The 56,527-nt window shown below is 62.6% G+C and carries 51 protein-coding genes (1 of these 51 cut by a window edge); 16 read left to right on the top strand and 35 right to left on the bottom strand.

Annotated features, from left to right (window positions below; genetic code table 11):
* The 6 genes from AYK65_RS22715 to AYK65_RS22690 all read right to left on the bottom strand — a co-directional run.
* Positions 1 to 862: the 5' portion of a pyridoxal phosphate-dependent decarboxylase family protein gene (locus AYK65_RS22715; RefSeq protein WP_081161007.1), read on the bottom strand. The gene continues 554 nt to the left of window position 1, outside the view; only the first 862 of its 1,416 coding nucleotides appear in the window; the start codon lies at positions 860 to 862; the stop codon falls past the left edge of the window.
* 92 nt (positions 863 to 954) lie between these two features.
* Complete coding sequence (gene hpaD, locus AYK65_RS22710) at positions 955 to 1,935, bottom strand: 3,4-dihydroxyphenylacetate 2,3-dioxygenase (protein WP_081161003.1); 981 nt, start codon at positions 1,933 to 1,935, stop codon at positions 955 to 957.
* A gap of 61 nt (positions 1,936 to 1,996) precedes the next feature.
* Positions 1,997 to 3,514 (bottom strand): 5-carboxymethyl-2-hydroxymuconate semialdehyde dehydrogenase, encoded by a 1,518-nt coding sequence (gene hpaE / locus AYK65_RS22705; protein ID WP_081161000.1) that lies wholly within the window; start codon positions 3,512 to 3,514, stop codon positions 1,997 to 1,999.
* Between the two features lie 43 nt (positions 3,515 to 3,557).
* Entirely contained in the window at positions 3,558 to 3,944 is a 387-nt protein-coding gene (locus tag AYK65_RS22700) for a 5-carboxymethyl-2-hydroxymuconate Delta-isomerase (protein ID WP_046116998.1), read from the bottom strand.
* 89 nt (positions 3,945 to 4,033) lie between these two features.
* A complete protein-coding gene (locus tag AYK65_RS22695) occupies positions 4,034 to 4,546 on the bottom strand; it encodes a flavin reductase (protein WP_046116997.1) in 513 nt (170 codons plus the stop codon).
* A gap of 10 nt (positions 4,547 to 4,556) precedes the next feature.
* Positions 4,557 to 6,119, bottom strand: coding sequence for a 4-hydroxyphenylacetate 3-hydroxylase N-terminal domain-containing protein (locus tag AYK65_RS22690; protein WP_081160996.1), 1,563 nt, complete (start codon positions 6,117 to 6,119; stop codon positions 4,557 to 4,559).
* Positions 6,120 to 6,214: 95 nt separating this feature from the next.
* On the opposite strand from AYK65_RS22690, the gene AYK65_RS22685 reads away from it, so the two are divergent.
* Positions 6,215 to 7,111 (top strand): helix-turn-helix domain-containing protein, encoded by an 897-nt coding sequence (locus AYK65_RS22685; protein ID WP_081160994.1) that lies wholly within the window; start codon positions 6,215 to 6,217, stop codon positions 7,109 to 7,111.
* On the opposite strand, the gene AYK65_RS22680 is transcribed toward AYK65_RS22685, so the two are convergent.
* The 7 genes from AYK65_RS22680 to AYK65_RS22650 all read right to left on the bottom strand — a co-directional run bounded on the left by AYK65_RS22680 (position 7,112) and on the right by AYK65_RS22650 (position 14,035).
* Positions 7,112 to 7,435, bottom strand: a complete 324-nt coding sequence (locus AYK65_RS22680) for a MoaF-related domain-containing protein (RefSeq protein WP_081160990.1) — start codon at positions 7,433 to 7,435, stop codon at positions 7,112 to 7,114.
* A gap of 232 nt (positions 7,436 to 7,667) precedes the next feature.
* On the bottom strand, positions 7,668 to 8,681 hold the full coding sequence (locus AYK65_RS22675) for a phosphotransferase (protein WP_081160987.1): 1,014 nt from the start codon (positions 8,679 to 8,681) through the stop codon (positions 7,668 to 7,670).
* Between the two features lie 8 nt (positions 8,682 to 8,689).
* Positions 8,690 to 9,973 (bottom strand): aspartate aminotransferase family protein, encoded by a 1,284-nt coding sequence (locus tag AYK65_RS22670; RefSeq protein ID WP_081161340.1) that lies wholly within the window; start codon positions 9,971 to 9,973, stop codon positions 8,690 to 8,692.
* A gap of 1 nt (position 9,974) precedes the next feature.
* Entirely contained in the window at positions 9,975 to 11,333 is a 1,359-nt protein-coding gene (locus AYK65_RS22665) for an aspartate aminotransferase family protein (protein ID WP_081160984.1), read from the bottom strand.
* A gap of 16 nt (positions 11,334 to 11,349) precedes the next feature.
* On the bottom strand, positions 11,350 to 12,000 hold the full coding sequence (locus AYK65_RS22660; RefSeq protein WP_081160980.1) for an HAD family hydrolase: 651 nt from the start codon (positions 11,998 to 12,000) through the stop codon (positions 11,350 to 11,352).
* Complete coding sequence (locus AYK65_RS22655; protein ID WP_081160977.1) at positions 11,997 to 13,250, bottom strand: Tm-1-like ATP-binding domain-containing protein; 1,254 nt, start codon at positions 13,248 to 13,250, stop codon at positions 11,997 to 11,999. The genes AYK65_RS22660 and AYK65_RS22655 overlap by 4 nt, the downstream gene beginning before the upstream one ends.
* Positions 13,250 to 14,035: an IclR family transcriptional regulator gene (locus AYK65_RS22650; RefSeq protein WP_046117997.1), complete on the bottom strand. Its 786-nt coding sequence runs from the start codon at positions 14,033 to 14,035 to the stop codon at positions 13,250 to 13,252. The genes AYK65_RS22655 and AYK65_RS22650 overlap by 1 nt, the downstream gene beginning before the upstream one ends.
* A gap of 287 nt (positions 14,036 to 14,322) precedes the next feature.
* Here AYK65_RS22650 and AYK65_RS22645 point away from each other — a divergent pair, with 287 nt between their 5' ends.
* On the top strand, positions 14,323 to 15,777 hold the full coding sequence (locus tag AYK65_RS22645; RefSeq protein ID WP_081160973.1) for an APC family permease: 1,455 nt from the start codon (positions 14,323 to 14,325) through the stop codon (positions 15,775 to 15,777).
* Positions 15,778 to 15,839: 62 nt separating this feature from the next.
* A complete protein-coding gene (locus AYK65_RS22640) occupies positions 15,840 to 17,318 on the top strand; it encodes an aldehyde dehydrogenase (RefSeq protein ID WP_081160970.1) in 1,479 nt (492 codons plus the stop codon).
* Positions 17,319 to 17,893: 575 nt separating this feature from the next.
* Here AYK65_RS22640 and AYK65_RS22635 read toward each other — a convergent pair.
* The 6 genes from AYK65_RS22635 to AYK65_RS22610 all read right to left on the bottom strand — a co-directional run bounded on the left by AYK65_RS22635 (position 17,894) and on the right by AYK65_RS22610 (position 25,264).
* Entirely contained in the window at positions 17,894 to 18,349 is a 456-nt protein-coding gene (locus AYK65_RS22635) for a hypothetical protein (RefSeq protein WP_046117994.1), read from the bottom strand.
* Between the two features lie 555 nt (positions 18,350 to 18,904).
* Entirely contained in the window at positions 18,905 to 19,237 is a 333-nt protein-coding gene (locus AYK65_RS32050) for a hypothetical protein (RefSeq protein ID WP_139793320.1), read from the bottom strand.
* Positions 19,238 to 19,272: 35 nt separating this feature from the next.
* On the bottom strand, positions 19,273 to 21,429 hold the full coding sequence (locus tag AYK65_RS22625; protein ID WP_081160967.1) for a xanthine dehydrogenase family protein molybdopterin-binding subunit: 2,157 nt from the start codon (positions 21,427 to 21,429) through the stop codon (positions 19,273 to 19,275).
* A gap of 10 nt (positions 21,430 to 21,439) precedes the next feature.
* On the bottom strand, positions 21,440 to 23,596 hold the full coding sequence (locus AYK65_RS22620) for a xanthine dehydrogenase family protein molybdopterin-binding subunit (protein ID WP_081160963.1): 2,157 nt from the start codon (positions 23,594 to 23,596) through the stop codon (positions 21,440 to 21,442).
* Positions 23,593 to 24,597 carry an FAD binding domain-containing protein gene (locus tag AYK65_RS22615; protein WP_026614086.1) on the bottom strand — a complete coding sequence of 335 codons (1,005 nt, stop codon included), beginning with the start codon at positions 24,595 to 24,597 and terminating at the stop codon, positions 23,593 to 23,595. Before AYK65_RS22615 ends, AYK65_RS22620 begins: the two co-directional genes overlap by 4 nt.
* A 1-nt stretch (position 24,598) precedes the next feature.
* Positions 24,599 to 25,264 (bottom strand): (2Fe-2S)-binding protein, encoded by a 666-nt coding sequence (locus AYK65_RS22610; RefSeq protein ID WP_026614087.1) that lies wholly within the window; start codon positions 25,262 to 25,264, stop codon positions 24,599 to 24,601.
* 286 nt (positions 25,265 to 25,550) lie between these two features.
* On the opposite strand from AYK65_RS22610, the gene AYK65_RS22605 reads away from it, so the two are divergent.
* Positions 25,551 to 26,486 (top strand): AraC family transcriptional regulator, encoded by a 936-nt coding sequence (locus AYK65_RS22605; protein ID WP_051440440.1) that lies wholly within the window; start codon positions 25,551 to 25,553, stop codon positions 26,484 to 26,486.
* A gap of 220 nt (positions 26,487 to 26,706) precedes the next feature.
* On the opposite strand, the gene AYK65_RS22600 is transcribed toward AYK65_RS22605, so the two are convergent.
* Positions 26,707 to 27,603, bottom strand: a complete 897-nt coding sequence (locus AYK65_RS22600; RefSeq protein WP_026614088.1) for a LysR family transcriptional regulator — start codon at positions 27,601 to 27,603, stop codon at positions 26,707 to 26,709.
* 115 nt (positions 27,604 to 27,718) lie between these two features.
* On the opposite strand from AYK65_RS22600, the gene AYK65_RS22595 reads away from it, so the two are divergent.
* Both AYK65_RS22595 and AYK65_RS22590 read left to right on the top strand, forming a co-directional pair.
* Positions 27,719 to 28,459, top strand: coding sequence for an SDR family oxidoreductase (locus tag AYK65_RS22595; RefSeq protein ID WP_081160959.1), 741 nt, complete (start codon positions 27,719 to 27,721; stop codon positions 28,457 to 28,459).
* A 66-nt stretch (positions 28,460 to 28,525) separates the two neighbouring features.
* Positions 28,526 to 29,431 carry an SDR family oxidoreductase gene (locus AYK65_RS22590; RefSeq protein ID WP_046117797.1) on the top strand — a complete coding sequence of 302 codons (906 nt, stop codon included), beginning with the start codon at positions 28,526 to 28,528 and terminating at the stop codon, positions 29,429 to 29,431.
* 245 nt (positions 29,432 to 29,676) lie between these two features.
* Here the strand turns inward: AYK65_RS22590 and rnk are convergent, their stop codons facing one another.
* From rnk to AYK65_RS22570, 4 genes are all read right to left on the bottom strand, one after another.
* Positions 29,677 to 30,150 (bottom strand): nucleoside diphosphate kinase regulator, encoded by a 474-nt coding sequence (gene rnk, locus AYK65_RS22585; RefSeq protein WP_081160957.1) that lies wholly within the window; start codon positions 30,148 to 30,150, stop codon positions 29,677 to 29,679.
* A gap of 25 nt (positions 30,151 to 30,175) precedes the next feature.
* Positions 30,176 to 30,676, bottom strand: a complete 501-nt coding sequence (locus tag AYK65_RS22580) for a PTS sugar transporter subunit IIA (protein ID WP_139793319.1) — start codon at positions 30,674 to 30,676, stop codon at positions 30,176 to 30,178.
* 339 nt (positions 30,677 to 31,015) lie between these two features.
* Complete coding sequence (locus AYK65_RS22575) at positions 31,016 to 31,972, bottom strand: asparaginase (protein WP_081160954.1); 957 nt, start codon at positions 31,970 to 31,972, stop codon at positions 31,016 to 31,018.
* 4 nt (positions 31,973 to 31,976) lie between these two features.
* On the bottom strand, positions 31,977 to 33,443 hold the full coding sequence (locus AYK65_RS22570; RefSeq protein ID WP_026614093.1) for an amino acid permease: 1,467 nt from the start codon (positions 33,441 to 33,443) through the stop codon (positions 31,977 to 31,979).
* A 222-nt stretch (positions 33,444 to 33,665) separates the two neighbouring features.
* Between AYK65_RS22570 and AYK65_RS22565 the strand changes: the two genes are divergently transcribed.
* A complete protein-coding gene (locus AYK65_RS22565) occupies positions 33,666 to 35,075 on the top strand; it encodes an aspartate ammonia-lyase (protein WP_034885096.1) in 1,410 nt (469 codons plus the stop codon).
* Between the two features lie 65 nt (positions 35,076 to 35,140).
* Here the strand turns inward: AYK65_RS22565 and AYK65_RS22560 are convergent, their stop codons facing one another.
* From AYK65_RS22560 to AYK65_RS22545, 3 genes are all read right to left on the bottom strand, one after another.
* Complete coding sequence (locus AYK65_RS22560; protein WP_081160952.1) at positions 35,141 to 35,848, bottom strand: FadR/GntR family transcriptional regulator; 708 nt, start codon at positions 35,846 to 35,848, stop codon at positions 35,141 to 35,143.
* Between the two features lie 454 nt (positions 35,849 to 36,302).
* Entirely contained in the window at positions 36,303 to 37,073 is a 771-nt protein-coding gene (locus AYK65_RS22550; protein ID WP_081160946.1) for an SDR family NAD(P)-dependent oxidoreductase, read from the bottom strand.
* 57 nt (positions 37,074 to 37,130) lie between these two features.
* On the bottom strand, positions 37,131 to 37,586 hold the full coding sequence (locus AYK65_RS22545; protein ID WP_275531689.1) for an MFS transporter: 456 nt from the start codon (positions 37,584 to 37,586) through the stop codon (positions 37,131 to 37,133).
* An 8-nt stretch (positions 37,587 to 37,594) separates the two neighbouring features.
* Between AYK65_RS22545 and AYK65_RS22540 the strand changes: the two genes are divergently transcribed.
* On the top strand, positions 37,595 to 38,395 hold the full coding sequence (locus AYK65_RS22540) for a substrate binding domain-containing protein (protein WP_244560090.1): 801 nt from the start codon (positions 37,595 to 37,597) through the stop codon (positions 38,393 to 38,395).
* 435 nt (positions 38,396 to 38,830) lie between these two features.
* Entirely contained in the window at positions 38,831 to 40,453 is a 1,623-nt protein-coding gene (abc-f, locus tag AYK65_RS22530; RefSeq protein WP_081160941.1) for a ribosomal protection-like ABC-F family protein, read from the top strand.
* Between the two features lie 336 nt (positions 40,454 to 40,789).
* On the opposite strand, the gene AYK65_RS22525 is transcribed toward abc-f, so the two are convergent.
* Together AYK65_RS22525 and AYK65_RS22520 are read right to left on the bottom strand one after the other, a co-directional pair.
* Positions 40,790 to 41,374: a hypothetical protein gene (locus tag AYK65_RS22525; protein ID WP_139793318.1), complete on the bottom strand. Its 585-nt coding sequence runs from the start codon at positions 41,372 to 41,374 to the stop codon at positions 40,790 to 40,792.
* Between the two features lie 481 nt (positions 41,375 to 41,855).
* Complete coding sequence (locus tag AYK65_RS22520) at positions 41,856 to 42,800, bottom strand: threonine/serine dehydratase (RefSeq protein WP_081160936.1); 945 nt, start codon at positions 42,798 to 42,800, stop codon at positions 41,856 to 41,858.
* 53 nt (positions 42,801 to 42,853) lie between these two features.
* Between AYK65_RS22520 and AYK65_RS22515 the strand changes: the two genes are divergently transcribed.
* Positions 42,854 to 43,156, top strand: coding sequence for an ArsR/SmtB family transcription factor (locus AYK65_RS22515; protein ID WP_081160933.1), 303 nt, complete (start codon positions 42,854 to 42,856; stop codon positions 43,154 to 43,156).
* Between the two features lie 231 nt (positions 43,157 to 43,387).
* A complete protein-coding gene (locus tag AYK65_RS22510; protein WP_081160931.1) occupies positions 43,388 to 43,780 on the top strand; it encodes a GFA family protein in 393 nt (130 codons plus the stop codon).
* Between the two features lie 290 nt (positions 43,781 to 44,070).
* On the opposite strand, the gene AYK65_RS22505 is transcribed toward AYK65_RS22510, so the two are convergent.
* A complete protein-coding gene (locus AYK65_RS22505) occupies positions 44,071 to 44,433 on the bottom strand; it encodes a nuclear transport factor 2 family protein (RefSeq protein WP_081160928.1) in 363 nt (120 codons plus the stop codon).
* Between the two features lie 132 nt (positions 44,434 to 44,565).
* Positions 44,566 to 44,955 (bottom strand): nuclear transport factor 2 family protein, encoded by a 390-nt coding sequence (locus AYK65_RS22500; RefSeq protein WP_081160926.1) that lies wholly within the window; start codon positions 44,953 to 44,955, stop codon positions 44,566 to 44,568.
* 53 nt (positions 44,956 to 45,008) lie between these two features.
* Here AYK65_RS22500 and AYK65_RS22495 point away from each other — a divergent pair, with 53 nt between their 5' ends.
* The 3 genes from AYK65_RS22495 to AYK65_RS22480 all read left to right on the top strand — a co-directional run bounded on the left by AYK65_RS22495 (position 45,009) and on the right by AYK65_RS22480 (position 47,746).
* Positions 45,009 to 45,587: a TetR/AcrR family transcriptional regulator gene (locus tag AYK65_RS22495; RefSeq protein ID WP_081160923.1), complete on the top strand. Its 579-nt coding sequence runs from the start codon at positions 45,009 to 45,011 to the stop codon at positions 45,585 to 45,587.
* A complete protein-coding gene (locus AYK65_RS22490; RefSeq protein WP_081160920.1) occupies positions 45,584 to 46,255 on the top strand; it encodes a hypothetical protein in 672 nt (223 codons plus the stop codon). Before AYK65_RS22495 ends, AYK65_RS22490 begins: the two co-directional genes overlap by 4 nt.
* Before the next feature lie 873 nt (positions 46,256 to 47,128).
* Positions 47,129 to 47,746 (top strand): cupin domain-containing protein, encoded by a 618-nt coding sequence (locus tag AYK65_RS22480; protein WP_081160915.1) that lies wholly within the window; start codon positions 47,129 to 47,131, stop codon positions 47,744 to 47,746.
* Between the two features lie 356 nt (positions 47,747 to 48,102).
* Here AYK65_RS22480 and AYK65_RS22475 read toward each other — a convergent pair whose 3' ends face one another.
* Positions 48,103 to 51,315: an adenylate/guanylate cyclase domain-containing protein gene (locus tag AYK65_RS22475; protein WP_081160913.1), complete on the bottom strand. Its 3,213-nt coding sequence runs from the start codon at positions 51,313 to 51,315 to the stop codon at positions 48,103 to 48,105.
* A gap of 600 nt (positions 51,316 to 51,915) precedes the next feature.
* On the opposite strand from AYK65_RS22475, the gene AYK65_RS22470 reads away from it, so the two are divergent.
* Complete coding sequence (locus tag AYK65_RS22470) at positions 51,916 to 52,788, top strand: S1C family serine protease (protein WP_081160910.1); 873 nt, start codon at positions 51,916 to 51,918, stop codon at positions 52,786 to 52,788.
* Positions 52,789 to 52,804: 16 nt separating this feature from the next.
* A complete protein-coding gene (locus AYK65_RS22465) occupies positions 52,805 to 53,377 on the top strand; it encodes a helix-turn-helix transcriptional regulator (protein ID WP_081160908.1) in 573 nt (190 codons plus the stop codon).
* A 196-nt stretch (positions 53,378 to 53,573) separates the two neighbouring features.
* On the opposite strand, the gene AYK65_RS22460 is transcribed toward AYK65_RS22465, so the two are convergent.
* The 3 genes from AYK65_RS22460 to AYK65_RS22450 form a co-directional block, all read right to left on the bottom strand.
* Positions 53,574 to 53,960 (bottom strand): hypothetical protein, encoded by a 387-nt coding sequence (locus AYK65_RS22460; RefSeq protein ID WP_139793317.1) that lies wholly within the window; start codon positions 53,958 to 53,960, stop codon positions 53,574 to 53,576.
* A gap of 303 nt (positions 53,961 to 54,263) precedes the next feature.
* Complete coding sequence (gene glnA, locus AYK65_RS22455; protein ID WP_081160905.1) at positions 54,264 to 55,688, bottom strand: type I glutamate--ammonia ligase; 1,425 nt, start codon at positions 55,686 to 55,688, stop codon at positions 54,264 to 54,266.
* A gap of 9 nt (positions 55,689 to 55,697) precedes the next feature.
* The gene (locus AYK65_RS22450) at positions 55,698 to 56,183 is read right to left on the bottom strand and encodes an aminoacyl-tRNA deacylase (RefSeq protein ID WP_081161335.1); all 486 of its coding nucleotides are present in this window, start codon (positions 56,181 to 56,183) and stop codon (positions 55,698 to 55,700) included.
* Positions 56,184 to 56,527 lie beyond the last annotated feature (344 nt).

The raw sequence follows: 56,527 nt of genomic DNA, 5'->3' as shown, positions 1-56,527 counted from the left end.
AGTCGGCCGCCTCGACGCCGGCCCAGAGAGAACGGAACTCCTCGCAGATCATCGCAGCGCCCGCCCAGGCCGCATCGACATGCACATAAAGCCCGTGGGCATGGGCAACCTTGACGACCGCGCCGATATCGTCGCAGGCGCCGGTGCTAGTCCCGCCGGTGCAGGTGATGACGCCGGCAGGCACGTAGCCGGCCGCCTTGTCGCGGAGGATCGCCGCTTCCAGGGCGGCGCAATCCATCGACCGTTTTTCGCCCCCGACCGGAATGCGCACGAGATTGTCCTCGCCGATGCCGGAGACCCAGATGGCCCGGTCGATCGAGGTATGCACCTGATCGGAGGAATAGATGCGCAGGCGCGGATTGGCGCCGAGACCCGCCTTGTTTCCATTCCATGCGAGCGCTCGCTCGCGCATGACGAGGACGGCGGAAAGCGTCGCGGAGGAGGCGGAGTCCTGGATGACGCCGGCGAAACCCTCCGGCAGCCCGATCGCCTGGCGCAGCCAGTCGAGCACCCTGGTCTCGAGTTCGGTCGCCGCCGGTGAGGTCTGCCAGAGCATGCATTGGGCGGCCATCGCCGTCACCAGATATTCGGCGACGACGGAGACGGGGGCGGCATTCGCTGGGAAATAGGCGAAGAAGCGCGGATGCTGCCAGTGCGTCATCCCCGGCAGGATGATCCGCTCGAAATCGGCAAAGATCGCCTCCATGCTCTCGCCCTTCTCGGGCGGGGCAGCCGGTATTTGCGCCGCGATCCCGCCCGGGGCCGTCTGCGCACGCACCGGGCGGTCGCGCAGCGAAGCCCGGTAGGCGGCGCCCCATTCCGCGGCCTTCTTTGACCATTCGGCGAAGGTGGTGTCATCCATGTCTCTGTCTCCTCCGGGATGTTTAGTCGCCCGGGCTGGTTTTCCCCGGGCGAGTGTTTCCGCCCGGAAGCCTGTCGTGTCGAGTGAGCCCGTCAGGGCGCGATGATCGGCTGCGCCTTGAGGTCGGCGTCTCGCGGCTCGGCGCCGGCGAAGAGGCTGCCATGCTCGAACCAGGATTTCGGCGCCGGTGCGCCCCAGAGCGTCTGGCGCTGCGGGTCCTTCAGGTCCCATTTGATCGGCTCGAGGTCCGGATCGACCGTCTGGTAGTCCGAGCAGTAGATCTCTATGCGGTGGCCGTCGGGGTCGAGAATATACAGGAAGAAGGCATTGGAAATGCCATGGCGGCCGGGGCCGCGCTCGATGTTTGCAACCCATCCCGTGGTCGCCATCAGGTCGAGCAGGTCGATGATGTTGAGCGGAGTCGGCACCCAAAAGGCAGTATGATGTAGGCGCGGCCCGCGGCCGTTGGTGAAGGCGATGTCGTGGACACCGCCCTTACGGTGCGTCCACGCGGCCCACAGACGACCGGTTTCCTCGTCCTCGGTATATTCGGTCACTCGAAAACCGAGCTCGTTATAGAAGGCGACGCTCTCGTCGACATTCGGCGAGAAGCAGTTGAAATGATCGATGCGGAGCGGCTTTACGCCCCTGTAGAGCGCGTATTGCTGGTGGATCGGCGGCAGCCGATCCATCTTCGAATAGAATTCAAGCGGAATGCCAAGGGGATCGCGGGTGCGAAAGCTGCGTGCCTGATAGGGACGTTCGACCCATTCGACCGGCAGGTCCTTGCCTTTGAAGAAATGTGCCGCCCTGTCGAGGTCATCCTCGCTGAACACCTTGAAGCCGAGGTCGCGGGCCTCCGCATTGCCGGATTTGTTCAAGACGATGCAATGATGCCCGCGCTCCTCCATGGCGCGCAGATAGATCGTGTTCGAAGACTCGTCGGTCACCTGCAGGCCGAGCGTGTCGACATAGAAGGCGCGCGATTTGGCAAGGTCGGTCACCCCAAACTCGACATGGGAGAGCCGCACGATGTTGAAGGGCGGGTAGAGATTGGGCTTGGGTATCGGCATCGGGTCCTCCTCCGGCCCGCTCGCCAACGGCGGCGGGTATGTCTGTGATGATTGTTGCTCGTCAACCGCCCAGCTTCTGGATGGCGTGCGGCCTGGTCGCGAAGGCGATGTTCTTCGTCTCCATGTAGAAGTCGAAAGACCAGTCTCCCCCGTCGCGGCCGATGCCGGAATTCTTGACGCCGCCGAAAGGCGTCGGCAGGTGGCGGATGTTCTCCGAGTTCACCCAGATCATCCCGGCTTCCAGGTGATCGGTGAAGCGGAAGGCGCGGGAGACGTCCGAAGTCCAGAGGTAGCCGGTCAGGCCGTACTGGACGTCGTTGGCGAGCGCCAGCGCCTCGTCCTCGCCCTTGAAGGGGATGGCCGTCAGCACCGGCCCGAAAATCTCCTCCTGGGCAATGCGCATGCGATTGTTGGCGCCGGTAAACAATGTCGGCGAGACATAACAGCCGCCGCCGGGACCATCGAATTTGGCCCCACCGGCGGCGATCTTGGCGCCTTCCGACTGACCGATTGCGATATATTCGAGCACCTTCTTCTCGTGCACTGGATGGATGAGCGGACCTATCACCGTTTCCGGATCGAGCGGATGGCCAACCTTGATGCGGGTTGCCTTCTCCGCGACGAGCGCCGTGAATCTGTCGTAGATGCTCTCCTCCACCAGCAGCCGCGAGGACGAGGTGCAGCGCTCGCCGTTGAGCGAATAGATCATGAAGACGGCGGCGTCCGCCGCGCGCTCGATATCGGCATCGGCAAAGACGATCACCGGGTTCTTGCCGCCGAGCTCGAAATGCACGCGCTTCAGCGTATCGGCACCCTGGCGCATGATCATCGAGCCGGTGCGGCTTTCGCCGACAAAGCCGATCGCCTTGATCAGTGGATGTTCGGTAAGAGCCTTGCCGGCATCCTCGCCGAAACCGGTGACGAGGTTCCAGACCCCCCTAGGCAGCCCGGCCTCCTCGGCAATCTCGACGAGCAGGCGTGCGGTTAATGGCGAGAATTCCGCCGGCTTGTGGACGATGGTGCAGCCGGCGGCGAGCGCCGGGGCGATCTTCCAGGTCGACAGCATGAACGGCGTGTTCCAGGGCGTGATCACGCCAACCGGACCGATCGGCACGCGGGTGGTCAGATTGACCTGGCCGTCGGCGCGCAGTGACTTGCCGTCGCGCGCTTCCGGTGCGCGGTCGGCAAAGAAACGGAAATTCTCGGCGCCGCGCAGGGCCGCCTTGGCCATGAACTTCAGCGACTGCCCGGTATCCATGCATTCGACGAAGGCGATTTCTTCGGCGCGCGCGACGATGGCATCGGCGACCTTATGCAGGAGCTTCTTGCGCATCTCGCCCGGCATGGCGGCCCAATCCGCGAAAGCGGCCTTTGCGGCCTTTGCGGCCCGGTCTATGTCCTCGGCCTTGCCGTGTGCTACTTCCGCAAGCGGCTTCAGATCGACCGGCGAGATCGTCTCGAAGGTCGCGCCGTCCGCAGCCGCGACATCCTCGCCAGCGATGCGGTGCAGGACGCCGCGTTTCCTGAACCGTGCGAGATAGTCCTCCGCTTTGGCGATGTTTTCCTGCAATTTCGACATGGTCTGATCCTTGGTTTTTATCGCATCCCCGCCTCGGGGTCGGCTATTGACCGCGAAGGCGCGGGTGGATGGCGTTCTTCTTCCAACTGAGGTCCGGGTCGATCTCGCGGATTTCCAGCGAGAGCGCGAAATGGGGCGCAGCGAGCAGGGGCGCGAGCACCTCGGCTGCGGTACATAAGATCGCTTCACCTGCCCGTTTCTTTTCCTCGGCGGAGCGCCCCTTGCCGATCCGGAAGTTGAGGTCGACGAAAGCGTTTTCCGGCAATTGGTCGGCAATGGCGAAATGATCGGCGCGCAGCGCCCGGACGCGAACGGCCCCGACCTCGAAGAGATCCGTTTCGAGCACCGTCTTCAAGAGCCGGTCGCAGAGCGCGCCGATATCGGCGCGGCCCTCCAGGTTGGCCGAATATTCCACCGTGAGGTGCGGCATAAGTCCTCCTCTTTTTATTTAACATGTTAAATATGTGACCACATGTCAAGAGGTTTTCATTGCCCCGGAAGCAATGATTTCGCTGGCCGTCAGCCGCCGAAGCTCCCGGTCTGGGTGGGCACGTGCACGTAGTTCCGGTCGAAATAGAGCAGCGCGTGTCCGTCCTTGCGCGAACGGATGTCGACAACCTCGCCGATGAAGATGTTGTGCGTGCCGACGAGCCGCGCCTCGACCAGTCGGCAGTCAAAGGAGACGATTGCGTCGGCGAGCGCCTGGTTGCCGGAGCTGAGATTGATCCATTCGGCGGCCGCGTAGCGCGCCTCCATGTCCGATTGGTGGCCGGCGAAATAGCCGGCGAGGTCCTTGTGCTCCTGGGTCAGCACGTTGACGCAGAAACGGCGGTTCTCGACGAACAGGCCAGACTGCGCCGAGCGGCTGTTCATGCAGACGAGAAGTGTCGGCGGCTCGTCGGTGACGGAGCACATGGCAGTGGCGGTGAACCCGCCGCGCCCGGCGGGTCCGTTGGTGGTGATCACGTTGACGGGGGCGCAGACCCTCGCCATCGCGTTGCGGAATTCGGTCTTGGAGACGGCGGTTTCCATGGTGCCCACTTCATTCGGCAGCGTCGCGAACAGATGATTCCTCGTCGAGTGGCGGCAGCCAGGTGTCGCCGGTCCAGCCGTTCTCGTCATAGTCGGCCATGCACCGGTCGACGAGCGCCTCCATCTCCTTCAGCCGTCCGCCGCGCTCGGCGCCCTTCAGCACCTGCAGGCGAACCTCTTCCGGAGCGCCGGCATAGTTCAACTCATAGAGGGCATGGCGGCCGCCGAATTCGGTGCCGGTCGCATCCCAGAGCAGCTTCATGATCTTGATGCGCTCGACGTGCCCCATGTCGTTGGAGCCGCGGACATATTGCGCGAGATAGCGGTTGATGTCCGGGTTGGTGAAATCCCTAGCCGAGGAGGGCAGATAGATGAGGCCGGACGCGACCGTGCGGCGGACGATGTCGATGACCTTGGGATAGGCCTCCGACATGAAGGTGCGGTAGCAGAGCGCGGCTTCGAGGTTCGGTAGCACGGCGCCGTTCGCCCAGGGGATCGGATTGTGGGCCATGGCGTTCGAGAACGACCAGAACTGGTGGCGAATGGCGATCACTTCGCCTAGCATCGCTTGGTTGCCGCGGAAGGCGTCGCCCCCGGTTGCGCGCAGCGCCTTGGCGAGCAGGCCGGCGAGGAAGTCCATCTTCACCGCAAGTCGTGTGCAGCCCTGGAAGCAATAGCCGTGCATGAAGCCCGAGGCCGGGTGGAAGGAGAGGATCTTCGCCGCATCGCGCAACACCAGCACGTCCTCCCAGGGCACGAAGACGTTGTCGAGCACCAGGATCGCGTCGTTCTCGTCGAAGCGGGAGGAGAGGGGATAGTCGAACGGATGGCCCTCGGAATTGGCGGTCTGTTCGTAGGAGACGCGGCAGAACATCTTGATGCCCGGCGCGTTCATCGGGACGATGAACATCACTGAAAGCGAGGGATCCTCCGTCACCGTCGCCGAGCTCTGCGCGAGGAAATTGTAGTGGGTCAGAGCCGAGGAGGTCGCGACCACCTTGGCACCGGAGACATAGATGCCGGCGTCGGTCTCCTTGGTAATATGGACGAAGACATCCTTCACCGCATCCGCCGGCTTGTGACGGTCAATCGGCGGGTTGACGATCGCGTGGTTCATGAACAGAACAGACTCCTGCGCGCGTTTGTGCCAGGAAATCGCGTTCTCCTTGAACGGGCCGTACCAGTCGGCATTCGCACCGAGCGTGTTCATGAGGGCCGCCTTGTAGTCGGCGGTACGACCCATCCAGCCATAGGACATGCGCGCCCAGTCTGCGATCGCGCCTTGCTGCGCGACGAGCTCGGCCGGCGACTTCGCGACGCGAAAATATTTGTGCGTGTAGCCGCCCGAGCCGGTATCGGTCGGCGAGGTCAGGCGATCTTTCGTCTTTGCGTCGTGCAGCGCGTCATACATCCGCGCGATCGACCGGGCGGAATTGCGCATCGACGGATGCGCCGTGACGTCGGCGATCCGCTCGCCATTGATATAGACCTCACGCCCGTCGCGCAGGCTCGCCAGATATTCGGCGCCGGTGAAAGGCCTGGTCTTGTCGCTGCGATGATCTTCGGCATGCATGTCGTGTTCCTCCCTGGAAAGAATGACAAAAGCTAAGTCGGAACGGCGTTCGCGGCCATGGACAAAGCGGTCAATACGCTGGTACTTTTTCCGGCATGATCATGCGACGCGACGTTCCGGCCTTCTTTGTTTATGGCGAACCTAGTCGCGCGCTCGACGTCGGCTTTATCCACGTCGAGACCGTAATGGAGCGCAGAAGCGTGCATTTCGGTCATGTTGCGCCGCATAAGCACCCGCTGATGGGGCAGATCACCTATTGGTACCAAGGTGGCGGCACCTACCGTATTGAAGACGAGACTTGGAATTTTTTGGCTCCCGCCATCAGTTTCGTGCCAAGCAATGTCGTGCATGGCTTCGATGTCAGCGAGCAATCGGATGCAATCGTCACCTCGATATCGGACGATCTCCTGCGGGCCATGGCCTCGCAGGTGGAGCTTGGTCTCGATGCGCCTATTCTGCTCACGGGGGAGAGCGTCGATCTCACCTGGAAGAGGATAGGCTCTCTGCTCGAAATGATCGCAGATGAGTACCGCGTCGGTGGAAGTGCCAGCGAGAAGGTCCTGATCGGATTGATATCCGCGGTCCTGTCGCTGATGGCGCGTCTTGGCGGGGCCGGCGGCCTTGACGCCACGTCCCCGAGCGTTTCGCTCGGAATGGCGCTCCGCCGCGCCATTGACCAGCACTATAAGGAGGACTGGCCTGTCGGGCGCTACGTCGATGTGCTTGCGACGACGCCGCACCTGCTCGACAAGGCGGCCCGCGAAGTCTTCGGGCAAACCGTCAAGGAATTGCTGCTCGATCGGCGGCTTCTCGAGGCGAAACGGTTGTTGAAGTTCACCATCCGCTCGGTCGAGGATATCGGCCGCGAGATCGGTTTCGACGACCCGGCGTATTTCTCCCGCTTCTTCCGCAAACGGACCGGCGAGACGCCGGTCGCCTGGCGCCGCCGCCATCTGCAGCCAGAGGCGGCGACGCCAGGCACTATGCAGTAGCTAATCCAATCGTACCCAGCGGCCTTCCAGCGTCAGGAAGGTACGGTCTGGAAGGGTGATGGCGGCATGAACCGCGTCGTTTTCGAAATCCTCGACATGGGTGACGGTGGTGCCGTCAGCCTCTCTCCACGTGACCATGAAAACGCCGGGGCGGATCGGAATGGCGCGATATGTCTCCGTCGTGGCGGCGGCATCGAAATCCGACGCGGAGTCTTCGGCCCAGCGCAGGGTCTTGCCGTCGCTGGCGAAGGCGACGCGATAAATTCGCTCGCCATAATCGGCTCTGTAGACGCGTCCAATTGCGGGGAATGGGATGTCGATCATACTATATCTCCTTTGCTTAATGTTTTGGGGTCGCTGCCGCGCTTCCGTGTGCGCCCAGAGCGGGGCACGCGTGATCCGATCTTGGCCCCTCTGGGCGGACAGCATCTACTTCCGCGTCGCTTCGGATTACGGGAACGAAAGGTCAAGGCCCGCGGAACGCCCGCGAGGGGTAAGAACGGTGATCGGTGCCGGCTTGTTCGGCGGATGTCGCTCGACCGGCATCACCTCAACCCTAGGGCGGCTGAAGAAGCGGTCCGGCAAGCTCCAGCGCCTCCTTCACATATCGCGCCAATCGTTGCTCGGCATAGAGCGTGTCCGGACGGTTGCCGACCCAGCCAATGTAGGTGAGGCTTCTGAGCAGCAGGAAGAGCGGCAGGGTTTCGAGCGCTGCATCCGGCAGTGGCCGCCGGCCGCGGTACCCGGCGATGAGGGACCTCTGGATCAGGCCGAAATGCGCTTCGCGGCGGTTTCTGAGGAGCGCCGTTGCGATGTCGAACATGCGCCAGCCGTAACCGGCATCGTCGAAATCGATGAGTTCGACGTGATCAGCTCCGACGAGTACGTTCTCGCGCACCAGATCCGCATGGATGAGGCCGTAGTCGAGGCCGAGGCGGTCGGCCGCGCTCAAGTGCTCTGCGAGGAGCGGCCGCAGAGCCGCGAGCTGCCTTGCGGCCTCCGGCACCAGTCCCGGGCAATCCCAGAACCGACCCCAGAAGGGATTTTCCCCCAGCAAGCCGTCGAAATCCCATGCCGGACGGACGAAGGATGCCGGCGGCGTCCACCGGTCGGAGATGTTGTGCAGTTCGGCCATTGCCTGGCCGAGTTGTCCGAAGATCTCCGTGAGCCGTGCGGGCGGCTGGTGGAGCGGCGTGCCGGAGCGGCCGAGCTCTTCGCCGTACATCCAACTGACGATGTCGGCATGCTGGCTCGCAAAAGCCGGCGTGGCCGGCAAGGTTACGAGATTGCGGCCGTCAAGCGTCGGGATCGGTGCCGGCACATGGAGCCCACCGGCCTTTAGCGTCGCCATCCATTGTAGTTCGGACGTGAGAGCGCGGTCGTCGTGATAGCCGGGGCGATGCAGCCGAAGGGCCGCGTGCCCACCGTCGTCCAAGCGGATCCGGAATACTGCGTTTTCGCGGAATTTCAGCAGCTCCGGCGTCTGACCGGCCAGGCCCCAGTGGAAGAGCGCCTGCTGCGCTCGCCCGACAAGCGCCGCCATCGGCAGTTTTGTTCTATCCTGATCCATCGCGACGCTCACAGGCTGGACAAGACCTCGTCGAAGGTCGACAGCATCAGGTCGGCATTCTCCTTCGAAAACGGCATTGGCGGGCGGATCTTGGTGCTGCACTCGTGCACGCCGATCTTGCCCATCAGCACGCCGCGTTCGCGCATCGCGTTGATGATCCTCGTCGCGAGTTCCGGAGCTGGCTTTTTCGTCGCCCGGTCGAGAACGAATTCGGTTCCCATGAAAAGACCGCTGCCGCGCACGTCGCCGATGATAGAATGTTTTTCCGCGAGCGCCTTGAATGCGGCCCGCGTATATTCGCCGACATGCGAGGCGTTTTCGACGAGCTTCTCTTCCTCGATCACGTCGAGCACGGCCATTGCCGCGGCGCAGGAGACCGGATTGCCGCCGAAGGTGTTGAAATAACGGAAAGCCTTGCGGAAGGCATTCAGCGTGTCGGCGTTCGCGATGACGCCGCCAATAGGATGGCCGTTGCCCATCGGCTTGCCGAGCGTGACGATATCGGGGACGATGCCGGCGCGCTGGTGGCCCCACATGTGCGTGCCAATGCGGCCGAAGCCCGGCTGCACTTCGTCGGCGATGACCAGGCCGCCGGCCTTGCGCACGGCGGCGACGGTCTTTTCCAAAAAGCCGGATAGCAGGTCGGGAAAGCCCTCATTGGCGAAGAACGGATCGATGATCAGGGCTGAAAAGCCGTGGGGGGCCTCCTGAAGCGAAGCAATCGCCTGTTCGACTTCCGCGGCGAACGCGGCTGCAAAGACCTCGCCGCCGGCGCCGCCCAGCGGCCGATAGCTGTCCGGTGCCGGCACATGGCGGACGTGGCCGCCATAGCCGCCGACCGGCGGCATGCGGGTGGAGAGCTGTGATACGGCCGCCGTGTTGCCGTGATAGGTGTGGTTCGTGGCGATCACGCCGGTCCTCCCGGTCACGGCCTGGGCCATGCGCAGCGCGACGTCGTTCGCCTCGCTGCCGGTGCAGGTGAGGATCGCCGTGTTGAGCTTGCCGTCGAAGGTTGCCGTCAGGCGCTCGACATAGTCGAGAATGCCTTCGTGCAGGTAGCGGGTGTGGGTGTTAAGAGTCGATGCCTGGCGCGCGATCGCCTCGACCACGCGCGGGTGGCAGTGGCCGACATGCGGCACATTATTGTAGCAGTCGAGATAGCGCCGGCCGTCGGCATCCCAGAGCCAGACGCCTTCGCCGCGCACGATATGGACCGGCTCCTCGTAGAAGAGCGACATGTTCCGGCCGAGCAGGCGTTCGCGGCGGGCGAGCAAAGCAGTCTTGTCGGACATCTCATCGCCCTCCAGCCGCGGCCAGCCCTGCATCGACCGCATCGACGATACGGCCGACATCTTGAGCGGTGATCACGAGCGGCGGAGACAGGATGACGTTCGGCCCCGAGGTGCGGACGAGGACACCGGCATCGTAAGCAACATCCTGAACCTTCTGCAGGACTTCCTTGCCCGCGGGGGTCTTTTTCTCGCGATTGCTCACAAGTTCGAGCGCGCACATCAGCCCCTTGCCGCGAACATCGCCGACAAGCTCGTGGTTGTTCTCAAGGTTATCGAGGCCGCGCAACAGCTCCTCTCCGCGTGCGGCGGCATTGGCGGCAACATTCAGCCGCTTGGTTTCCTTGAGCATCGCGAGAGCCGCGGCGGCGCCGACGGGATGGCCGGAATAGGTGTAGCCATGGCCGATCGTGCCGACGGCGTTCCTGTTGCTTTCGAACACCTCGGCGACCTTCTCGCTGATCATCACCGCGCCGAATGGAAAATAACCGTTGGTGATCGCTTTGGCGGTGGACATGAGATCGGGCTTCACGCCCCAGAGGCGCGACCCGGTCCAGGCGCCGGTGCGTCCGAAGGCGGTGATGACTTCGTCGGCGATCAGCAGGATGCCGTGCCGGTCGCAGATCTCGCGCATCAGCGGCAGGAAGGTTGCGTGCGGAACGATGACGCCGCCCGCGCCAAGCACCGGTTCGACGATCAAGGCCGCGATCGTGTCTGCGCCCTGGAAAGCAATCTCCTCTTCGAACAGGCGCCCAATCGCCGCCGCGATCTCCGCCCCGTCGCTTGTGCCGAAGGGGTTGCGGTAGGTCCAGGGCGCCGGCAGGTGGAAGACTCCCGGCAGCAGCGGCTCGTAGTTGCGGCGAAAATTCTGGTTGCCGTTCACCGATGCGCCGCCGAAATGGGTCCCGTGATAGCCCTTTTTCAGGGCGATAAACTTGGTGCGCTCTGGCTGGCCGTTGATTTTGTGATATTGCCGCGCCAGGCGCAGGCAGGTCTCGACCGAGTCCGAGCCGCCGGACGTGTAGAAAGAGCGGGTGAGGCTGTCCTCCTTGAACCACTCGGCAAGCTCGTAGGAGAGCTCGATCAGAGGCGAGTTGGTGGTCCCCCGGAACGTCGAATAATAAGGCAGCTCGTCCAACTGGTCGCGGATCGCCTTTTTTACCGGCTCGCAGGAATAGCCGAGATTGACGTTCCAAAGGCCCCCGACCGCGTCCAGCACCTTCTTGCCGTGGATATCGACGATCTCGACACCTTCGGCCGCATTGACGATGCGGGGCGGATGGGCCTGCATCTCGGCCGGATGCGCCATCGGGTGCCACAGGTAGCGGGCGTTGTTCTCGATCAGGAAGTTGGTCTCACGCATCGGTATTTCCTCTTGTTCAGAGCCCAAGCATGCCAAGCGCGCGGGCATAACCCTCGGCGGGGCGAGTAACGTCGAAATGCACGTAAGGCAGGCGCACGGCATCGGCGCCTTCGATGTTCTTCTTCTGGTCTTCGACGAAGACGCAGGCTTCGCGAGGGAGGCCGAGCTCGGAAAGAACGAGCTCGTAGGCGCGCGGATCGGGCTTCAGTATTTTCGTATAGGTGGCGTCGACGATGACGTCGAAGAGCTCGATCAACGGAAAGCGCTTGCGGAATTCGACGCCGTAGAAGAGGTCGAGTTCGTTCGACAGGATGGCAAGCTTCGATCCGGCGGCCTTCACTTTCACGATCGCGTCGCGGGCTTCCGGACGGAGCGCCAGCTCCGGTTCGGCGCCGCGGGCGCGGCGCACGAAGGTCTGCATCTCGGTCCATTCCTCGCCGAGCATCCGGCCAACCTCGCGTGTGCGGGCGAGCCAATAGTCGCGCTCAGTGATCTCGCGATTCTGCATCGCCACCCAGAGCGGGTCGGTTGCGGGGTCGAAGGGACCGCGCCATGTGAGTGAACCGGGGGGGAGCCCCAATGCACGCTCGGAGATGTCGTGGGTCTCGAAGAGGGTGCGGGTCACAACACCACCGAAGTCGAGAATAAGCGCGCGTTCGCCTGTCATGGCCTTCCTTCCGGGACGACGCCTTCGGCCACCCAATTGTCGAAAATTTCGAGGGCTTTCTCCGAGAAAGCCAGGGAGTTGATGTGCGCATCGACCTCTTGCAGGGTGACGGTCGATGGCAACGCCCTACGAATTTCGTCCAGGAAGGCATCGAGCCCCGCGGGGTCGTGGAGCGGCTCGTCGGGCTTGTCCCATTCCTGCAGGCCGCCGAGCGGCAACAGGAAGGCGATCTTCGCCTCGGTGGTCGCGAGCTTCCGCCCGATAAGCCGGGCAATTTCGCGTCGCCCCTCCGGCGAACTGGTGACTGATCCGAGCAGGCGGTTATGGGCGTGGTAGGGGCGGTCCGCGAAGATCGCCGGCAGGTCCTGCCAAGCCTGGAAGTCGACCATGTCGACGGCACCGGGGGCGACGATCTGCGGAATGCCGGCGCGTCCGGCGTTCTCTAACCGGTCCGCCCCGGAGGTCACGACGGTACCGTAATGGTGATTGCTGACTTCCTGCATGCAGAGGTCGAAAACTGCGGCAAAGCCGTCCTGCCCGGCGATCGCTTCGAATGCGCGCCCGCCCATGCCTGTCGAGTGAAAGACGGCGACGTCATAGCCGCGCTTCTCGAGCTCCGGTTTGACATACTTCATGTATTTGAGGCAGGAGGAGCCGAGGGACGTCATGCCAATCAGCGGCCGCCCGCTCTTCGGCTTGGTACAATGCTTGGCAGCCCCGACCACCGCGCCGCAGGCCTGCGACAGGACGGACCGGCAGATGCCGTTCAGACCAAAAAGGCCGCCCGCCCACAGGATCATCATCAGGTCGGGTGCGATGCGCTCCGGCGGAATGAGGTGGGAGTAGGCGATCGTCGAGACGACGAATTTCGGTACGCCGAGTGGCAAGGCCGCGGCAACGTCGAGGGCCAGATCCGTTCCCATGGTGCCACCCAGCATAATGACGCCGTCTATCTGGCCCGTATCGTAGAGGTCGCGGGTGAGGGTGGCTGCGCCCTTGGCCATCAAGGCCATGGCGCTGTTCTCGTCTCCACTGGCGATGATCGCCTCGATCGAAGTGCCGGCCGCTTTGGCGATGTCATATTTAGAGTAGTCGGGTGCATAGGGCGGATCGTCCAGAATGCTGACGTCGATCATCACCGGCAGGCCGCCCGCTTCATCGATGACCGATGCCATGAACTGCAGTTCGTCGCTTTTGGTGTCACCGGTCCCGATGACGACTATCCTTGGCAAAGGCGCCGAAGGGCTCATCAGCCTGTCCTCCTGATTTGCGCAGTGGTTCCCGCGGGCCTTTCTGACCCGTAGTATTTTTCTGAAATTGCGTTGGCCGCGGCGACTACTTGCGCACCGAATTCCATGAGTCCCGCCTGGTCGGCCCTGACCATCGGCGCTGCGATCGCGACGCAGCCGATCGGATGGCCGCCAGGTGCGCGGATCGGCGCAGCCGTGCTCACGACGCCGGCCTCGATGCCCTGGTGGTTTATGGAAAAGCCGCGCGCCACCGTTTCATCAAGAAGGCCGCGCAGCACTGCGGGATCGACGATCGTGTATTCGGTGACCCTTTCGAGCGGCTTCGAGAGGGCGGCGTCGATTTCGTCTGGAGGGCAAAAGGCAAGATAGGCGAGACCTGAGGCGGTTGCATGAAAGGGCAGCAGTGTGCCGACCTCTACGTTGACGCGGTGCGCGCGCGGGGAATCCTCGACATGGATTGTGGACAGACGGCTGCCGGAAAACTCAGAAAGATGCACCGTTTCCGTCGACGCTTCCGCGAGCGCCTTGATGAATGGAACGGCGACGCGCAGGAACGGGTACCGCGCCTCGCGGATCCGCGCCAGCCGGACAGGCGCCGATCCAATGCGGTATCTGCGGGTTTCCGGATCCTGCTCGACGAAGCCGTGCTTCTCCAGCTCTACCAGAAAGCGGCGTGCCGTCGCTTTGTCGAGTCCGCACAGACGGGCGATGTCGGTCAGTCCGGCTTCCTTGTCGAGTCGAGATACCGTGTCCAGCAATGACAGCGCTTTGCCTATCGTGCTCATCGTTCCTCCTCTTGAGCCCCTTTCTTCGCTGCTACGTCGGGCTTGCGCCCGCTTCGCATCGTTTCCCAGCGGCGCCAAGATACTTAACATGAGAATTAAGTTGACAGACGCGGGGTTTGTTTGCAAGTCTATATTTGAAGCATGGGTTCAAATATTGAACCATATGCGCTGAAGGGTGCGCGATCAATAACAAGCAAGAAGCGCCGCTTCAGTCCGAATAGGTGGAGGTCGCATGCGGGCGTTCCGCAGCGATGGTCGGATACGTTCAACAAGGGGAACGAACGCTTATGGATACTCACAACTCACCCGGCGCAGGTCAGAACCAGCTGCGCAAGAACAGTCTCGGCGTCGGCGCCGTGACATTCCTTGTGGTCTCCGCGGCCGCGCCGCTGACGGCAGTGGCGGGCGGCGTACCGCTTTCCATGCTGCTCGGCAATGGTGCAGGCATTCCGCTGACCTTTCTGCTGGTTACGGCGCTGCTACTGCTCTTTTCGGTCGGCTACGTCGCCATGGCCCGCCACATCCGCAACGCAGGCGCATTCTACGCCTATACCGCACAAGGCCTCGGCGGCCTCATGGGAGGGGCGGCAGCACTCGTAGCAATCCTCGCCTACAATGCGATGCAGATTGGGGTTTTCGGCCTGTTCGGCGCAGCGACATCTGGCTTCTTCGCAGAACAAGTCGGTCTCGTTCTTCCCTGGTGGGTCTGGACCTATATCGGTATTGCCGCTGTCGCCGTGTTCGGTTATCGCCGCGTCGACCTCTCGGCCAAGGTGCTGACCGTGCTGGTGGTCCTTGAATATTTGGTCGTCCTGGTCATCGATGCGGCGATCCTCTTCACCGGCGGCGACAGCGGCCTTTCCGCCGCCCCGTTCACGCCGACCGCCTTCTGGGGCGGCACGCCGGCGATCGGCATCCTCTTCTGCTTTGCTGCCTTCATCGGCTTCGAGGCAACGACCATCTACAGTGAGGAGGCCCGCGAACCGCAGAAGACGGTTCCGCGTGCCACCTATATCTCGGTGCTCACTATCGGTCTTTTCTACATGCTGACCTCCTGGCTGATGGTGAATGGCGCCGGCGTCGACAAGCTCGTCCCGGAACTGCAAGGCCTTGCCGATCCGACGACCTTCCTCTTCGGCCTCGCCGAGCGCTATGTCGGCCACTGGATCACCGTCGTGATGAGCATCCTCTTCATCACCAGCCTGTTCGCCGGTGTGCTTGCCTTTCACAATGGCGTCGCGCGCTACATCTATGTGGCCGGCCGCGAAGGCCTGCTGCCGAAATCCGTGGGCGTCACGCATCAGGAATTCCAGAGCCCGCATGTCGGCTCGGTGATCCAGACGGTCATCGCCGTACTCGTCGTGGCGATCTTTGCCTTCACCGGGCAAGACCCGGTCCTGGCGCTCTTTTCCTGGCTTACCAATGTCGGCACGTTGGCAATCATCCTGCTCATGGCGTTCACCGCCTTCGCCATCGTCGCCTTCTTCGGCCGCAACCCGGGCCTCGAAAGCAATATCCTGGTGACCAAGATCCTTCCCGTCGCGACCGGCGTGATCCTCCTGGGGCTGGTTTACTATATCGCCGTGAACTTCGGTGCGATCGCCGGCGCCAATGGTTTTCTCGCCGTGCTGCTGCCGGGCCTCGTGCTGGTTGCTGCACTCATCGGCTTCGTCGCTGCGGCGCGCTTGAAGTCTGCCGATGTGGTGGGCTTTGCACGGCTGGGTGCCGGGCAGGAAGCCTGACAGTAATCGGATCATGATGGCGGGCATCTCGCCCGCCATACTTTCTCAAGAGACGCCGGACCATGCAGGACAAGATCGACCAACTCCGAACATTGCCTGTCGCGCCCCAATCACTTTTCATCGGCGGCGCATGGCGAGAACCGATCGGCGGCGCTGTCATTGACGTCATCTCTCCGATCGACGGCAGCCGGCTCACGACCATCGCCGATGCCGGCGCCGAGGATGTGGACCTCGCCGTTCAAGTGGCGCGCGCCGCCTTCGAAAAGGGTACCTGGTCGAAGGCAGCACCCGCGGAGCGCAAGAAGGTACTCCTTAGGATTGCCGAACTTATCGAGAAGAACGCTTTGGAAATCGCAGTCCTCGGCGTCCGCGACAATGGCACCGAGATCTCCATGGCGCTGAAGGCCGAGCCGGGAAGCGCCGCAGCCACTTTCCGCTACTATGCCGAGGCGATCGACAAGGTCTATGGCGAGGTTGCGCCGACCGCAGAGAACGTGCTCGGCCTCGTGCATCGCGAGCCGGTCGGCGTCGTCGCGGCGATCGTGCCCTGGAACTTCCCGATGATGATCGGTGCCTGGAAGATCGCGCCGGCACTTGCGGCGGGCAACTCCGTCGTGCTTAAGCCGGCGGAAGGTGCATCGCTGTCGCTGTTGCGGCTGGCAGCTCTTTGCGCCGAGGCGGGGCTGCCGGAGGGGGTGCTCAACGTCGTAACGGGCAGGGGAGCGACGACCGGAGAAGCAATTGGCTTGCACATGGACATAGACGTGCTGGCTTTCACCGGCTCCGGCGGCGTCGGGCGTCGCCTACTGGAATACTCGGCTCGCTCGAACCTCAAGCGCATTTATCTCGAACTCGGCGGTAAGTCGCCCAATATCGTCTTCGCCGATGCGCCCGATATCGACCAAGCCGCCAAGGTTTCCGCCTATGGCATCTTCCGCAATTCCGGCCAGGTCTGCATCGCCGGCTCGCGGCTGCTCGTGGAAAAAGCGATTTACGGAGAGTTCTCCGAAACGGTAGCGAGGATCGCCGCCAACATCAAAGTCGGTGATCCACTCGAGCTCTCAACTGAAGCCGGCGCGATCGCAAGCGAAGTCCAGCTCAAAAAGGATCTGGCCTTCGTCGAGCAGGCGGTCGCCGAGGGCGCTTCGCTGCGCACGGGCGGCAAGCGGATTCTCGAGGAGACCGGCGGCTATTACATGCAGCCGACCGTGTTCGACGTCAGCCCGGACATGACCCTCGCGAAGGAAGAGGTCTTTGGACCCATCCTGTCTATCATTCCCTTCGAGACCGAAGCGTCGGCGCTGCAGATTGCCAACGCGACCAACTACGGCCTCGCCTCTGCGGTCTGGACGTCGAACCTTTCTCGCGCGCATCGCATGGTCAAGGGCATCCGCGCCGGCGTTGTTCACGTCAATTCCTATGGTGGATCAGACAACACTGTACCCCTCGGTGGTGTGAAGCAGTCCGGAAACGGCCACGACAAGTCGCTTCACGCGCTCGATAAATGTGTCGACTTGAAGACCGCTTGGATTCAACTCTAAGGGCCGATGTTGTTCCGGCCGAATTGGGGTCAGGCGATCCTGACCCGGCTCGGTGTGCCAACACGAGTGTGCGAGTCAACATGGTGTTGAACACTTTTCACTCGCGAATTAACAAGCGACCACCTCCGCGTACAGCCGATTTTCTTGCGCAGAACGGACTTTCGAGATTGTCGCGGGATGGTCTCCTAAGGGGTCGAAGGGAGCCGTTCTTCACGAGCCCGCGCACTGCTTGTTCTGGTCTAAAAAGATCGCATAACGTATCAATTGCAACGCTATGGAGAGGACAGCCATGTGCTGCCGCACGTCGGGCTATCGGGCTGCTTTTGCAGGCTCGGGCGGCTCGGCCTTTTGAGGTGGCTCTGTGAAGAACTCCGAGACATCGACGGACAAGGCCGGAGCTGCGCACATGGCAAAATAGACGAACAGGCACAGCATTAGCTGCTCATTAGGGAACGGGGGGGCACTGAGGTTCAGCAAATCCGCCGCAGTTGAGCTGCGGCGGCGTTCTGAGGCGCTGGACCGTTACGTCGAACAGCCTGGCTTGGCGGGGAGGGTGACCGCCTCGCGTCTAGTCTTCAGGTAGACCGGGCGATATTCCAGTCTAGCCGACGAACATCCTTTTGCAGTTGCGCATAGGATCGATTCGGTATCATGCCACCGTGCAGGTCCGCCACCCGGACCGCCCGGGCGCGAATGTCCGCTTCCTCGCGCCGCATCCTGTTGAAGGCCACCGCATTGAGTTCGCCCTCCGAACGCTTGACGTCCATGCGGTGATTGGCGGCGCGAAGCTCACCGAGAATGTTGCTGAGCCGTGGTGTGCGCACCGCGATGGAAGCTGTGGTTTGGTCTACCGGTGCCGCGAGGGGCATAGAGTCGTCCTCGTTGGATATTCCCGGATAGTAGGCGCCGTTGCCGCCGGATGAGGACATGCCACGATCCTCGTGTCCATGGTGTTCGGCGGCAAAAGCGCTGCCTGCGGCCAACGACAGGGTGAGGGCCGCGATTGCGGATGTCTTGATGAGCGAGAGCATCTTTGCGTCTCCTAAACTTGGGAAGCATTGATCTTCCAGTCGGGGCTGTCTCATATTGTCGCGTCGCGATCTCTTCGATCGCCGGCAGTATTCAGCCTCACCAAAGGCATATCTCCAGCAACGCTTCCAGTCACGTTAATAATAATTAAAGTTTCTACGACTTTCGTTCGTCAAATTTTCGCCGCCTTCATCGAGGATGTCCGGAATATAATGAAAAGATACTGCGTTTTTGGGCGCCGCTCAGCGGTATTTCAGTTGCACCTCGCTTACGGCGGCAATGTTTATGAATATATCGTGATGTTTTGAACAATCACGGCACTCAGGGAGCCAGAAGATATCTCCTGTTCGCACGGTAAAAGACCGCGATCTCGGTCGTGTTTCCTCATGCATGCCTCAAGCTTCGATGGTTCGATTAATGTCGCGGTCAGCAGAGATCGGGTCTTCCTCTTTTGTGTGGGGATCGAGGACATGGACTGCCAGCATCCTGGCCCTCAGGGGTTCAACGCGGGCCTCGCGGCAGTCTCCGCCTCCATCTCGGCGATGTCCTGGAACCGTTCAGCCGTCGCCAGTGATATAGGGAGTGGGGCAGGGGACTTCATGGTCGACCTCCAAAAGGACCTCGACATGGCCGCCCAATTTGAAGCGCACCGACGTAAGCAGGCGCTCCGCGAAAGTGTGCTCCTCGCGTGAGCGGAACCGCGCGTAGAGGGGCGGCCGACAGCATCTCGGCCGGGGGACAGCTTTCTCTATTGCCGCCATCACTGCCCAGCGTCCCACTCCGGAATCGGCGACCGCGCCGGAAAACTCGGATTCTGCCTCGCCCTCGGAGAGCGCCATGGCGCAGTGGTCGAGCAGCCAGGATGAGATGGGCGGACAGTCAAAGCGCATTCGGACATGCAGCCATCGGAATCGAAGACATGTGTTCAGAGCAAGTGCTCGATGCGGATCGGCAGCTCTCGCAGCCGTTTGCCTGTTGCGTGAAAGATCGCATTGGCGATTGCCGCCGACGCGCCCACCATCGCCACTTCTCCAAGCCCCTTCACCCCGACGCTGTTCGCCAGCAGATCGGGCTCATTAATGAAGTCGACTTCAATCTCACCGATGTCGGCGTTTACCGGCACCACATAGTCGGCGAGGTCATTGTTGAGGAAGCCGCCGTAGCGCGGGTCGACTTCAGTCGCCTCGCGCAGCGAGGCGCCGAATGCCCAGATGACGCCGCCCCGAACCTGGCTCGCGGCGGTGCGCGGGCTGACCACGCGCCCGCAATCGGCGACGCTCACCACGCGCGGCATTCGAATGCGGCGGGTGGTCGGCTCGACCCGGACCTCGATAAAATGGGCGATATAGCTCATCGAGGTAAATTCAGGGAAGGTCGGGCCGGCGATCGCATATTGTCCTCTGCGCAACCGTTCGAGTGCTGCGGCCTCCTGACCCGGTCCGAGCTGCGAAACGTCCACGGTCAGATAAGGGCGGCGGATTGCGGCGAGCTGCTGATGGATGTTGCCGGACACCTGTCTGCCGCCGAGCAGTTCAGACAGCGCCGCACGCATCCGCTCGACGGCGAGTGCCGCGGTCGGCACCACGCTGAAGGTTCCCCAGGAGCCGGCGGTGATCTGCTGGGGTGCGGCAGTCGTGTCGCCGAGGACGATGTCGAGCCTGGTCGGATCGATCTCCAGTCCGTCCAGTAGCACCGCCGCAATCGCGGTCTTGATGCCCTGTCCGAATTCATGGTGCGTGGTAACGAAGCGGGTCGTTCCATCAGCGCTGATCCGAAGGCTCGCGACGGTCGCCGTAACCAAGGCTGGGTAGGTGCCGCTCGCCACACCCCATCCGACCAGCGAACCGTCGGACGCTCGCATCGATCCCGGCTCAGGTGTCCGTCGCTCCCAGCCAAAGCGTTGGGCGCCCCGGCTCAGGCATTCATTCAGGTAACGGGACGATAGTGCTCGGCCGTTCTGAGGGTCGACGCGCGTATCGTTGGCGATGCGGAACTCGACCGGGTCTGCACCGATGCGGTAGGCCAATTCGTCCACCGCGCATTCAAAGGCGAAGCATGCCGGATGTTCGTGCGGCGCGCGCATATGTCCTGGCGGCTGCGTGTCGATCCTATAATCCACAGCGCCACCATAGTAATTCTGAATACCGTACAATCGGCTCGGTCCGGCATGGTAGTTGGACGGAAAGGTCCCACCGCGCGACTGCTGCTGATCCGAGACATAGTGCGCGGCGATCATTCGCCCGTCGGCGTCGGCCCCAAGCCGGATGCGGTGGGTGCTGTTCGGACGAAACTTGGCGAGGTGGAAGATCTGTCCACGCGGAGTAACCAGCTTGACCGGTCGCCCTGTCAGCATCGCTGCACGTGCGACGATCGCGGTCTGCTGCTGGACCCATCCCTTCTGTCCGAATGCTCCGCCTACGGTGGGGCTCTTCACGTCCACGATGCCAGGATCGATCCGCAGGATCCGCGCGACGACCTCCTTGAGCCCACTGGCGAACTGGGTCCCTTCGTAGATGGTCAATCGGCCTTCGGCCCATACAGCGGTCGTCGAGATCAGCTCGATCGGATTGTGATGCTGGGTTGGCGATTCATATTCGACGTCGACGGTCGCATTAGCCCGCGCCAGTGCGGCCTCAGCATCGCCAAAGACCGTTGGCCTCGCCTCCTCCCGAACCGCGAGGGCGCTGCGCTTTGTCGCCGCAAAGGTCTGCTCTTCGTAAGTCGGGACCACGTGCTCAGCTCCCTCCATCGCGGCTTCCAGCGTTTCGGCAACGACAAGCGCGACCGGCTGGCCGCGGAAGGCGATCTCTCTATGAAGAGTGGGCGGTGCGTCGGCGTTGGGGAAGCGGACTGGCTCGGGCGGCGGCGGGAAGTCGTCGGGCGTGAGCACGCGAACCACGCCCGGCACACGCATAGCGTCCTCGACCGGAAGCGTGGCGAGGTGTCCCTTCGCCACACGGGATGGGACCAGTATTGCATGCAGCATTCCCGGCAGCGGAACGTCGGCGGCATAGGCCGTCGCGCCCCTGACCTTGTCGAAGGCGTCGATCCTCGCCCTGTCCGCGAACGGCGTGGCGCTCATGAGTTCCTCCCTAAAGCAGATGCTCGACGCGGATCGGCAGCTCGCGTACCCGCTTCCCAGTTGCATGAAAGACGGCATTGGCGACGGCAGCCGAAATGCCGACCATCGAAACCTGACCGAGCCCTTTGACGCCGACCGCGTTCGCCAGGGGATCGGGCTGGTCGACCAGGCCGATCTCGATCTCGCCGATGTCGGCGTTCACGGGCACGACGTAATCTGCCAGGTCTACGTTGAGATATCCGCCGTAGCGCGGGTCGATCTCGGTCGCTTCGCGTAAAGCGTGGCTCAGGCCCCAGATCACGCCGCCATACACCTGGCTCTCGGCGGTGCGCGGGCTCACGACGCGCCCGCAATCGGCAATGCTCACCACGCGCGGGACGCGGATCCGCCTGGTGCCCGGCTCGATACGCACCTCCACGAAGTGCGCGCTATAGCTGAAGGTCGAGAAGCCTGGATAGACGGATTCCGCGACGGCGAAGCCGCCTTGGCGCAAGGCCTCGAGTGCGGACTGATCCTGCCCCGGCCCGAGCGTGGACACCTCGATCTGCAGAAACGGGCGGCGGATCGCGGCGAGCTTTCGGTGGAGGTTGCCGGAAACCTGGCGGCCTCCCAGCAGTTCCGCGAACGCGGATCGCATGCGCTCGGCCGCCTGCATTGCCGCCGGGACCACGCTGTTGGTGCCCCAGGAGCCGGCGGTCATGTGCTGCGGTGCAACCCGGGTGTCGCCGATCGCGACCTCCAACCCGTCTGGATCGATATCGAGACCTTCGAGCAGCACGGCGGCGATGGCGGTGTGCATGCCCTGACCCATTTCGTGACCGGAGATGGCGAAGCGCGTGCGGCCCCGCGCGTCGATCCGCAACGTCGCAATGGCCGGTGTCGTCGCCGACTGGTAGATGCCGCACGCCATGCCCCATCCGATCTGACTCCCATCGGGCGCCGTAATAGAGCCGGGCTCGGGCGAACGGCGCGACCACCCGAAGCGCCGCGCTCCTTCCCTCAGGCATTCGTTCAGGAATCGTGAGGATAGGGGCTGGCCATTCTGCGGATCGACGCGCGTATCGTTCGCCAGGCGGAGCTCGACCGGATCGCGGCCCGATTTGTAGGCGAGCTCGTCAAGGGCGCTCTCGAAGGCGAAGCAGGCAGGCTGGGGATGCGTCCCGCGCATGTAGCCAGGGTCTTGGCGATCAAGCCGGATATCGGCACCGGTCCCGAGATAGTTCTGAACGCCGTACATCCGGATCACGTCCCGGTGGTATTCAGATACGGCGAAATAACCGCCGGGCGATTGCTCCTGCTCGACATGATGCTGCACGGCCACGATCTTGCCGGCCGCGTCCGCGCCGATCTGGATACGGTGCCGCGTACGAGTCCTATAGGTAGCGGTATGGAAGATCTGACCGCGTGGCTGTACCAGCTTCACCGGCCGTCCGCTCAAGATCGCGGCACGCGCGACGAGCGCCGTCTGACGTTGCACGGCCTTCTGCCCGAAGCTGCCGCCGATGGTCGCGCCTCTCACGTGCACCCGGGCGGGATCGATCCGCAGCGCGCCTGCCACCGCGCCTTTGACGAGAGAGCTGGCCTGGGTGGATTCATGGATCAACAGCTGGCCGTCCTCCCAAACCGCAACAGTGGCGATCAATTCGAGAGGGTTGTGATGCTGCGTGGGGGAGTCGTAGATCGCCTCGACCGTGGAGGCGGCGAATGAGAGCGCCGTCGGAACGTCGCCGAACGCGACGTCTTCCGCCGGTTGGCGCTGTGCGCCGGCGCTCTCCATCACGCATGCGAACGGCTCAGACGCGAAGGTGGGACGGATCGTCTCGGCCCCTTCGATAGCAGCTTCCAGGGTTTCAGCGATGACCAGGGCGAGTGGCTGACCGCGGTAAGCGATCGTCGTTTCCAGCGTAGGGGGCGGAGGCGGCGGACCATCTTCGGTGAACGGTGGCGGTGCAGGAAAATCGTCGGGTGTAAGCACTCGTACGACGCCCGGTACGCGCAGCGCCGCTTCGACGGGAAGCGCTGTCATCGTGCCTTTGGCGATTGCGGATGGCACCGTCATCGCATAGAGCAATCGGGGAAGAGTCAGGTCGGCGGCAGAGCGGGCCTCTCCCCGCACCTTGGCGAGAGCATCGACGCGAGCGCGATCGGAAAACGGGCCGACGCTCATGTGCGGCTCCTGTCGGCGGCAATGCGAAGCGCATCGGCGATGGTGCGAGCGCCGAGCTCGACCTTGAAGCCGTTATGCCGTCCCGGCCGCGCATCGCGGAAGGCCGCCCGGCCAGCGGCGAGCGCGAGTTCCGGGGTCAGCCGCTGGCCTGCCAGCACCTCTTCGGCCTCGGGCGCCCGCCAGGGGCGCGTTGCCACGCCGCCTAACGCGATCCGGGCCCGCTCCACGCGATCATCGTTCATTTCCAGCGCCACCGCAGCCGAGGTAAGCGCGAAGGCATAGGATTCGCGGTCCCGGATCTTGTGATAGGTCGAGCGGCGGCCGGCCAGGGTCTTCGGCACGACGATCGCGGTGATCATCTCGCCAGGATCGAGGGTGAACTCAACGTGCGGCGTCGTATCCGGAAGACGGTAGAGATCCGCGACCGGCATCGAACGCGTTCCGTTCGGTCCGAGCACCTCGATGGAGGCATCCATCGCGACCAGTGCGACCGGCCAGTCGCCGGGCGAGACGGCTGTGCAGGTGTCGCTGGTTCCGAGCACGGCCTGGCCACGGTCGAGGCCGCCGATTGCGGCGCAGCCGCTGCCCGGTTCGCGCTTATTGCAGGGGTAGATGCCACCTGCACCGTTGCGAAAGTACATGCAGCGCGTACGTTGGAGGAGATTGCCGCCGACCGTGGCCATGTTGCGCAGCTGTTGCGAGGCCGCTTTCCATAGGGATTCCGCCAACACCGGATAGTCGCGCGCAACAACGGGATCGGTCGCGACCGCGCTCATCGCCGCGTTCGCCTCGAAGCGCAGCCTGTCGCCATCCGTCTCGATCCGGTTGAAGCCTTCGATCGCGGACACATCGATCAGATGGCGTGGTCGTTCGATGTTGAGCTTCATCAGGTCGTAGAGCGTCGTTCCGCCGGCAATAAAGCGCGCGCCTTCACCGGCTTGAGCGAATGCGCCGACTGCCTCCTGAGGCGTTGCCGGACGAATGTAGCTGAAAGGCTGCATCTCATCCCCTCCGCATCTTGGCAGCGGCATCCTCGATCGCGGCGACGATGCCGACATAGGCGCCGCAGCGGCAGATGTTGCCGCTCATATATTCGCGAATGCGCTCCTTCGAGGTGGCATTGCCCTCGCCCACGCACGCAACCGCCGCCATGATCTGCCCGGGAGTGCAGTAGCCGCATTGGAGCGCATCATGATCGATAAACGCCTGCTGCATCGGGTGCAGCGTATCGCCGTCGGAGAGGCCCTCGATCGTGAGCACTTCGCGGCCTTCCACTTTGGCGGCCAGCGTCAGGCAGGAGGCAATGCGGCGTCCATCGACATGCACCGTGCACGCGCCGCACTGCCCATGGTCGCAACCCTTCTTCGCTCCTGTCAGCGCAAGGCGCTCGCGGAGCAGGTCGAGAAGCGAGGTCCGGGCATCGATCTCGAGTTCCACGGGCTGCCCATTAATCGTTGTCCGAACCGAGACCGCGTGAGAGGGCGCAACCGGTAAGAGCGTCGGCTGTACGGCCGCCGCGTCAGCGGCCGTCGAGGCGCCAGGCGACATCGACGTCGCAACCATGACAGCTCCACCCTTCAGCGTGTCACGACGGGAAATGACAAACGGCGGGCGCTGGCTCGTGCTGCCGTCCGCCTCGTTTTCTACTGAGATGTCTCTCCCGGTCATGGGCACTCTCCTCTCCACCAGTTGAGATGCTGAAGCCAGGCGACGCGAGCTGCTTTCGTCAGCGGCATGCTGATCCCGGCGTGCCCGTGCCGCAAAGCGCCGCGATGTGTCGGCATTGCCGACGACACCGACGCGATGCTCAGATGCGGGCTGCAAGCGTCCTTTCAATGAGCACCGTTATACCGGATCGCCCGAGCACGAGCTTGCTATGGACTGCCCGAAACTTGCCTTATCCTGCCGCGTAGGGGATATTCGTCTTATCTGCATTAGATCGGGAGGCAGCGTGTTGGACCCGTTGAAACAAGCCGTTCAGGCTTACGCCAGCCGCAATGCCAATTGCGATGGTGTGGCTATGACGCCAGTTCCCGGTCTCATGATGAAGTGCGTCACGTCACCCGGCCGAAATCTGCATGCAGTCTCTCGTCCGATGATTTGTCTTGTCCTGCAGGGCGCGAAGCGAATGCTTGTCGGCAGGGAGGAGCAGGTCTTCTCCGCCGGCCAATCGCTCATCTTGGGCGCAGACCTGCCGACGGTGTCGTGCGTTCTTCGAGCGAATTCGCGCGAACCTTACCTCGCGATCGCTATCGAGCTGGAAATGTCGATCTTGCGCCAGCTTGCGGCTCAGTTGAGCCACGAGCGCCCTCAGGCTCAGCCTCGGGCGCGTACGCTATTTACCGAGGATTCAGAGGTCGCGGCCCTCGACTGCGCATCGCGGCTGACGCGGCTGATCGACAGACCCGAAGCCATACCGCTCCTCCGGCCGGGGATTGTTCAGGAACTGCATTACTGGCTGCTGTCGGGGCAGCATGGTGCCGCCTTGCAGTCGATTGCAGATCCGACCAGCTACGCGAGCCGTCTCGGTGCGGCACTCGCAATTCTTAGAGCCGAGTACCGATCGCGCATACCGGTTGAGCGCCTTGCCGCGGCAGCAGGGATGAGCCTGACCGCCTTTCATCGACACTTTAAGCATATGACCTCGGTGACGCCCGGACAGTACCAAAAGCGCCTTCGCCTCATTGAGGCGCGGCGGCTGATGCTGGAAGAAGGCTACTCTGCGAGCAGCTCCGCGTTTGACGTCGGGTATGAAAGTGTCTCCCAATTTACCCGCGAATACCGCCGCCTGTTCCAGGAACCGCCAAAACGAGATGCCCTTCGAATGCGGTCGAAATCCAGGGAACCCAATGAGCAGGTTGAAGCGAACCGCCATGCTCGCCTAGCCTAACGTGGACCCGCCGATGTGCGCGCTATAGCCCGAATTGCTGCACGACGTTGCGAGAGGTCTTCCGGTACCGTGCCCTATCGTTCTCAATCGCCCGGCGCTGCTATGATGGAGGTGAACGCCCCTTTCTTACCGCGTTGCTTCCAGAGATAGTCAGCATCCTCGCGTCATCTCCGAAAAAGTACCGTCACGCTGTTCTGGGAGGTTCGTGACGATCACCTGGTCAGCCCCGAGTCTGTCTGTATTGCAGCGTCAACCAGTCGAGAAACACACGCAGCCGCGGCGAGAGCTGGCGCGTGTGTGAATAGAGAACATGGACGGGGATCTTCGGTGGCGGAGCATCGGCGAGTACCTCGACCAATGAGCCGTTTGCGACTTCAGATGCAATCCGGTAGCGCGGCACTTGGATGATGCCGAGACCGGCGCAGGCCGAGGCTACGTTGGTCTCGGCGCCGGTAACGGTGATGACGGTCGGCAGGAGCATCTCGCGGACACGGCCATCGATCAGGAATGCCAAGGGAGCGACAGAGGGCATATCCGGCGCGAGCAGGCCGACCATCCGGTGGCCGTTCTCCAGATCCTCCGGCGTTTCCGGCGTTCCGAATATCGCCAAGTAGCTTGGGCTCGCGAACGTCCCGCGCTCGAGTTCCGCAAGTTTGCGCTGGATCAGGCTTGAATCCGATAGCGCTCCCACCCGCACGATGCAGTCGTAACCCTCGCGCACAATGTCCATCGGCTGATGCGTCTCGCTGATGTGGAGCCGGATGTCGGGAAATTGCTCCAGAAAATCCGCGAGGCCGGGCAGCAGGAAATAGCGCGCCTGGGTGCCATGCAGATCGACGCGCAGCAACCCCGAGGGTTTTGCCCCGCTGAAGCCCGCTTCGGCGTCCTCGAGATCGCCGATCAGGCGAACGCAGTGCTGGTAATAGGCCTCGCCGTCCAGCGTCGGACGCACCACGCGCGTCGTGCGCTCCAGTAGCCGCACGCCAAGCCGCCGTTCCAGGAGCTTAACCGCATCCGTCACTGTGGAGCGCGGCACGCCCAAGTCTTCCGCTGCCAGCGAGAAGCTGCGCCTCTCGGCTACGCGAGTGAAGATGCGCATGGCATCGAACCGATCCATTGTTCGCGATCTCCGGATGATGATGGCGGACAATGAATGATTATCTGGGGGATGCAAAGGTCCATCTTGTTCGCATCGAAACGCGCTGCGGCGCATCATCTGAAGGAGAACGAAAATGGCAAATGACGAAAACAAGGTCGCAATCGTCACCGGCGGCTCGCGCGGCATCGGCGCGGCGATCGCCGGTCGCCTTGCGGGAGACGGCTTCACTGTCGTCGTCAACTATGCCGGCAGCGCCAAGGCTGCGGAAGAATTGGTCGACAGCATCGAGCATGCCGGCGGCCGGGCGCTCGCAGCCCAGGCCGATGTCAGCGACGCAGCCGCCGTCGCCCGCATGTTCGATAGGACGGAAGCTGCGCTCGGCGGGGTCGATGTACTGGTCAACAATGCCGGCATCATGAAGGTCGCAACGATCGCCGATGGCGACGAAGCCTTCGTCGACAACCAGATCGCCATCAACCTCAAGGGCAGCATCAACACGATGCGCGAGGCCGCCAAGCGGCTGCGCGCCGGCGGTCGCATCATCAATCTCTCCTCCAGCGTCGTCGGTCTCTATCAGCCGACCTATGGCGTCTACGCGGCCACCAAGGCTGGTATCGAGGCGATGACGCATGTGCTTTCCAGGGAACTGCGCGGCCGCAACATAACGGTCAACGCCGTGGCGCCGGGCCCCACCGCGACAGCCCTCTTCCTCGACGGCAAGCCCCAGGCTGTCATCGACAACCTCAGCAAGCTGGCTCCGCTGGAGCGCCTCGGCCAGCCCGAAGACATCGCCAACACGGTGGCCTTCCTTGCCGGACCGGACGGCGCCTGGATCAACGGTCAGGTGCTGCGCGCCAATGGCGGGATCATCTGATCCCTCCTTCCACTCCACAGACCACGACAACCGCAACCTGAAAAACGCAATGAAAGGATGCGTCTCATGAGCAAGAAAATCGCCCTCGTCACCGGCTCGTCCAGCGGCTTCGGCCGGCTGATCTCCGAAGCGCTCGCCCGCGCCGGCCATGTCGTCTACGCCTCGATGCGCGATGTCGCAGGCCGCAATGCCAAAAACGCCGCCGAGATGGCTGAATTGTCTGGCCAGGAAGACATCGACCTCCGCCCGATTGAGCTGGACGTCCAGTCGGAACCCTCCGTCAATTCGGCTGTCGAAAAGATCATTGCCGAGGCCGGGCGGATCGACGTCGTCGTCCATAATGCGGGCCACATGATGTTCGGACCGGCGGAAGCCTTCACGCCCGATCAGTTCGCCCAGCAGTACGACGTCAACGTGCTCGGCACGCAGCGGGTGAACCGCGCCGTCCTGCCGCATATGCGCAGGCGTTACGAGGGACTGCTGGTCTGGGTGTCGAGTTCGAGTTCGGCCGGCGGCACGCCGCCATATCTCTCGCCCTACTTCGCTGCCAAGGCGGCAATGGATTCGCTGGCCGTACAATATGCCCGCGAACTTGCCCGCTGGGGCATAGAGACGACGATCGTCGTTCCCGGCGCCTTCACCAAGGGCACCAACCACTTCGCCCATTCGGGCAGCCCGGCCGATCAGGCCCGGCTCGCCGAATATGAAGCCGACGGGCCCTATGTAGGCTTCGGCGAAACGGTTCGGAATGCCTTTGCAGCCATCGTCCCCGATGATGCTGATCCCGCTCCGGTCGCCGACATGATCGTCGATGTGGTCAATGCGCCCTTTGGCGAACGCCCGTTCCGCATCCATTACGACCCGACGGAAGACGGCGCGAATATCGGCTTCAGCGTTCTCGATCGCTTGCGTGCCGAGATGTTACACCGTGTCGGTCTCGGCGATCTCCTCAAGCCGGCAAGGAAGGCGTGATCGGTTCATGGCTCGCGGGGGGTATCCAAGCTGCCCGCGAGCTCAAGCATTCGCGAGCGAAGCGTTTCGCCAGATCGATGAAGGCTCGCAGCTCTGCCGGCACGCGGCGGCCGCTGTAGTAGAGGCGCAGGCGCTCATGGGGCGGGTCCAGTCGTCTGCAAACAGGACCGCCCTATTTGCCGGTCACGCCGGCGACCGGGGCAACGGTTGTAGAGCGCCGGCCGCTCGTGGAAAGGGTCCGATCGTCAGCGAAGATCGTTCTCCGCTTTATGCAAGAAGCCTTGGCGACTCGGAGGAGCGGAAACGTTCGCTTCCGCTCGATGTACGGTAACTGCCAACACCGTCAGCTTGTGCTGCGCGTCGTCCCGTGCGGTCCAGCCCATCGTCTGACCGGCGGACAAGCCGAGAAGGGCAGTTCCGATGGGGGTCAGGATGGATATCTTTCCTTCGGAGATATCGGCGTCTTTCGGGAACACAAGCGTCACAGTTCGCCGATCTCCGGTGTCGGTTTCATACTCCACCGTCGATCCCATTCGGACGACATTCCCAGGCACGGCAGCGTCGGAAACCACGCGTGCGCGTTCGAGCTCAAGCAAGAGACCATCGGAAATCTCGGGAAGGCGATCAGCCGCGGCGAGCGCAAGCTTGTTCAATCGCTGGTGATCCGTCTCGCCAATCACGATCGACGGCTTTCGTGGTGTCTGGGTGTGCTTCTTCATTCTTTGCGTCCTCCTCTGGTTCACCTTACCGCCACCCTTCGAGCGCCGTTGGTCCGCGTTGGGATCGCGTCGATCGACCGGCCTCGCTTTCGAGGATCGCCATCACCTCCTCGGGTGACTGGGCCAGCCGGAGACCCTCCCGGATCAGCGGCGCCCGCACGAGCCGAAACAGTTGCGAAAGCGCGGGCAGGGAGGTGCGAGCCTCGGAGCGCGGCCAAAGCAGGGTAAAGACGAGATCGACGGGATCGAGGTCGGTGCTTTTGAAATCTATCGGAGGAGCTAGTCGCGTAAACGACGCCACGGGCGACGAGATCGAGCGTAGCAACGCGTGCGGGACGGCGATGCCACGACCAATGGCGGTCGAGCCGAGTCTCTCGCGCCGCCAAATGCCGCGAAGAACCTCCCGATCATCAAGCCCGGTTCTCCGCGCAATTTTTACAGCGATCTTGGACAGCGCCGAGTGCTTTCCCTTGGTCGCAAGGTCAAGTGTAATATCTTCCTGCGACAGGTTTCTGAAGATCATCATGGTCGCCTCTTAGCCGAATACGCGCGAGTGCGAGCGAAGTGCGTTAGGCACTCCGTCTGCAGTGGTCTCGCATTGAGTGAAAAACTGGCTGACCCGGACGCGAACCCAGTATCGCGTCCGGGCTAGAGGCCTGCTTTGAGGCGTTTCGGCTCTCGCTTTGGCACCAGAATATTCATAATAACTGCAACATGGGGGCGGAATTCTTGAAATCAAGCCTGCAGCTACGAAACTTGCACGGTACCTGGATGTGCGAGTCCCGCGCTCAAGTGTCTCGCGAACCACCACGGCAGTGAGACATGCCGGTGGTATCAAGCATCGACCGCCACCGATATTGGAAACTCACCCGCGGTGGTTTGGGTCGCTGAAGGCGCGCACCATCGTTTCGATTGAGCTTTGGCTTGCGATCAGGCTGGACAAAAGAATCCGCGCCTGGGCGGGGCGAAGCGCATGGGAATGAACCGCCCCGGCCTCGGCTAGGTCGTGCCCGCCGCCTCCGCCGCCATAGCCAGGTGTCAGGAGCCCCATCGGAACGCGGCTGGAGACGACGACGGAAACACCACGCTTCGTGCAGTGCCTGACGGCGTCGACGATGCCGGGATTGGCGTTGCCGGAGCCGAGCGCCGCGAGCACGATCCCATGGGCGCCCGCATCGACACTCGCCTTGATGTGCGTGGCATCGCAGCCGGGATAGATTGCGACGATATCAACGCGAATACTGTCGACCGGTGCCTGCAGGCGCGGACTTTCGACACGCGGCAACGAGCGGGCCGAGCGGAAAGCGTCTGCCTCGTCGCTGCTCTGCTTGTAGAGCCCCCACGCGGGCAGGGCCCGGCCGCCGAAGGCTATGAGCACGCCGCGTTCCGCATTGGCGGGGTCTGCGGCGAGCCGGACGGCGGCGGCGAGGTTTGCGGGGCCGTCCGCATCGGGATGATCCGCTGTGAATTGCGCGCCGGTGAATATTACCGGTTTTAGCGTCGCGTGCTGCAGTTGGACGAGCAGAGCGGTCTCTTCCATCGCGTCCGTGCCATGCAGGACCACGATGCCTCGGACATCGGCATCGTCGAGTTCCGCCTTTACGGCATCGCTGATGCGCTGCATGTCCGACAATGTCAGGCTGGCTGAGTCCTTCGACATCAGCTCGACCGGGCGCAGATGCGCATCGGCCTGCGGGAGGAGCTCCAGGAGATCCTCACCGGTAAGCGTGGGGACGCTTGCGCCGTTCGCGCTGCGCTTGCTTGCAATGGTGCCGCCGGTGGCGATGACCGCCACCAACGGCTTCGTCTGGCCCTTGTTCACCGGTTCACTCACCCGAAATGCCGGTCGCAAGGGTGCGTTCAGCAGCGAGATGATTGATGCGATGGCGCAGGAGATACCAGCCGATGGCAAGCGCCGGCGCGATGAGCGCGAGCGACGCAATCGTCCAGGTCCCGACGGGATAATCGAAAGCCATCAGCACCAGCACGCCGAAGAGGAAGAGGAGTGTCAGGAACCCGGTATAGGGCGCGCCGAACATTCGGAAATCCGGACGGGCAAGCTCGCCCCGGCGCGAGAGGTGCCAGAGCTTAAGCTGGCAAAGCACGATGACGCCCCAGGCGCAGATGATGCCGAGCGCCGAAAGGTTAAGCGCGATCTCGAAGGCAGCGGCTGGGACAATTGCGTTCAATGCCACGCCGATCACCGTCACGACGGCGGTTACCGCGATGCCGCCATAGGGGACGCCCGCCTTGTTCATCTTCGCCAGCGCGGCAGGCGCCGAGCCGGAAACGGCCATCGAGTGCAGGATGCGACCGGTGGAATAGAGACCCGCATTGAGCGAGGAAAGCACGGCCGTCAGCACCACCAGGTTCATGATGACGTCGGCACCTTCGACGCCGATCGTTCCGAAGAAGGTAACGAAGGGGCTCTCGCCAGCTTTGTAGGCCGTATAGGGCAAAAGCATGGAAAGCAGCAGGACCGAGCCGACATAGAAGACGATCAAGCGGAAAACGACCGCGCGGATCGCAGCGGGCATGACCTTGCGCGGGTCTTCGGTCTCGCCGGCGGTCGTGCCGATCAGCTCGATCGAGGCATAGGCGAAAACGACGCCTTGGATGATCACGAAGGCTGGCAATATCCCGTTGGGGAAAAGCCCTCCATTGTCGGTGATGATGCTGAAGCCGGCGGAATGACCGTCAATCGGCGTGCCCGAGACGACGAAATAGATGCCCACCACCAGGAAGGTCGCGAGAGCCAACACCTTGATCAGGCTGAACCAGAATTCCAGTTCACCAAAGACCTTGACCGACAAGAGGTTCATCGCCAGCACGATCAGCAGCGCGACGAGGGCGAACATCCACTGATCGATGCCGGCGAGCCACGGCACATAGTGCTTAAAGAAATTCATGTAGAGGGCGACGGCCGTCACGTCCGCCACGGAGGTCATCGCCCAGTTCAGCCAGTACATCCAGCCGGTGACGAAGGCCATCTTCTCCCCATAGAACTCGCGGGCATAGGAGACGAAGGAGCCCGAGCTCGGTCGGTGCATGATGAGTTCGCCGAGCGCGCGCAGGACCAGGAACGCAAAGAAGCCGCAAAGGGCATAGACCAGGATGAGCGCAGGACCGGCGTGGGCGAGACGTCCGCCTGCTCCGAGGAAAAGACCCGTTCCGATCGCCCCTCCGATGGCGATCATCTGGATCTGCCGCGGCTTCAGCGCCTTGTGGTATCCGCTATCCTCTTCGATGAACACCTCGCGGTCCGCGGTGGCTTTGATGGCTTCCGTTGACATGGCTCCTCCCTGTGAGCGCGCTTTCATTTGCGATCCCGACTGCAGCGGCAAAAGGGATCATTCTGTAAAGCTGTTTAACAGATTCATGTTTTCAGTCTTGCCGCATATTGTGCATCGGCTGGTCAGCGATCCTCCGCGCTCCTTCTTGCGACATTTGCGAAAACCTGTCAAACAGCTTTACAGATTAAGCCGCAATCAGTCCAGGAGGAAAATGTGGTCGAGATGCGCGTCGAATATGATCTGCTGGGAGCCAAGGAAGTACCGGCGGAGGTTTATTGGGGTGTTCACACCGCGCGGGCGGTCGAAAATTTTCCAGTCACCGGCACGCCGATCGGGCGCTTTTCGCACCTCGTCCGCGGTCTTGCTTTCGTGAAGGAGGCGGCGGCGCTTGCCAATCATGAGCTTGGTTTTCTAGATGACACGCGCCTCGAAGCCATCGTCCGGGCCTGCCGCGAAATCCGCAGCGGCGCTTTTCACGACCAGTTCGTCGTTGACGTCATTCAGGGCGGGGCGGGCACCTCGACCAACATGAACGCGAACGAGGTGATCGCCAATCGTGCGCTGGAACTGCTCGGCCATCGCAAGGGCGACTACGCTCGCCTGCACCCCAACGATCACGTGAATCTGAGCCAATCGACCAATGATGCCTATCCGACGGCCGTCAATGTCGCGGTGATCGAGGCGATCGACGGCCTTTCCGCCTCGATGGAAGTCCTGCAGGCCTCATTCGAGCGGAAGGCGCGCGAGTTCAACGGCATGCTTAAGGTGGGGCGCACGCAGCTTCAGGACGCTGTACCGATGACGCTCGGCCAGGAATTCCGCACCTTTGCCGTTATGCTCGGCGAGGACAAGGCGCGTCTTCTGGAGTCCACCAAGCTCCTGCACGAGATCAATCTTGGAGCGACCGCCATCGGCACCGGCCTGAACGCGCCCGCCGGATACGCCGCCCGCGCCTGCGCGTATCTCTCGCGCTTGACGGGGCGTCCCCTAGTCACGGCGAGCGACCTGATCGAGGCGACGCAGGATCCCGGCGCGTTCGTCCACCTCTCCGGCGTGCTGAAGCGCGTCGCCGTCAAGCTGTCGAAGATGTGCAACGACCTGCGCCTGCTTTCCTCCGGCCCAAGGGCGGGGATCGGAGAGATCAATTTGCCCGCCGTGCAGGCCGGCTCGAGCATCATGCCCGGCAAGGTCAATCCGGTCATACCGGAAATGGTCAATCAGGTCGCCTTCGCCGTGATCGGCAACGACATGACCATCACCATGGCGGCCGAGGCGGGTCAACTGCAACTCAATGCCTTTGAGCCGATCATTGTTCGTTCGCTCTCCGAGAGCATCAGCCATCTGAACGCCGCTTGCCGCATACTGGCCGAGCGCTGCGTCGACGGCATCAGTGCAAACCCGGAGATCATGGCGCGCCGCGTTGAAGAATCCATTGGCCTCGCCACCGCGCTCAATCCGCTCATCGGTTATTATGCGGCCACCAGGGTGGCGCAGGACGCGCTCGCAACCGGCCGCACGGTCCCGCAAGTAGTGCTCGAACAGGGCCACCTGACGGCGGTGCAGCTGGAGCAGGCGCTCAAGCCCGAGCACTTGGCAAACCTGCCGCCTGAAAGTCTGGCCGCTGAGGCATAGTGCGAGAGCGCCGCTTAGAAGACAGGTAGATGGGGCGGCCTTCATGGGCCGCTCTATCACCGCGGTTACGCCTGATCGCTTCCAATAATCGTGGTGACGACCTGCTTAACCTCGCCCAGATGAGCTTCCATGGCCTTGCGCGCCTTCTCTTCCGAGCCCTCCCGGATCGCGTCGACGATCTGGCGATGCTCCATGTTGGACGCCACGCGCCGCCCTGCCATGAGGTTGACCAGCTCGGACTGCTGCATCAGCGCGTCCCGCGCATCAGCGACGATTTTCGCGAACACGGCATTTCCCGAAGCTTCGGCGATTGCACTATGAAACCCGGAGTCTAAAAGCACCCATTCGTGAGGGTCCGTCTGCCTGTCCATCTCGTCACAGAGGGCGAGCAGAGCCGCCAACTGTTGCTCGCTGCGTCGCAAGGCGGCCCATCCGGCGGCCGGCCCCTCGATGAAGGGGCGTGCCTCTATGAGATCGCGGGCGGAATAGCCGCCGTAGCTGAGGTCGGGGTTTGGCGAGGCGGTCAGGACATAGGTGCCGCTGCCGGTGCGCGTCTGGGTGAGGCCAAGTGTCTGGAGCGATCGCAGCGCTTCGCGGACAATGGGTCGGCTTACCCCATATCTGCCGGCCAGCTGGGCTTCCGAGGGCAATCGGGTGCCGACGGTCAGTCGCCCCGACGTGATGGCCGAGCGGATGTCGTCGAAGATCACTTCCGCCGCGTTTTTCCGACTGATCGGACTTGTATCTGATAGCCAATCAGTCAAAGCGCTCATGCCTCCAAGCTTCCATTAGTGCCCCGATTTGTCAAACAGTTCGGCAGCTTAACACAGGTCTCGTGGATGGCGCCTAAATTCGTTGCGGATCGCGTCGTAACCGCCATGGCCGCCTGGCGCCGGTCCGAACAAGGCGAGGGCATCCGCGTGCACGCCGCGGCGGCCCCTCACACGATCATTATGCCGCTGCAGCAAGCAAACATCGTGAACTCCCGCAGCTTGGCCGGCACGTGGCGGCGGCCGGAATAGTATAGGCACAGGTCCTAATGGGGCGGGGTCTCAGGCATCCGAACCTGGATAAGTTCGCGGTTACCAAGATAAAGGGCCACGGCCTGCTGTGAAGGATAGGCAAGCCCTGCGCCCTTGAGCGCCGCATCCAGCATCTTTCATCGGGAACCAGGCGGCCCGGAAGGATCAGAGGCCGCTCGGCCGATGCGTTGCCTCGCTATATTGCTCACGCCGGGAGAGCCACACCGGAAATCTCCGCGCAGATGGCAAGCAACCGATTCTGAAGGTCCGGATCGCGAGCCTGCGGGTTCGCTGCCCTGTGCTTCATGTGATAGAAATATTCCCCCGTGACATTGGCTTTCGGATCGTCGCCGGCCGCAAGCCAGGCTTGTGTCAGATGCGCCTGCGCCATGTCGTCGGGTGCGCCCGGACCGCCCATCTTGGTCGGCACCCAGCCCGGCTCCAGCGAATTCGAGAATACGTCCGGCCAGCGGCGCGCGATGGCGAAGGCGAGCATGGCATCATGCAGCTTGCTCTCCGCATAGGCCTCCGATCCATTCCACCGGCGCTTCTTCCAGAGCATATCGTCGAGATTGGCGTCGGCATCGTGATGCATGCCGGAAGACAGATAGACGAGCCGTTTGGGACGGTCGATCAGGGCGGTCAGGATGTAGGCAGACAGGGTGTTGATGGCAAAGACATGCGGCAGGCCATCAGAGGTGAGGCGATGGGCTTCGTGGTATCCGACGGCGGCATTGTGGATCACCGCGTCGAACCTCCCGAGTTTGTTGACCTCGGCGGCAACGTCCGTAGCGCCAGCGATAGTTTCGAGGTCGCCGATTACGACGGCCTCGGCCTTCGGCAGAGCGCGGTGGGCATCTCTGGCGCGAGCGGCGTTTCGGGCATGAAGCACGATCTGGTGGCCTTGCTCCGTCAAAAGTTCAGCCGCCATGAGGCCGAGCCCGGTGGACGATCCGGAAATGAAGATGCGGGACATGGGAAATCTCCTTTGTCTGGTCGGCGAGTTCCTCTCGCCAGCATTGTGTAACGATGGTCAGGGTTGTGAAGAGCGGGCAGTCAGGACGAGTGCGGCACCCATGAGAGCGCAGGCTGCGCCGAACAGATAGACGGCTGCGTAGCCGAACTGTCCGGCGATGACACCAGCGACCGGGCCAGAAATGCCATAGGCAATGTCGAGGAAAGCGACGAAGGCACCCATAGCGCTGCCGCGGTTAGCGGGAGGCACCCGCTTCAACGCTTCGACACCAAGAGCGGGAAAGACCAGCGCGCAGCCAAGCCCGGTCACTAGTGCGCCGGCGAGCGCCATCAATTCATTGGGCGCCATCCAGATCACGGCCTGACCGAGTGCCTCGATCACCAACGAACAGAGGGCGACGCGATAGCCGCTCATTCTGTCGGGCAGCGTGCCGAAGACAACGCGCATGAAGATGAAGCCGACGCCGAAGGCGGTCATGACCAGGCCGGCATTGTCCCGGCCGCCTGGAGACACGCCTCGGCGTGCGGCTGCTCGATCGGACGACGCGCTCGGTGACGCTGACCGATGAAGGGCGGCGCTTCTACGAAGAGGTGAAGCCGCACCTGAACGCCATCGAGGATGCCGCCGTGGTCGTAGCCGGCGCGGCGTCAGCGGTGCGCGGCCGACTGAAGGTGAATGTCGATCCGTTCTTTTTGACGCTGGTTCTGGCTGGCCGGCTCGGGGCATTCTGCGAACGCTATCCGGATCTGTCGATCGAGTTCGTCACCAGGGAGCATGTCGGCGATCTCGTCGCGGAAGGCATCGATCTTGCAGTCCGTTTCGGTCAGCCACGCTTTGCCAGCCTGATCGCGCGGAAGCTTATCGAAGCGCCGATCCTGACCGTTGCGTCGCCCCGCTATCTGGAGCGGCACGGCCGTCCGGCGCATCCCCGTGATCTGACCGGCCATCGATGCCTGCAGTTTCTCGATCCCTATACCCGCCGCCCATTCGAGTGGGGGTTCATCCGGGGCGAAGAGGCCATCGATGTTCCGACGACAGGACCGCTGACCTTCACCGACCCGAAGGCGATGCTGGATGAATGTTTGGCGGGAACAGGCGTCGCTCAGGTCATCGGCTGGGGCGTCGGTCAGGCGCTGGCAAGAGGCTCGCTGATCGACCTGTTCCCGGACTGGCATGGTGAGCGCTTTCCGCTGTTTGCGTTCCATCCGTCGCGCAAGCATCCGCCGGCAAAGGTGAGGGCCTTCATAGACTTCTGTGCTGAGATCGCATCAGGGCTGGGGCCTTCGGCATCGAGGATGTCGACCTCGAAAGAAATAGCCTGAATTCATCCAAAATTAGCGATCGGCCGTTGCGGGGCTGAGCACCACGACGTCCGTGATGGACCACCTCCGAGCCGTGCTTCCAATGCATTGCTGCGTTGCGGCATGATGCCTATGAGGCGACCGGAACTGGTGTATGATGGGCGTCATCGAAGCAATGCACCTCCTCCCGCAGAGCTTCGGTGTTTCGGGCGGCCCGCACCTCCTCCCAGGGACGTCCGTAGGAACAGCGGCATTCCTCCTCCCAGCTGCTGTTCGGTTCTTTTCGGAAAGCCTGCCGCACCTCCTCCCGCGGCAGGCTTTTTCTTTTCGGCTCAGGGCGGGAGGGCAGCCACGCCGTGCGCAGACTCAAGGATCGAGAAGGATCCGCCGACTTGAGTGACAGCCGAACCAACCCGTGCCATAGGGGTGCGCGCAACCAACCAGGCCTTCCCTCACATGATCCGCATCGATAATATCAGCAAGTCCAACAGTCACCGCATACTCTACATCGAAGCCTCAGCAGCGTTGAACCGCGGCGAGAGGATTGGTCTTGTCGGCCCGAATGGGGCGGGGAAGACGACGCTCTTTCGCATGATTACCGGCGAGGAACTGCCCGACGAGGGGCAGGTTTCGGTCGAGAAGGGCGTGACGATCGGCTATTTCGATCAGGATGTCGGCGAGATGGCCGGACGGTCGGCCGTCGCCGAGGTGATGGAAGGGGCAGGGCCGGTAAGCGCCGTGGCGGCGGAGCTGCGTGAGCTCGAGGCGGCGATGTCGGACCCGGATCGCATGGATGAAATGGACGCGATCATCGAGCGCTACGGCGAGGTGCAGGCGCGCTACGAGGAGCTTGACGGCTATGCACTGGAGGGACGTGCCCGCGAGGTTCTGGCGGGGCTGAGCTTCAGTGAGGAGATGATGGACGGCGATGTCGCCAAGCTGTCGGGCGGCTGGAAGATGCGCGTGGCGCTCGCCCGCATCCTGCTGATGCGTCCAGATGTCATGCTGCTCGACGAGCCGAGCAACCATCTCGATCTCGAAAGCCTGATCTGGCTGGAAGATTTCCTGAAAGGCTATGACGGCGCGCTCTTAATGACGTCCCATGACCGCGAGTTCATGAACAGGATCGTCACCAGGATCATCGAGATCGATGGCGGCGCGCTGACGACCTACTCCGGCGACTATGGCTTCTATGAAGAGCAGCGGGCGCTGAACGAGAGGCAGCAGCAGGCCCAGTTCGAGCGCCAGCAGGCGATGCTCGCCAAGGAGATCAAGTTCATTGAGCGCTTCAAGGCCCGCGCCTCTCACGCCTCGCAGGTGCAGAGTCGGGTGAAGAAGCTTGAAAAGATCGACCGCGTCGAGCCGCCGCGCCGCCGCCAGACGGTCGCCTTCGAATTTCTGCCGGCGCCGCGCTCCGGCGAAGACGTCGTCAGCCTCAAGAATGTCCACAAGGCCTATGGCAGCCGGACGATCTATGACGGCCTCGACTTCATGGTGCGCCGGCGCGAACGCTGGTGCATCATGGGCATCAACGGCGCCGGCAAGTCGACACTGCTCAAGCTGGTCACCGGCACTACCACGCCGGACAAGGGCAACGTGTCACTCGGCGCCAGCGTCAAACTCGGCTATTTCGCCCAGCATTCCATGGACCTGCTCGACGGCGACAGCACGATACTGCAATGGCTGGAGGAACGCTTTCCCAAGGCCGGGCAGGCGCCGCTCCGGGCGCTGGCCGGCTGTTTCGGCTTTTCCGGCGATGACGTCGAGAAGCGATGCCGGGTGCTCTCCGGCGGCGAGAAGGCGCGGCTGGTGATGGCCGCGATGCTGTTCGACCCGCCGAACTTCCTCGTCCTAGACGAGCCGACCAACCACCTCGACCTCGATACGAAGGAAATGCTGATCAACGCGCTCTCGGCTTACGAGGGCACTATGCTGTTCGTTTCGCACGATCGCCGTTTCCTGTCGGCACTTTCCAACCGCGTGCTGGAACTAACACCGGGCGGTATCCATCAATATGGCGGTGGCTATGCCGAATACGTGGAGCGCACCGGGCAGGAGGCGCCGGGGCTGCGTTGGTAACGGGCTGCGCTTCCGCGATCGGCGTCGCGAGAGTTACGGCTTCCATTGTCAGCATTTGCAGCTTGGCAGATGGGGTTTTCGCCGTCCTCTCGTAGCGGCGTCGCAATGTGCCAAGGTGATGTGGTGTAGGCGACCTTCGGCTTGACTCGCAACGCACCCTTCCTTCTTCCGGAACGAGCGCGCGCCGTTGCAGCCGAGCGCGCCCCCCGAACTTGCGGGCGAAGCAGCGATAGTCGCCGAAATAGCCGACGTTCCTGCTCAGCCAGGATTGCGGCCACGAAACTGAGGCAGATAGCGGAAAAGCTGTAGCCGACGCTGGGGGTCAGCCGCCAGCCGTCACGGATAGGGTGTGAGGAAGCTCGCCGGTAGTGGCCGCCTCTGCTCGTCGATGATCGTTACCGGGCGGGCCTCGAACACCACTTCGCCCGGCTTGTAGCGGAAGGTTCCGTTGGGACCGATGAGCGAACCCATCGACAGTTTGCGGGCGAGCGACCAGTCGCCGTTGGCGGCGGCGAAATCGGCGAGCATGACGACTTCCTCGTCGTTTCCACGCATAAAGTCGAGAAGCGTCGTCGGCTCGCCTAAGGTCTCTCTTCGACCGACCCAGTCGACGCACCGCCGGTAGAGCTTGGGATCGAAGCATTTCGAGCGGAAAGAATCCGTGCCCCGGATCGAATTGGCGCCGTTGTCGTCCTGATCCGTATCGCGCATTGATCTCGAGGTACAGAGCCCCGGCTCGAAATCACGCAGATGGCTCGAGACGTTGCTGCGTAGTTGCGATCGCCTTGCGCCGCCCGTCCCGTACGAGGCGTAGAGTTCCGTGAGGCGCTGCATTTCATCGACCTTCATGCTGCCATAGGCGGTGTGAATCCCTCTGAACCTCGCTCGCTGGTCCGCCCAACACGACCTCTCCGTCGTCATTCTCGCTTCCACCGTCAGCACTTCGAAGTTGATGATCGCGCCGGTAATCGGGTGGGTACCCTCAACTCGCCTCCGGCGCGCGAGGCCATATTTTCCGCCAGCCCCCGGCCCGGCGTCGCCCGAAACTCGCTGGGCTGACTTGGCAACGGGTGGACGAGGCCTTGTCTCTGCGGCACAGCTACAGCATGCACCAGACCGCAGTGATGGTCACCAGCTTTAAGGAGGGATGCATTAGCCATGCCTCGACCCTCATCGCGTTCTGCGGGCGCGCGGCACGGTTCCCGCGATTGCCAATGCCTTGAGCTATGACGCTATCGGCGTCTATATCGAGCCGGGCAATGCGCCTATGCCGAGCGGCTGGTGCTCAGAAGCACCCAGAGGTAAATTACCTCCTACCGTAGCCGGGGCCGCAATTTCAGAGCGTCTCGGCTGGGTCGAGAGCAAGCCATCCGGGCGACAGCCGCGATCCGGGCACTGAACCTCAGCCGAACCGTACCGCCGTCGTATTGGCACCGCAGACGAGCACCGCAATACGCTCGCCCGGCGCAGGCACATATCTTCCGCCGAGCAATGCAGCCAACGCCGCCGCCCCGCCCGGTTCCACGGCAATCCGCGCCGCTTCCCACAACGACGCCTGCGTCAGCTTTATTTCGTCATCGGTGACGAGGAGCGAGTGCTCGACAAAGGCCTGCGCGATAGGAAACATCAGTCCGCCGACTTGTCTCGGAGCGAGCGAGTCGGCCGCGATCCCTTCGGCGGGCGCATCGACTGGGTGCCCCGCATCGAGCGCCATATGAAGCGTCGGCGAGCCTTCGGGCTCGACGGCGACAATTCTTTTACGACCGGCAAACCAGCCGGCGATGCCGCCGATCAAACCACCGCCGCCAACTGCAACCAGCACGGTATCGATATTGGGTAGGTCTTGCTCCATTTCGAGCCCGAGCGTGCCCTGACCGATCAGTGTCTCGACCTGATCATAGGCATGAATTGTCAGCGCGCCGGTCTCGGTGGAGAACGCCTCGCTTGCCGCCAGCGCATCAGCATAGCGGTCTCCCGCAATCATCAGCTTTGCTCCGTAACTGCGGATACGCTCTGCCTTGGCCGGCGAGGTGACGGTCGGCACGAAAATCGTGGCAGGAATTCCCCGGCGCCTTGCGGCATAGGCGACCGCGGCACCGTGATTGCCACCCGAAGCGGCCACCACACCGGCCTCCGGCACAGCTCTGCCAAGAAGATTGGCGAAGGCACCGCGCACCTTGAACGATCCGGTATATTGCAAGCATTCGAGCTTAAGCGCGACTGGCAGAGGTGCGCGGCCAAAGTCGATCATGTCAACGTGAAGGACGGGTGTATGCCGGATATGAGGGCGGATCAGCGCTTCCGTCTCGCGAATGCGCTCAGCGGTGATCGGCGTGTCTACCTTCATAAGTCGCTCCTACCGCGTATTGACATTAATTAGGTACTTGGCAAACTGACGAAATGCAAGAGATCGATATCATCAAGGCGATTGCAAACGAGAGACGGCTCCAGATTCTCGAGTGGCTCAAGAACCCGCAGGCTCATTTTCCACCTCAGACCGACGGCGATCTTGTCGAGGATGGCGTCTGCGCGGTTCTGATCGCTGAGAAACTCGGTCTTTCCCCGCCCACTCTCAGCGAACATATGCGCGTATTGTCGCAGGCCGGGCTGGTGCGCCCAAAACGGATTAAGCAATGGATACTCTACAAGCGGGATGAAGAACGGATCAGCGCCCTGAAGAAGCTGCTGCAAGAACGGCTGTAACCGCTGCAAGGCACCCTGATCCGTCCCGCACTGCCGCCGCGGTGGAATGTCCGCAACGGGTCCGCAAACTGAAGTTCGGCAGCCGCTCAGCTCACGTCTGGTTCGCGTACTTTTGAGACGTTCGTTCAACCGAAACTTCCGACCCTTTGCTGTCGTTTAATTGCTATTCCTGGACGCCCGACGGGGATCGCTGTAAACATTCCGCCCGCTTGATCTTATAGGAGACGCAGCATGGACCGATTCACGGGAGGCTGCCTATGCGGTAACATCCGAATTGTGGCGTCGGGACTCCCATACCGGGTCGGCCTTTGCCACTGTCTCGACTGCCGCAAGCATCACGGGGCCCTTTTTCACGCTTCCGCGATATTCCCTCAGGATGCGGTGACGATCGATGGCGAAACACGCGACTACGCCGGGCGGTTTTTCTGTCCCCGCTGCGGCTCGCCTGTTTTCGCACGCGCCGCAGACGAAATCGAAGTGAACCTGGGATCCCTGGATGCCCCTGATCAACTGAGGCCAACCTACGAACTCTGGACCATCCGTCGCGAGTCCTGGCTGCCGCCGTTTCCGCTCTCGAGACGATATGACCGTGATCGTGACGGCACGAGTCGCTTTGAGGAGTAGGTCGCACCAACACGCGAAGGCGAACGTCCGGTTCCCCCTTCCGTGCCTGTCGTTGCGAACCAGCGATGGGCTCAAGCGGCTTGTTCACCTGAATGTCCGCTGGCCGGCCCAAAATTGATTCGGGAATGACCGCAAAGGGCTCAAACTTGCCGTTCATCGTGCCGGACGGGTGCCTGACTCGGTCAGAGTGTGGCCTGTGATGATAATCATGGCTCCGGTCTCCTGCCGCGGCGCTCGCGCCCCAATCGCTATGCTCCCTTCACGTATCCTTGCTTTTCGACCGTCCGGCGTTATCCCTTCACGTAACCCAGTCCCTCGACGATCTTTCCGTCCCGGACGCGCATGATGTTGATGCCTCGGGTCCGGTCCTTTTCGCCTCCGCCCCAGCGAAGCTGCCAGCGGATGATCCCGCGGTCCTCGCTTGCCCAGATCTCCTCTGCTTTGAAGACGAGGTTGGCGGACGACGCCACGCCCTTCCAGAAATCGAGGCAAGCCTCACGCCCGTCGTAGCGCGCTCCATCCTGGCCCGGCGCCGTATTTTCGAGGACACAGCCCTCGCCGATGAGATCATCGAGGTCGTCGGGGCGATGCTTTTCGTATGCGTTATGAAAGCGTTCCACGATTCCGCGGGTAATGCTGCTGTCGCTGGTCATTGTCTCACCTCATTGAATGATGAAGCCGCTGTCGATCCCAAGCGCGTGGCCGATGATGAACTGGGCTCCGGTTGAACAGAAAAAAACGACGATGCTTGCGACTCTCGCTTGCCTTGTCGTCCTTGCCGGGGATTACTCCGGCAAGGGCGCCGACTGGCCGGGCGCCTTGGCATAGGACAGGGCCTCAACGATCCGCCCGTCACGGACACGGATCAGGGTGGCGCCGCGGACCGAACCACCGTCGCCGAAATGGAAGCGCCAGGGGATGTAGGCGCGGTCGCCCATGGCAAAAGTGTCTTCGACCTCGAGGCGGTTGACGCGGTCGGCCGCCAAGGCCTGCCAGAGCGCCAGATTCACGTCGTAACCTTCGTAGCGCGTGCCGTTCGGCGCCGGCTGGATCGACTCCATCACGCGATCCGGCGCGACCAAGTCTTTGAGGATGGCGGGATCGTGTTCGTGGAACGCCTGGTTGAACCGGCGGATGACCTCGGCTGTCTCCTCGGCTCCATCGCACTCATGCACAGAAAGGTCTGTCTGCTATTGTGATATACAGACCTGTCTGCTAGGGTCAAGCCATGAAGCAAAAAAAATCTGAAAGTCCGCCTGAAGCCGGTCCTGCGCGCCGCCGGTTGCTCGACACCGCGACACGGCTTTTCTACGAATCGGGCATCCATGCTGTCGGGATCGACCGGATCATCGCGGAGGCCGGCGTCGCCAAGGCGACCTTCTACAATCACTTCCCGTCGAAGGATCACCTCGTCGTCGCCTATCTCGAAGAGATGGACCGGCTGGGGCGCGCAGCAGTCGCGGCGCTCCCCAAGCAGGCTCCTCGGAAAATGATCTCGGCCATAATGGAGCGCATCAGCGAAGCCGTGGTCGCGGGAGGTTGGCGGGGGTGCCCGTTCCTGAACGCGGCGGCCGAATACCCCGATCCGGCCAGCCCTGTGCGGCATGCGATCAACGCGCGCCGCGTCTGGTATCACGACAGCCTCCAGAGCCTTCTTGCAGAGGACGGCGATCCAACGCCTTCCGTCACCGCTTCCCTCCTCGTCGCGCTTTCGGACGGCCTGCTCGAAAGTGCCTATCTGGATGATGCCGAAAGCGTCCCCGCCCTTGTCGGCGAGGCGGTGGCCAGACTGCTGGACCGCCGATGAGCGCCGCTCGCCGCCCAAGTAGCACCGGTCTGCGCCAGTTCCTGGATCTCCGGCAGCAGCACGATTGGATGGAGGGCAAGACGATCCTGCGCGACGCCGACGAGCGCGCGGAGTCCCTGGAACTGCGTTTCAAATATGTCCCGCGTTTTGAGAAGCTGCTGCGCCGCCCGCAGGCGCCTGAGGTCCTGGAGGTTCTCCGGCGCTACGGCCGCGACTGCATCCCGATCCCACGCCGGACCGAGCGGCACTACTGGTCGGTCTCCTGTCTGCCATCAACTCCAGGCAAGGCGCTGGTTCGCGTCAATGCGAGCTGGATGGAGCTTTTCTCGCTCTATGCGGACGGCGAGGGCATCCGCGCGCTTTTCTTGGTGCATCTTTCCGATTTCACCACCGACCATTCACTCGATCAGAACCAAGTGGACGAGGCTTTTCTTGAGCGCTGTGTCGTGACGCCGGCGGACGTCGGCTATTTCTTCCCCCGAGGCGAGGACATTTTCGGCATCAAGGTCCGCGGCTTCTCCTCGATCTGCAAGTTTCTAGCGGCGCGGCGAGCGCTGAGGGCCGTTCGGGCGTTCAACCTGACGCACATGAACCGGGGCCGGAACGCGTATCAGGCAAGCCACTGCTACAGCGTGGCGGATCACATGCTGGATGATGAGGAACGCTGAGGGGCAAACGGGCAGAGCACGCGGCTTCATTGCCTCTCTCGGATACCGCCCCTGGCCCGGACGTCAGGAATCAAACGACGCTAGGAAAAAGCGTCGTGTCGTCTCATCGGCGGGGAAGAAGCTCTCCAGCGTCAACTCGGCGAGCGTGGTGTCGCTGGCGGTGCCGAATACGGTGGTTGCGGGACAGCAGCGACAGGACAGGACCGTCCGGCACACGGAGCATCAGTGGCCACTGCCACACGTACGACCGGTGGTGGTGCGGTCTTGCTGCGCCGCGTCGGAAGCGCCTGGAGTTCATTATGGAGCCGCGCCAGCTCGGAACTGCCAGTCGCGGTGAAATCGCCCCGGGGCCTTCCCAACAGATGGTGGCGCCACTCGGATAGATTTTCGATGCGCGATGCGGCGTTAATCGGCGCATTCGTCAGCCGAGCCGGCAAGCCCTTCAGCGTCGCGATCTCTTCAGGACTTCCGGCTTGGCGCAGAGCGGAAAAACCGGCCATGCGCGTGATCAGACGCTTTCCGTCATCCAATCATGTCTGAAATCTGCCGAAGTTGCGAATGGAGCCGTTCTGGACATGGTCCCTCAGCTTCCAAGACTGTGGTAGAATGACCGTCGGAAATACTCGCGACCAGCGGTTCAGGGGAGCGCATGGTATGCGCGCGGGTCTGGTGTTTGCCATCAACGGCTGCCATTGCCGTGCGTCACTTCTCGACGACATTCGAGCAACGATATTTGCGCTGCTGGCGGCCATCGCTCTGCCTTGTCAGTGCGAGACTGAAGGGCGGCGCCTCGCCACGGTCGTCTGCTTGTAGAACGTGCACCGCATTCACCCTCGGGCGACCACCAACGAAGCATAAATAGGAGGACCAATCATGAAGCCGCAATCCATCAGCGCGCGCCGTATCGGCGTGCTTATGTTCGCGCTGTGTGCTTTCGGACTGATGACGTCACCCTCGGTGTCCGCGGAGCGCAAATTCGTCATCGAGCCGGTGGTCGAGAAGAAGGTGAAGGAACTGCCCTCCGGACCGTTATACTGGCGGCTGGAAAATTTCCCGACGCTGACGCAAGCCCAGGGCGCTGCGGGCCCGACGTCACTGGCGGCGGAGGTCGCGGGCAAGGTGTGGCTTTTCACGCTTGGATCGAAGGATGGCTCTACGCCTGGCGGAACCACGGTTGTCGAGATCGGGCCCGTCCCGCCGATCAGCGCAAGCGAGTATTTGCTGCGCGTCAACCGCGTCGGTGCGGCCCCCGGCCTCAAGTCACCGATCCATACACATCCGGGATCGGAGGCCTTCTATGTACTGGCCGGCAAGCTCGGCCAGAGAACGCCCCACGGAGTGAGCTATGCCGAAGCCGGCACGACAATGATCGGACACGGTGCCGACACGCCGATGGAGGTCTTCAGCGCCGGCACAGCCGCTCTCGATCAGCTAGCAATCTTCGTGGTGGACGCCAATCGGCCCTTTGCGTCGCCAGCCAGCCTCGACTGAACGACGTGGTGATAGCCGAAGGCAAGTACTTTTTCCCGGCTGTAGCCGTCGAGCGGCGACATTGAGAGGCCCTAGTCGGGCCACACGCAAGGTCACAAAGCTGTCGCGGGCCCGATCAAACAGCATCGGTCGCTGGCCAAACTTCGACACCTGCCGCGCTGGGAGATCAGACCGCAGGGTATGCGGGCGACGGGATTGCGTGAAGCCGACCAATGCAGCAGAACGGGTCGATGGCTTCGCGCCGGGATGCGTGGATGATGAACCAAAGGACGGCGCCACGAGGTGGCGCATTGTGGGTTCGACCATGTCGACGACTACACGGGGGCTTGTTCAGCCCAGCATTTGTTTGCCTCGGATCACTCACGCCTTGCAGTTGCGGACCCGGATCGGAGTCGTCCTTCTGCCACACTGTCTCGCGCTCGTGCGATTACTCGTTCTGACCAGAGGAGGGGTTCGCCACGGGTGTAGTCCTCAAGCAATTCGGCATGGCGCCCCGCCGCTTCCCAATCGCCTCCCTTGAGGCAGGCTTCGATCGCCGATTTCCTGAACTCCAGTTGATTAAGGACAGGTGCCCCTTTCGCAAGTAGTTCCTCTGCCTCCGCGAGCGACGAAGCCCGCACTTCAGGGTCGTCCGTGATCAACGCCAGCTCGCCCAAAATGCGTGGCCCGGCGAATGCCATTCCTGTCTCGCGTGCAATTGCGAGCGCCTCGTTCACTTGCTGGAGCGCGCCATCCATGTCGCCCGTGAGTCGCAGCAGGCTGGCGCGATTATATAGACCGACCGCCAGGAGACGCCTTGCACCAAGAGATTTCACCAGGGACAAGCCTGCGCCCAGGTGATCGAACGCTTTGCTGTATTGTTGCAGCTCGCGGTGACACAGGACGGCGGCGTTATGTGCGAGACTCTCGCCGCGCTTGTGGCCAATCTTCCCCGCCTCATCTATAGCGAGCAAGGCTGTATCCAGAGCCGCGGAGGTGTCACCTGAGTAGTATTGCGCTGTCGCCGCCATGGGACGGTTAGCCGCAACAATTCCGAAGAACCCGTGCTCCTGGGCCAGCCGCACACAGCGGTCAAAAAGCTTGTAGGCAGATTCCATTCTGGCGCTGACGAACTGGACGTCGGCCAGTCCGCCAAGCGCCATCGCCTCGAGCTCGACCGAACCCGCCTTCTTCGCCAGCTCCAGCGCCCGCTCGTGCTCGCGGCTGCAGCCTTCGGCATTGCCGCTCGGAAAATAAAGATTGCCGCGCAGGAAGTGTATGCGAGCCAGCTCCGCTACGAGGCCGAGCCGTGAAGCGGTGTCCTCGGCCTGTTCCAGGTCTGCGAAGGCTCCGTCCATGTCGTCGATCGTGCGTCTCGCCCCTGCACGGTCGATCTGGACGCGGCACCGATCGCGATCGTCGGTCGCTGACGCCAGTGCGAGGTCGTAGGCTGCCACTGCTTCCCGGATCCGGCCCAGACGTTCAAGGATTTCGGCCCTGGAGTGGGCCAGCTCATAACGCTGGCCTCGGGCAACGACGATCTCGAGACCGCGGTCTGCGAGCGGAAGCGCGGTTTCGTACCGATAGCTCCCGACCAGCATCTGAGCTGCTGACAGGTAAGCTGCCGCTGCCCTCAGATCCTCCGCGCGGTCGAGATGTTCCGCGCGCGAAACCGGATCGTCATTGACCGCAAACCACTCGGCGGCCGCGAGATGCAAGTCGTGTCGCCGACTCCGCAGCAGCGTCTCGTACGCTGCATCCCGAAGCAGCGCATGGCTGAACAGCACAGCCTCGCCATGCGCTCTTAGGAGGCGCTGCTCGAACAGCTTGTTTGGCGTGTAACGAGAATCCCCCAAGAGATGCCGCAAAGCCCGAAGCTCGAACCTCTGGCCCAGAACGGAAGCAGACTGGAGAGCCGTCTTGTCATCGCCGTCGAGCCGGTCGAGCCGAGCCTGCATGAGGCTCTGCACCGAGCCCGGAACTTCCACGGTTCCGACCCTCTGCTGCGTCTCGGCGAGAAGCTGTTCGAGGAACAACGGATTTCCTGCGGCCCGCTCGACGCAGCGTTCAACGAAGCTGCCGTTCGTCGCGAGCAGTCCGCTCGCGAGCGCACGTGCATCTTCGAGCTGCAGGGGTCCGAGATCGAGCGTGACCAGCGGCGCTTCGGCAACTTGTTCGCGCCACTTGGAACCAAGACGGTCGCCCTCACCGCGTGAGGTCATGGCAAGTATGGTCTTGCAGTGGGCGGACGCGGCCGCGATTGCCGCGAGGTGGGCGAGCGTCATCTCGTCGGCCCAGTGAAGATCCTCGATGACGATGAGGATAGGCCGATCACGGCTTATTCGCTGTACCAGGCCGGTGGCGGCCGTAATCCTGCCCGCCCGCCTCGTTTGGTTGTCCATGGCATCCACGAGAACTCGCAGCTCGGACGGCTGCGGCAGATCGAGGAGATCGTTCAGGAAGATCGTCTCGTCTTCGGCAACGAGTCCTTTGGCCTGCGCCGTTTCAAGGGCGCGGCATCTCGCCGAAGGCTCGTCGGCTAAGCTGATACCGAGAAGGCTGTGCACCAGAGCGCCGATCGCGTCACGCCCCTTGCCACCACCAAAGTCGAGAACGAGGGCGGAGTAGCAATCAAACCCGTCGGCGCGTGCGAGACGCTGGAACTCCTCCACGAGACGGGTCTTGCCGATGCCCGCTTCGCCGCGAATGTAAAGAGCCTGACCTCGGCCAGAGGCCCGGCATGCAGCCGCGGCTGCCTTGAAAATCTGAAGCTCCTCCTCGCGGCCGACGAGGCGGGCCGTTCCAGTGGGGACATCCGTCCTGCGTCGGAGTACCTGCCACGCCCGCACAGGTTCTGCAAAGCCCTTTATGGTCAGCCAGCCAGCGTCCACGCAGTCTATCTTGCCGCGCGTTGCCCTCATGACCGCATCGGAAATAAGAATGTCACCAGGCGGTGCCGCGGCCGCAAGACGGGAAGCCAGGTTCACGGACTCGCCGGTCACGGTGTATTCGTGGTGGGCGACGCTGCCAGTCGTGCTTGCGATGACCTGGCCACCTGCGACTCCCGAATGAACCTGAAGCCTGCGGCCGTGACTCTCCGCAAGTTCTGAAACAGCATCGCGCACCTCCAGGGCAGCATGGACTGCGCGGAGCGCGTCGTTTCCGTGGGCTACCGGCGCGCCGAAAACCCCCATGACGCAATCACCGATGTGCTTGTTCAGGTATCCGCCATGCGCAACGATGATGGGGTCGACACGCTCGAAGAAAGCGCCGACGAGATCATGCAGCTCTTCGGCATCGAGTTCGCGACTGAGGGCCGTAAATCCAGCTATGTCCGCAAAGAGGACCGTCACCTGCCGGCGCTCGCCAGCCAGCCTGTGCGATGCCTGAGACGGCTGCCCATCGCCGGGAGCTTTTAGTCTCCTGATCGCGTCAAGAAGCTTCTTGCGGTGCCCGAGCGCAGAGACCCCCAAGTTCCGTAAGTCCTCGTCAGTAAGATCGCGCAGGATGTCACCGTCTATGGCGTTCTCCTGAAACGACCCGATGTACTGCTCGAGCCCTAGTGATCGCAGCCAACTGACAACGTCCACCTGCCTGTCCTTTCAGGTTGAGGCGACAGTTGAATTCTTCCTAACGTCTGAAAGTGAGCCAGTTCGCGCTCTCAACACGCCTTCACGACTTGCGGCTCGCGAAGCTCCGTAAATTAGGATTTTAGCATAGTCAGGGGACGCCGAACAAAGGATGGTTGCGGAGACCCGCTTAGTGGCGAAGTTCAAACGTTCCCATTGCCCATCACCGGCGACCGTAATAGGTCGAGAATTCGCCTTCATCAGTGTCGTGGGTGGATGGTGAGCAGTCGCCCGCTCTGGCTAGCACGAATGGCCGCCGTTGAGCTGCTGAGGCCAAACACAAGGCCAAGTTGATCTTCCAGCGCGCGAACCTGCTGAGCGACCCACGCTCTACACTGCGAGACTGTAGGCGGCGCGCTTAAGCGCGTCGCAGAGCTTCGAGACAATGTCGTCGATCTGGTTTTCTCTGTGACGAGCGGCGAGGACAGTGCGATGATGTCGCCTCGAGCCGGCGTGGCGCGACCTGCCCGGATGGGCAGTTCGCGCCAAACTAGCCGTTAGGCCAGTTGGACGGCATGGTGAAACAGGCGAGATTCCTCAGATGGATTGAGGAGAAAGACCATGCCGAAAGCCAGCCTTGCCGACTTCTCTCGAGAGATCGCCGGCCTTGTCGCCGCCGCCGCTCCGGGGATCGCCGCCGTCCATGCCAGCCGCCATAGTTCTTCGAGCGCCGTCCATTGGCGTGAAGGATTGTTCGTTGCCGCGAGCGAGGCGATCGAGACCGAGGAAGGTATCACTCTGACTTTGCCGTCCGGCAACTCCGCGGGGGCCGAACTCGTCGGGCGCGATCCAACGACGGGGGTCGCGGTGCTGAAATCGGATGCGCCTGATCGCGCACCGGCTCTGAAACCTGCCGGACGGACAGAGGCAGGGAATCTTGTCGTCGCTGTCGGCCGGGGGGAAGCTTCTACGCTGGCCGGCTTCGGGATTGTCAGCGAGGCCGGACCCGCTTGGCGCAGCATGCGTGGCGGCCTGATCGACCGGCGCATCCGCCTTTCCGCGAGCATCGACCCGCGCGCCGAGGGCGGTGCGGCGATCGATGCCGAGGGTGGCTTCATCGGACTCGTCCTGTTCGCCCCCCGCCGGCGCGCCCTTGTCATTCCGGCCGAAACGGTCGACCGGGTTGCGGCAACGCTCGCCGAAAAGGGCCATATGCCGCGCGGATATCTCGGAGCAGGGTTGCACCCGGTGCGTCAGGAGAAGGCGCGGGGCGCAATGGTGATGAGCCTCGAGGCGGGCGGTCCGGCGGAGAAGGCCGGGCTGGTGCTCGGCGACATCATCACATCGTGGAATGGCGAGACGGTGGAGGGCGTGCGGGACCTGATCCGCCGGATCGGTCCCGATAGTGTCGGCAAAACGGTGGCACTCGGAATATTGCGCGGTGGTGAGGCGCGAAGCCTCGACGTCGTCGTCGGCGCACGGCCGCGCTCCTGAGCGACAGTGAGGATGGATGGCTGAGCGCCCGCTGACAGTGATGATAGCCCTGTCCGATCCGGAGCAAACGGAGGAATTGGAACATGCTCTGGGGGAGCGCGGTCAGGTGGCCATAGCGACGTCTTTCGATCTCGAGCAGCCGGAGAATTTCGATGTGGTCGTGACCGATGGCGAACCCCTCGATGCAGCGACGCCGCATATCGTGCTTGGTGCAGCAGCCTCGGGTGGCAACATCCATGCTGTCCTGCCGCACTCCGCGGATGCTGCGCTCATCGCTGCCGCGACGACGGTCGTCGCGGCCGGATATCGCCTGTCAGCCGTTGATGCTGGAGAGGCAAGCGAGACCGCTGGTACGGAAGAGGCAGTGCTGCCGAGCGACGTGCCTCACAACCTGTCACTCAGCCCCCGCGAATTGGAGACGCTTGCGCTGCTTGCTGACGGGGCCTCGAACAAGGTGATCGCCCGCCAGCTCAAAATCTCGGTGCATACCGCGAAATTCCACGTCGCTGCAGTGCTCGCCAAGCTTCATGCGCAGAACCGCGCCGACGCTGTGGCCATAGCGCTGAGGCGAGGGCTGCTTTACCTATAACGCTCGGCTAACAAGTGTGAAAACCGCGACGGTGGCACCAGGTGCCTTCGGGTCAGGGGGGGTCGCGCCGCGCAACGGCCCGGCAGCACGATCAACTCCCCACGACGGCTGGTGCGTCCCACACCGAAACTCAAACAGACGCGCCTTATCAGCAGTGAAGCTCACGGTCGTGAGCTGGCCGCGCTTGACGGTGAAGCTAAGATCGTAGCCGGCGATCGTGCTCCGCGCCGTTGACACCAAGGATCTCGAGCATGACCTCATCGCCCTGGTTCACGATGATCTGATTGGGCTCCCAGCGGTAGGTCGATACCTCCCACCGGCCCTCGGCATTGGGAGCTTCGAGTTCGTAGCCCTTACCTTCCGGTAGGGCGGCGCTCGGGAACGGCTCCTTGTCGACGATCGTCCCGCCCTTGGCCTCAACCGCGCCATGGTGATAGTGCGTTTCATGCTGGCCGCCTCCGCCGAACCGGCCAAGCCTGCTGTGGTCAGCGCCGCAGCCAAAGCAAGCCGGACGCCGCTCCGCCGGCCGCGATGCTATGCCTGAACATTTGAAATCTCCCTTAGTAAGATTTGCACCCTCCACGAGCGCTGTGCCATCGCTTCGGCGTCGGGCTGAGCGTCGTACAAGGGAGACACGCGAACGCTCCCGATTATTCACTGTGCATGCCTGGATTCGAGCATAGCGGCGATGCGGGCCGCGGCGTCCAGCTTAGAATATGTTGCGACGACTGGCTCGCGCTTTGACTTTTGGCCCGTAAGAACTTCGAAGGGTCAGTGCGCTGTTCGTCTTCACTCGCGAGCGGGGCCCTGTCCCGAGTAAGTGCTCGGAAAACGCGAAAGAGGGCCTGCTCTGATCCCGCCCAGGCAAATCCTCTTTGCAAGGCCACTAGACGTCATAATAGAGGAGAAACTCGTAGGGATGCGGGCGCATGCGTATCTCCGTGATCTCGTGCGAGCGCTTGTACTCCACATAGGTCTCGACGACGTCTGTCGTGAACACGTCTCCCGCAAGCAGGAACTTGCAGTCCGCCTCAAGCGCATCAAGAGCCTCGCCGAGCGACGCCGGTGTCGAAGGGATTGCGGCGCGTTCAATCGGCGGCAGATCGTAGAGGTTCTTGTCAATCGGATCTCCCGGATCGATGCGGCTTCGAATGCCGTCGAGGCCGGCCATGAGCATGGCGGCGAAGGCCAGATACGGATTGCAGGAAGGATCCGGGCAGCGGAACTCCACCCGCTTGCTTCTGGGGTTGAGCGAGTACATCGGGATCCGGCACGCCGCAGAGCGGTTGCGGCGTGAATAGCCGAGATTGACCGGCGCCTCGAAACCAGGGACGAGCCGCCGGTAGGAATTGACGGTGGGAGCGCAGATGCCGAGCAGTGCTGGCGCGTGTTTGAGGAGCCCGCCTATGTAGTAGCGCATCACTTCGCTTGAGCCGGCATAGCCATCGCCTGCGAAGATCGGGCGATCTTCCTGCCAGATGCTCTGGTGGACGTGCATGCCCGAGCCGTTGTCGCCAAACAGGGGCTTCGGCATGAAGGTTGCGGTCATGCCGCGGCTGCGCGCGACATTCTTCACGACGTATTTGTAGATCATCACGCTGTCGGCCATGCGCGTCAGCGTCGCAAAACGCATATCGATCTCGCCCTGGCCACCGGTCGCGACCTCGTGGTGGTGGGCCTCGACCTCAATGCCAATTCGTTCGAGAAGCGTCACCATTCTGGTGCGCGCGTCCTGAAGGGCGTCGGCAGGCGGGACAGGAAAGTAACCCTCTTTCGGGCGCAGCTTGTGCCCGAGACCGGCTCCGTCCCTCGCCCTCCAGTTCGCCTCGATGGAGTCGATCTCGTAATAGCCGTAGTTGGTGCCCTGATCGTAATGGACCTCGTTGAAGACGAAGTGCTCGAGTTCCGGGCCGAAATAGGCCGTATCGCCGATACCGGAAGTCTTGAGATAGGCTTCGGCCTTTTGTGCGATAAAGCGCGGGTCCCGGCTATAGGGCTGGGCGCTGACTGGGTCGAGAATATTGCAGATCAGGACCAGCGTCGGCTCCTCCGTGAAAGGTTCCAGGAACGTGGTGGTCGGATCTGGCACGACGAGCATGTCGCTTTCCTGTATTTCCTGGAAGCCCCGGATGGACGAGCCGTCGAAGCCGATGCCATCGGTGAAGCTGTCCGCACTGATGGCGCCTGGCGGCACGGAGAAATGCTGCCACAGGCCGGGAAGATCTACGAACCGAAGATCGATCATCGCGATCTCGCCGTCCTTTATCGTCCGCAGAACGTCATCCGGGCTGGCGTAGCTAACGTAAGACATCGCCGCCTCCTACCTCATATTGGTCCGTCGAAGCGAGGCCGGAGCTCGACTGCGCCGCCGGCCCTTCTTCCGACTGCGTATCACTCGATCATCTCCCCGAGCGCGCGGGCCCCGATTGCGAGCGCTGAAATTCCCATGAAGCGCCTCCCGCGTGAGCCGCGCAAACTGTGCCTGGCTCATATGGACCAGGGTGGCGTGATCGCCGCCCTCGAAATAAACCTCCGGTTGTTCGCAGACACCATCCTCGATAATGATGTCCAGCCCGTAGCATTCGCCGATCGGGGGAACAGCGCCGTGTGTGCAATCCGGGATCAACTGATCGAGCTCATGATCCGTGGCGAGCGTCAGCTCCTCGCCGAGTGCCGCTTTAAGTTTCCTGAGCTGCACATGGCGGGAAGCAGGCAGAATGGCCAGAAGATGGCCGTCGCGTCTGCGCAGCACGACGCCTTTGGCTAAGCAGCGGGCTGCGACGTGGCAGCCGCGCGCGGTAGACATCGATGATCTGGTCGGCCAATGCTCGACCAGATCGTACTCGACGCCCTTGCGATCGAGATATGCCTGGAGTGTCAAGGCAATGCTCACAATCCCACCCTCCCTAGGGCGAGACCTTCCATCGTGAGGCCCCGTGCTTGCGTCTCACGATATTCAACCAGCTAATATAACACGTCGCGGCTCTCGCGTTCCAACTGTTCAATTTGCGGCGAAGCTTTGTGGCGCAATACCCTGTTGGCGTCCACGCATGGTTGGGGCGTTGCCTCTGAGATATGACAGCAATCGGACGCGGATCGGTCGTTAGTCAGAAAATAGCTGAACGACCGCAACGGGTCCTGGCTGTGTAA

Source organism: Ensifer aridi, assembly GCF_002078505.1.
Classification (GTDB): domain Bacteria; phylum Pseudomonadota; class Alphaproteobacteria; order Rhizobiales; family Rhizobiaceae; genus Sinorhizobium; species Sinorhizobium aridi.
This window is presented reverse-complemented; position numbering and strand designations above follow the sequence as displayed.

What these genes read in the sequence shown, in the direction of transcription:
- AYK65_RS22600 (WP_026614088.1), bottom strand. Translation starts at nt 27,603, where the DNA reads ATGGATCGGTTCGATGCCATGCGCATCTTCACTCGCGTAGCCGAGAGG.
- abc-f (WP_081160941.1), top strand. Translation starts at nt 38,831, where the DNA reads ATGATCCGCATCGATAATATCAGCAAGTCCAACAGTCACCGCATACTC.
- AYK65_RS22660 (WP_081160980.1), bottom strand. Translation starts at nt 12,000, where the DNA reads ATGACAGGCGAACGCGCGCTTATTCTCGACTTCGGTGGTGTTGTGACC.
- AYK65_RS22480 (WP_081160915.1), top strand. Translation starts at nt 47,129, where the DNA reads ATGAAGCCGCAATCCATCAGCGCGCGCCGTATCGGCGTGCTTATGTTC.
- AYK65_RS22525 (WP_139793318.1), bottom strand. Translation starts at nt 41,374, where the DNA reads ATGACGACGGAGAGGTCGTGTTGGGCGGACCAGCGAGCGAGGTTCAGA.
- AYK65_RS22610 (WP_026614087.1), bottom strand. Translation starts at nt 25,264, where the DNA reads ATGACCGGGAGAGACATCTCAGTAGAAAACGAGGCGGACGGCAGCACG.
- AYK65_RS22495 (WP_081160923.1), top strand. Translation starts at nt 45,009, where the DNA reads ATGAAGCAAAAAAAATCTGAAAGTCCGCCTGAAGCCGGTCCTGCGCGC.
- hpaD (WP_081161003.1), bottom strand. Translation starts at nt 1,935, where the DNA reads ATGCCGATACCCAAGCCCAATCTCTACCCGCCCTTCAACATCGTGCGG.
- AYK65_RS22520 (WP_081160936.1), bottom strand. Translation starts at nt 42,800, where the DNA reads ATGAAGGTAGACACGCCGATCACCGCTGAGCGCATTCGCGAGACGGAA.
- AYK65_RS22620 (WP_081160963.1), bottom strand. Translation starts at nt 23,596, where the DNA reads ATGAGCGTCGGCCCGTTTTCCGATCGCGCTCGCGTCGATGCTCTCGCC.
- hpaE (WP_081161000.1), bottom strand. Translation starts at nt 3,514, where the DNA reads ATGTCGAAATTGCAGGAAAACATCGCCAAAGCGGAGGACTATCTCGCA.
- AYK65_RS22515 (WP_081160933.1), top strand. Translation starts at nt 42,854, where the DNA reads ATGCAAGAGATCGATATCATCAAGGCGATTGCAAACGAGAGACGGCTC.
- glnA (WP_081160905.1), bottom strand. Translation starts at nt 55,688, where the DNA reads ATGTCTTACGTTAGCTACGCCAGCCCGGATGACGTTCTGCGGACGATA.
- AYK65_RS22505 (WP_081160928.1), bottom strand. Translation starts at nt 44,433, where the DNA reads ATGACCAGCGACAGCAGCATTACCCGCGGAATCGTGGAACGCTTTCAT.
- AYK65_RS22450 (WP_081161335.1), bottom strand. Translation starts at nt 56,183, where the DNA reads ATGTCTACCGCGCGCGGCTGCCACGTCGCAGCCCGCTGCTTAGCCAAA.
- AYK65_RS22470 (WP_081160910.1), top strand. Translation starts at nt 51,916, where the DNA reads ATGCCGAAAGCCAGCCTTGCCGACTTCTCTCGAGAGATCGCCGGCCTT.
- AYK65_RS22640 (WP_081160970.1), top strand. Translation starts at nt 15,840, where the DNA reads ATGCAGGACAAGATCGACCAACTCCGAACATTGCCTGTCGCGCCCCAA.
- AYK65_RS22685 (WP_081160994.1), top strand. Translation starts at nt 6,215, where the DNA reads ATGATCATGCGACGCGACGTTCCGGCCTTCTTTGTTTATGGCGAACCT.
- AYK65_RS22655 (WP_081160977.1), bottom strand. Translation starts at nt 13,250, where the DNA reads ATGAGCCCTTCGGCGCCTTTGCCAAGGATAGTCGTCATCGGGACCGGT.
- AYK65_RS22490 (WP_081160920.1), top strand. Translation starts at nt 45,584, where the DNA reads ATGAGCGCCGCTCGCCGCCCAAGTAGCACCGGTCTGCGCCAGTTCCTG.
- AYK65_RS22550 (WP_081160946.1), bottom strand. Translation starts at nt 37,073, where the DNA reads ATGTCCCGCATCTTCATTTCCGGATCGTCCACCGGGCTCGGCCTCATG.
- AYK65_RS22595 (WP_081160959.1), top strand. Translation starts at nt 27,719, where the DNA reads ATGGCAAATGACGAAAACAAGGTCGCAATCGTCACCGGCGGCTCGCGC.
- AYK65_RS22645 (WP_081160973.1), top strand. Translation starts at nt 14,323, where the DNA reads ATGGATACTCACAACTCACCCGGCGCAGGTCAGAACCAGCTGCGCAAG.
- AYK65_RS22560 (WP_081160952.1), bottom strand. Translation starts at nt 35,848, where the DNA reads ATGAGCGCTTTGACTGATTGGCTATCAGATACAAGTCCGATCAGTCGG.
- AYK65_RS22580 (WP_139793319.1), bottom strand. Translation starts at nt 30,676, where the DNA reads ATGATGATCTTCAGAAACCTGTCGCAGGAAGATATTACACTTGACCTT.
- rnk (WP_081160957.1), bottom strand. Translation starts at nt 30,150, where the DNA reads ATGAAGAAGCACACCCAGACACCACGAAAGCCGTCGATCGTGATTGGC.
- AYK65_RS22675 (WP_081160987.1), bottom strand. Translation starts at nt 8,681, where the DNA reads ATGGATCAGGATAGAACAAAACTGCCGATGGCGGCGCTTGTCGGGCGA.
- AYK65_RS22635 (WP_046117994.1), bottom strand. Translation starts at nt 18,349, where the DNA reads ATGCTCTCGCTCATCAAGACATCCGCAATCGCGGCCCTCACCCTGTCG.
- AYK65_RS22650 (WP_046117997.1), bottom strand. Translation starts at nt 14,035, where the DNA reads ATGAGCACGATAGGCAAAGCGCTGTCATTGCTGGACACGGTATCTCGA.
- AYK65_RS22665 (WP_081160984.1), bottom strand. Translation starts at nt 11,333, where the DNA reads ATGCGTGAGACCAACTTCCTGATCGAGAACAACGCCCGCTACCTGTGG.
- AYK65_RS22590 (WP_046117797.1), top strand. Translation starts at nt 28,526, where the DNA reads ATGAGCAAGAAAATCGCCCTCGTCACCGGCTCGTCCAGCGGCTTCGGC.
- AYK65_RS22565 (WP_034885096.1), top strand. Translation starts at nt 33,666, where the DNA reads ATGCGCGTCGAATATGATCTGCTGGGAGCCAAGGAAGTACCGGCGGAG.
- AYK65_RS22570 (WP_026614093.1), bottom strand. Translation starts at nt 33,443, where the DNA reads ATGTCAACGGAAGCCATCAAAGCCACCGCGGACCGCGAGGTGTTCATC.
- AYK65_RS22615 (WP_026614086.1), bottom strand. Translation starts at nt 24,597, where the DNA reads ATGCAGCCTTTCAGCTACATTCGTCCGGCAACGCCTCAGGAGGCAGTC.
- AYK65_RS22510 (WP_081160931.1), top strand. Translation starts at nt 43,388, where the DNA reads ATGGACCGATTCACGGGAGGCTGCCTATGCGGTAACATCCGAATTGTG.
- AYK65_RS32050 (WP_139793320.1), bottom strand. Translation starts at nt 19,237, where the DNA reads ATGCGCTTTGACTGTCCGCCCATCTCATCCTGGCTGCTCGACCACTGC.
- AYK65_RS22625 (WP_081160967.1), bottom strand. Translation starts at nt 21,429, where the DNA reads ATGAGCGCCACGCCGTTCGCGGACAGGGCGAGGATCGACGCCTTCGAC.
- AYK65_RS22695 (WP_046116997.1), bottom strand. Translation starts at nt 4,546, where the DNA reads ATGGAAACCGCCGTCTCCAAGACCGAATTCCGCAACGCGATGGCGAGG.
- AYK65_RS22680 (WP_081160990.1), bottom strand. Translation starts at nt 7,435, where the DNA reads ATGATCGACATCCCATTCCCCGCAATTGGACGCGTCTACAGAGCCGAT.
- AYK65_RS22700 (WP_046116998.1), bottom strand. Translation starts at nt 3,944, where the DNA reads ATGCCGCACCTCACGGTGGAATATTCGGCCAACCTGGAGGGCCGCGCC.
- AYK65_RS22670 (WP_081161340.1), bottom strand. Translation starts at nt 9,973, where the DNA reads ATGTCCGACAAGACTGCTTTGCTCGCCCGCCGCGAACGCCTGCTCGGC.
- AYK65_RS22690 (WP_081160996.1), bottom strand. Translation starts at nt 6,119, where the DNA reads ATGCATGCCGAAGATCATCGCAGCGACAAGACCAGGCCTTTCACCGGC.
- AYK65_RS22465 (WP_081160908.1), top strand. Translation starts at nt 52,805, where the DNA reads ATGGCTGAGCGCCCGCTGACAGTGATGATAGCCCTGTCCGATCCGGAG.